Origin of the sequence: Cytobacillus dafuensis, assembly GCF_007995155.1 — a bacterium.
Lineage (GTDB): Bacteria > Bacillota > Bacilli > Bacillales > Cytobacillaceae > Cytobacillus > Cytobacillus dafuensis.
This window is the reverse complement of record NZ_CP042593.1, coordinates 3,456,650-3,514,320: the sequence shown is the minus strand read 5'-3', so window position 1 is coordinate 3,514,320 and position 57,671 is coordinate 3,456,650. Positions and strand designations below refer to the sequence as shown.

The window sequence follows — 57,671 nt, the reverse complement described above, 5'->3', positions numbered from 1 at the left end:
GAATTGCTAACAAAGTTAAGAAGATTAGAATTTGTAGAAAAGGTTGAGGTGCTTGGTTCAGGTGCATAATGTTATATGTGCGCCTGTTCAGGCACTCATTTTTTTATATGAAGGACTTAGTCTTACAAAAATAAAGTGTATAGGCATCAGACGAATTTTTTAAATTTTTACACACATTCTCTATTTAAAGTGGTAAAGTGTTAGTAATGTATATAGAAGTGATTCAAGGGAGAGATGACCGTGAAGGTAGGGTATTTAGGTCCGAAAGCAACATTTACGGATATTGCTGTTCGTGAAATGTTTCCTGAAGAAAAGACAGTTCCATTTTCAACCATTCCTGATTGCTTCGATGCTTTAATGGGGGATGAAATAGAAATGGCGGTTGTTCCGCTTGAGAACGCACTTGAGGGTACTGTTAATATTACTCTTGATTATTTAGTTCATGAAGTGGACTATCCGATTATTGGAGAAATAACTTGCCCTATTCGCCAGCATTTCATGGTGCATCCAGCTAATTCGAAAAAATGGAAGGAAACTGGAGTCGTATATAGCCATTCACACGCACTTGCACAATGTCATAAGTTTTTACATAAAGAATTAAAGGGGACCCCTTGTGAAAAAACGACATCTACAGCTGCGGCAGCTCAATTTGTGAAGGAAAATCCGGACGTTAAAGCAGGAGCGATAGCAAACGAGCTTGCTGCTAAGGAATATGGACTTGAGATTGTTCGCGAGGATATTCACGATGTAAGCTATAATCATACTCGATTTATTGTACTTTCAAAGAATCCATTTCCTTTTCGTGAAAAGAAAGCCTCTTTTAAGGGCTTCAAAACAACTGTCATGATTACATTGCCTTCAGATCGTGCAGGAGCTTTGCATCAAGTGCTTTCTGCTTTTGCATGGAGAAAGTTAAACCTTTCAAAAATCGAATCAAGGCCTATGAAAACAGGACTCGGTAATTATTTCTTTATCATTGATGTTGACATGAGGAAGGACGATGTTTTAATACCTGGTGTCGTATCGGAATTAGAGGCATTGGATTGTAAAGTAAAAATTTTAGGAAGCTATCCTTATTATCAGGTTGGAATGGAAAAATGTAAGGTTTAATACAAAAAGCATACAAAAGGATCCTTTCTTAAAATGAGGATAGCTTTTTTGAGTTTGTGAACTGTCTAGCTCCAGCGCCTACCCCCTCGACGACAAAAACGCCACGTCCTATGGCATTGTCGCCACTAGCACGTCCTGTGCGTCGGAGGTCACAAGCCAATCCTCCCAGAAAGGTAAAGAACACCTTTCCGAGAGGCTCGTCTTGTGCTTGTCGGGGGTGGGCACTAAGGAAATCTCCTTAGAATAATCACCGCAGGAACAATCGGTTTCTTGATTGTTCCGAAGGCGCTTCCGCTTTTCTTTATTCAACTAAAAAATTGGCTCTTTTTAATGCTTGAACTGCTTCGTCCAGTTTCTGTTCGGAGCCTGCTGAAATGGTGTGAAGGTGAATTCCTTCAGTAAGCTCGGATAAGTAAGAGGCTTTCGTCGCTTTTATTTTTTCGATGAATTCTTTAACCTCTTTCCGGTTTGAAACCATGACAGAGGCTGTTAAGTCCCCATATACTGGGTGTTCGATCCTTACATCCTTGACTGTAACTCCGTGGTCTACTAGTAAATTAAGCTCATCTTCTGTTCTGTCAGGAGGATGTGAACTAGCTATTGTTCGTTCAATCGTATTTGCAAGGGATCCCTGTACTAAATACATATACCCTTGGCTTGTTGCTATAATAGGTTCTCCTTTTGCTTTTAACAAAGTAATATCACCAACAATAACCTGTCTGCTCACATTTGCTCTAGTAGCAAGATCGCCTCCAGTTATGGGTTCCCCTTTTTCTTTCAATAGCTGGAGCAGAAGCTCTCTTCTTTCCTCGCCGAGCACTTTTTTCTGTTCCTTCATTTTATTATCTCCCTTATAACCACAATAATGATTCATTTTATCACAATTGACTAGCTATTAAAAAATTTTTTATGTTTTATTATTCCAGTGGAAATACTGACTCTAATCATATTTTTAATATTATTTGCATAAGTTTTTGTGTAGATTATTAGCAATTTGCCCATTTTGTCATACACTATATGGACATTTGACTAGGAGGGAAATCAGAGTGAAGATCCATATCGTACAAAAAGGGGATACTCTATGGAAGATCGCCAAAAAGTACGGCGTGAATTTTGAAGAGCTGAAAAAGTTAAATACACAGCTCAGCAATCCTGATATGATTATGCCCGGTATGAAGATAAAGGTTCCTGGACCAGGAGGATCCATAAAAAAAGAAGCTCCGATTGGGGGCGTGCCGGATGCAAAAATCAAGATGGGTGCCAAAAAGGAAATGCCGATAACAGAACACCCTTTTGCAAAAGAAAAACCGATTACATTACCAGTGACGGAAGCACCAAAAGGAGTCCCTGTTAAGGAAGCGCCGAAAAAAGAAGCTCCAATCGTTGCACCCCCGAAAAAGGAATTACCTAAAGCTCCAGTAGCAGAGTTACCGAAAGTAACGGCACCACAGGTTGAAATTCCAAAGGAAGTGCCGGTTAAACCTTATATTCCAAAAATGCCAAAACCAATCATGCCAGAAATAGAAATCAATAAATATTATTTTCAACAGCCGGCTCCAAAACAATTACCAAAACAATTGCCGAAAGAAATACCACATTTGCAGCCACAGATACCACCAAAACAACTGCCAAAGCAAATTCCAATACAACAACCAGTTTCAGTGCAACCACCAAAACAACTGCCAAAGCAAATTCCAATACAACAACCAGTTTCAGTGCAACCACCAAAACAACTGCCAAAGCAAATTCCAATACAACAACCAGTTTCGGTGCAACCACCAAAACAATTGCCACAACTGCCACCAAAACCAGTAAATATCCTTCCACAAGCAAAACCAATTGCTATGGAAAGTCCTGAAAGTGAATCAATTTATCATACACACCAAGGAGGGTTTTATCAGCCAATGTATCCATATCATCCGAGTTGTTTTTATCCTGTTTCTCCAGTCATGCCTGGCTCTGGTTTTCATGGAGGATATCCAAGTCAGCAAATGCCGTATCCACAAGTTCATGGTGCAGCAACAATGCCTATGCAGCAAATGCCTTTAATGCCTAGCTATGGAGTAGCAGGGGTTGAAAGTCCAGCATATATGGAATCTTCTTCGTACATGCCAATGTATCATCATCAGATGCCGCATCATGTTCAGACATTACCAGCAGAAGCAGGAATGCAAGCACCAGCACCAGTAATGGGTGTTGCGGAGCATCAATACCCTCTTCAACCAACTTACACGGCACCTGCAATGCAGCCAGCATATGGGCATCCATGCCCTCCTTATCCAACTCATATGATCCCAGTTTCTCCAATCATGCCTGGTTCTGGTTTTTGTGAACCAATGCCTTATGGGCACATGCCCTATGGTTATCCACAAATGGGAGCAATGCCTCTAGTTCAGGGGGTAATGGAAGAATCTCCAGGAATGGCACAAATGCCAATCATGCCATCGTACAGTCAAATGCCGGTTATGCCGGCAGAAGCACAAAAGCCTCTAATGCCAGTAATGGGTGCAGAATCTGATTGCGGATGTGGTGGAGGTGTTCCACAAATGTATCCTGGTGCATATGGTCCAGGTTATCGTACACCAGGCATGTACGATATGGGTTTAACTCCTCAGTATGGAGTACCATACGGACAGCCACAAGTGCCATACGAACAGCCACAAGCGCCATATATGAATCCATATGGTAGTCCTTATGGATATGACCCGATGGATGACCATGCGTTCGGAATGCCACGAAGCATTGAAGAAAGCAGTGAATATGGCGATTAAAAAAAATAATGGAGGAGACGATTTATTTGTTAATCGTCTCTTCTCCTATTTACAAAAGCAGCTCACGATCCAAATTGATGAAATAATTCCAATTCGAAAACATGTTTACTTTGTAAAATCTAAAGAAACTAATTTTATTTTAAAAGGCTATTCGTCGAATAATCGTTTATTAGTACAAAATGATTTTTTAACAGCATTAAAACAAGAAGGATTTGAGAAGACTTATTCTTTTTACCAATTAGCTAAAAAACCACCGCTTCACTTCGGAAACTTATTCTATGGTTGTCTTGAATATATACATCCATCTGAAAAAAGGTTTACGTATCATTCCCGTGAAGATCAGTTAGAAGGGCTTGAAGTATTATCTCAATTCCATGAACTAACAGAAAATTTAATACATCGATTTGAAAGGATCATTCCTTCTTTTAAGCAATTGGAAAAATGGAAGGAAAGATCCGCCATGTTTATGAAAAATCTTCACGTATTAAGATATTATGTACAAAAGGAAATATTGAATGAGGTACTATATTGGGCTGACTGGTCAATAAAAGGAATACAGGTAGAGTCAAATTTTTTTCAAGCTGAAAAAAAAGTTATTCTCCATGGTGATGTGGCTCATCATAATTTTTTACGTTCGAAAAATGACATTGTATATCTGATTGATTTCGATTTGATTAGCATTGGAAACCCAATTACAGATTTACTACAATATGCGAATCGGATATTGCCCTTTTTAAATTGGTCCCTGCCTGAGCTATCTAAATATGAACGCTTTTCTCAAGCTTTGAAGGAAAAGGGATTTTTATATGCACTAGCATATCCGACAGATATATTCAGGGAATGGAATCGGGCAATTAGAGAAAGATCATATTTCCAGCCAGAAAAAATGAAGCAATTATTTGAAATAACCATTGGACAATTTAAAGAGAGAAAGGAATTTTTTCAGGCATTACAAGAGAAAGTTTTAGAAATCGGCTAATTTTTATCGCAGATTAACGGGCAGTAAGACCCCCACTTCAAGTTTGCGAGAAAATCAAAGAAACCTAAGTGGGGGGATCAACTGCCCGTAAAGGCCCGTAAAATGAACACAGACTAAAAGCGCCACATCGTGTGGCAACGTCTGCGTGACACACTTCCTGTGGGCCGCAACTAACCATCAGTGGGGGATGAAAACCGACTAAGAACGCCACATCCTGTGGCAACGTCGGCACTAGCACGTCCTGTGCTTCGAAAAACCCCCACTGATGGAAGTTTCACTTTATAATTGGACGTAACTGTCAGAATGAAAGTCCCCCAATCCTGCCACCATATTAATGAGCATATTGCTTATGCAAGAGTGTAAACAAAGTATAATTTGTTACCTTTTCAGGCATATTGCTCATGCTTGTTAGATTAGCGAGGGGGGCTTTTCGCTTGAATAAGAAGCTATTTGTGTTTCCAGTTGCAGTGATCATGTCATTAGGTTTAGCTGGCTGTGGGATGAACGATGAAGCTGCAGTTCAGGATCGATATAATGATTCCATGCAGCCAGTAGGCTACTATTCAAATGAAAACCATGAGAATCGTGGAGGCAATGCCCAAATTCTTGATGGTGCAGATAATGACGGTCCAGTAACTGAGATGATGGATCATTCAATGGGTGAAGAAGGGCAAGCATACCGTAATAACGGAAATAATACGTTCAGCCGAAATGATGAAAATTACCATGGACATTTAGGCTATAATGTACGCAAAGCAAAAAGCTCTTATTATGAAGCATATGATGGGAAGTTAGTTGATAATATTAATAATGCCGCTCATGTAAGCAATGTTAAAGATGTCCAATCAGTTGTTAAAGGAAATGATGTCCTCATTGCTGTGCTTCTTGTAGACAATGATCGCGAAAAGGAAACGATAGCAAATATTCAACAAGCAGTTCAGCCGTATTTAAATGGGAAGAAAAGTACAATTGTAACAAATCCATCTACTTATAATCGTATAAAAGTAATTGATAATGATCTAAGAGATGGCGGTCCGCGAGATCAAATTAATTTAGATGTTGATAATTTGTTCAGTACGAATGCAAATAAATAAAGAATTATGAAAAGAGTAAAGCATTGTAGCTTTACTCTTTTTTTGTGTTTGTACTAAAGGAGAACATTGACAATTATGTATATAGTGTATATATTATATATATACACTATATAAAGTGCAGGTGGATAAATGAAAATAATTATTTCAAATACTTCAAAAGAACCTATTTATGAGCAAATCATAAAACAAATTAAGGAGCTTGTTTTAAAAGGCGAGCTGCAAGAAAGTGATTCTCTGCCTTCTATTCGTCAGCTTGCGAAAGATTTGCAAATTAGTGTCATTACGACAAAGAGGGCTTATGAGGAATTGGAGAAAGATGGATTTATTGTTTCCGTAGTTGGCAAGGGGTCGTTTATTGCAAGTCAAAATAAAGAGTTATTAAAAGAACGTAGATTAAAAATAATGGAGGAAAAGTTAATTGAAATAATTGAAGAAAGCAAAATCATCGATCTTTCAAAGGAAGAGTTAATAGAAATGGTACTAATTTTGTATGGGGATGATGTGATATGACAAATGTAGTTGAATTTAAAAAGGTTACAAAATCATTTAAAAATTTTTCATTAAAGGACGTTTCTTTTTCAATAAAAAAGGGATATGTTACAGGATTTATCGGGGCTAATGGTGCTGGTAAAAGTACAACGATAAAATTATTAATGAATTTATTAAGAAAGGAAAGCGGAGAAATAACCATTTTTGGCCTGGATCAAGATAAGCATAATCAAGCAATCAAAGAACGGATTGGTTTTGTATATGACGAGAATTGCTTTTATGAAACATTATCTATTCGTGAGCTGCGAAAAATAATTGCACCAATGTACCAGAAATGGAATGACGATATTTTTTATAAGTATATTGATCAATTTCATTTACCCGAGAAGCAGGTGATTAAAAGCTTTTCTAAAGGAATGAAAATGAAAATGGCGATTGCCTTTGCAATCAGCCATGACCCTGAATTCATTATTATGGATGAACCAACATCAGGACTAGACCCCGTTTTTAGAAGAGAAATTTTAGAACTATTGCATGATATTATGCTGGATGAACAAAAAACAATCTTTTTTTCAACTCATATTACAACAGATTTAGATCGAATAGCAGATTATATTACATACATTCATAGAGGGAGAATTTTGTTGTCAAAGGAAAGAGATGAGCTGCTTTCTGAATACGGAATTGTTAAGGGGAGCACTGATTTATTAGATCGTGATATAGAAAAGGAATTTGTCAGTATTCGAAAGACAAATGTTGGATTTGAGGCTCTAACAAGCGATGTGAAGAAAACAAAAGAGATTTTTGGTCATGAAGTATTAATTGAAAAACCAACTCTAGAAGACATCATGTATTATACAAATAAGGGGGATTTGACATGTACTCGTTGATTTTAAAGGATTATCTTATGTTAAAAAGGATGATTTTACTAATCACTTGTGTTATTGCTTTTTTTCATATTCTGCAGAATCCCCCAACTTTAGCCATTTCAATGGCAGGCATTTTTTTCATATCAAGTGTTGGCAGCTTTGAAGATCGCAGCAATTCTCATATTATGTTAAACAGTTTGCCGTTAAATCGAAAAAATATTATCTCATCAAAATATGTTGGGGCTCTAATTTTTGGAGTATTCGCCGTTATGATGTCCGTTATATTTCAAGCAGTGTTTTACTTTGTTTTTCATATTTACGATCATCCATTTCCAGAGGTTAAACATTTATTCATCGGTATGCTTTGTATCCTTTTATTTACCTCAATCTATTTCCCAATTTTATATAAATTTGGGGAGAAATATACAAGAATTGTTACGATGTTTTTAGTCATTGCTATTATTGCGTTTGGACAAATTATGATGTATTTATTGAAAGATCAAGTGCTTGAAATTCAGCAATTTTTAAGCCAGTTTACTGTGAATCAGTTGATATTTGCTGGTGGCTTAATTATAGCAATCATTTATTTAGTATCTTGGTTTTGTACGATAAAAATTTATGAAGCAAAAGATTTTTAAATGGTATAAAACAAGGGACAGAGCCAAAAGACTCTGTCCCTAAAGGTTTTGGTGCAAAATGTTTATCATATTTTTCAATTCAGTAACAGCAATTTGACCAGGTGCAGAAGCTTTTTTTGCAGCCCCAAATGTCAGTGCTGAACCGAATAACTCTCCTGCTAACCGGCTGATAACGCCTTGCCCGCTCATTGACATCGTAATAATCGGTCTATCGGTAAATTGCTCCTTCATTGTGCAGGTTGCGTCAAGCAAGGTTAACACATCTGCGGCACATGTTGGCATGACAGCAATTTTTGGCATATCAGCTCCCAATTCTTGAGCACGAATTAATCGAGAAATAATTTCTTCTTTTGATGGAGTTTTCTTGAATTCATGATTAGAAAGTATGACATAGACATTATGAGAATGGGCAAAATCGACAAGTTCTTTCACGACATCTTCATCATTAAATAACTCAACATCAATAATATCTACGAATCCAGAGTCTATAATGGCTTTATTTAAAGCTACGTAATAATCAAGGTGAATTTCCTTTTCGCCTCCCTCTTTCAAACTGCGGAAGGTAAATATGAGCGGCTTGGAAGGGAGGATAGAATGTATCTCTCTAATTGCTGTTATCACTTCCTCCATTTCGTCAACAAGTTCGAAATAATCTGCTCGCCATTCGATCACATCCATGTGAAGGGTTTGGAGGAATAGTGCTTCCTCTTTTAACTGTTCTAACGTTCTCCCGATTAGTGGGACGCAGATCTTTGGTACACCTTCTCCAATTACGATATCCTTTACTATTACTGTTTTCATCATTTTCCCACTCCAAAAACAAATATTTATTTTTTCTTAATTAACCCTTTATATTTTTTAAGGATTCTAAAATTTTAGTGGATATTTCTTCAGCACTTAAATGTTCGCATTCTATTTTAAAATGATTTTTCGAATATACTTCCTGTCTTTTATTAAAAATCTCTTCTATTTCCCCCATTGATTTCCCTTGTAAAACAGGCCTGCTTTCAATGATTAATGGAAATCTATTTTTCCAGCTATCCCAAGGTAAATGTAAGTAAATAACAATACAATTGTCCATGCAGACATTCCTAATTTCTTCTTGTAAGAATGCTCCCCCGCCTAGTGAAATCACATGGAATCTTTCTTGGCACAATTTTGTTATAAATTCTTTTTCTTTTTTTCTAAAATGTTCTTCTCCTAAAGTATTAAAAATCTGAGTAATAGGCATTTGATATTCTTTTTCTATTTCTACGTCGGTATCAATAAAATCACGGTCAAGTTTATTGGCTATTAATTCTCCAATAGTCGTTTTTCCAACTCCCATAAACCCTATAAATACAATACTCTTCTTTTTCAAAGGAATTTCATGATTTGACAAAACATTGTATCCCCCTATGTAAATGAATGAATAACTTGACATAATTATAGTTCTTCTTAGATAGGAAAAACAGTTCATTCTCATCGATTTTCATTCTAATATGTGAACAGTAAGTAGATTTGTAAATTGTTAAAAATATCCGGATAAGCTAGATAAAAATGGTCACAATATAGAATGAAGAGTCAAGCTTTTAAGCACCGCCATTAAAACGAGGTGATCTATTTTGAGAACCAAATCGGTTTCTGTCGTTATTGTAACCGTAGTTCTATTCTTTCATTATGCAAATACTCCATTAGCCAAAGAAAATATAGAGAATAAAGGATCAATTGAGGATCCCCTTCAAATAAGTGTTATTTTAGAACAAATGTACATGGATGGAGAAGTGAGTCAGGAAGTATTAAAAGAAACTATTTGGTCTATGGAAGAGTTTTGGGCTAAATATGAGGATTGGGAGCTTATAGAAATGGAAGAGGATAAAATTATCTTCCGCAGGTATATGGATGATATTTCACCATTATTAAAAACAAATGGCTATTTCGGCATTACAGATGATGGAGTATTGACGATTTTTAATGGGAGACCTCAAAAGTCGAAAATCATTCAGTCATTTTTTCAAATTGATTTAGGTCGGCTGGAAAGCAAAAAATGTGAGGAACTAAAAAAAGGCATTCCGATAAAATCGAAGGAACAATATGTCGAAGTGCTAGAAACCTTTAAAACCTATTCAAAAGTAGAAAAACAAGCAAGGTAACAAGAAAAGCGGAAGCGCCCGGCTCAAGAAGGAACGCGGACAAAGAACGCCACGTCCTGTAGCAATGTCCGCATGACCCACATCCTGTGGGCCTCAAGCATAAGACAAGCCGGCATAAAGGTTGCTCTTTAACCTTTGTGACGGATTGGTTTATGACCTCGAGCCGATGGCGCTTGTCAAATAGAAAAGCGGAAGCGCCTGGTAAAGGTGCTTCCGCTTTTTTTATTCTACACTTGTCACAATATATTGATTGTCCACTAATTCAATAGAATAAATTTTATTATCCGCTATTTTAATTGTTGCTTTATTTTTATCCCCTTCGATTGTTACATCATCTTGATTTGTATCCAAGAAAGAAGGAGTGAAATATGGTTCTGAATTGACAATTAGTTGTCCTTCAGGTGTTTTTTTGTCTGTTGCATAATGAGTATAGATGCTTTTAGCTACATCCTCACTATAATACTTTGAAAGAAATTCCACTGCTTTATTTTCATCAGAGAAACTACTATTAATAATAGGTGTTGTTCCATCCGCTGCTGTTTCTTTGTGGAATATCTCGTTAACCTTCAATTCTGCTACCCTAACGGAATTATACATTTTCGATTTATCTGTATCTGTAAGTTCTTTCGTTTCTTTTTGCTCAGTATCTGTTTTTGTTTCTTGATCTTTCGAAGATGAGCAGCCTGCAACAGCTAATAACAGTGATAAAATTGTTAAAAATACAAAAAGTTTTTTCATGTCTGAATCCTCCAATCAATTTAACAACTTTTCCATTATAATGAAACTTTAATGATTTTTGCAACCTTTTATAAAACGAAATGAATTAAAATATGATACAATGATGTACAGCAAATCAGAGGAGCGAGTGTTTTGTATGAATTTATTAAAGGCCGAGTTGACTATATTGGGCCGGAGTTTATAGTAATCGAAAATAATGGAATCGGTTATCAAATATCTACTCCTAATCCATTTAGTTTTACAAAGGAATATGGACAAGAAGTAAAAGTTTTTACTTACCACCATGTTAGGCAAGATGTAATAGCATTATACGGATTTCATTCTCGAGAAGAGAAAACATTGTTTATTAAACTATTAGATGTAACGGGAATTGGTCCAAAAGGGGCTTTGGCGATTCTAGCTTCAGGTGAACCTGAACAAGTAGTCCAAGCAATCGAAAATGAGGACGAAGCTTTTCTTGTTAAATTCCCTGGTGTTGGCAAGAAAACAGCTAGGCAAATGATTCTTGATTTAAAAGGAAAATTAGAAGCAATTGTGCCGGATTACTTTCCAGATTTATTTTCTCAGGATAAGCTACAGCATCTAGCAAGCAAGAATGCTCCAGAATTTGAGGAGGCCATTCTCGCATTGAAAGCACTTGGATATTCAGAGAAGGAAATTAAGAAGATTTCACCTGAGCTCAAGAACGAAAAGCTTACAACCGACCAATACATAAAGAAAGCTTTACAAAGTCTTTTGAAATAATGCTCTGGTAATGTAAAATATTGAATTTGTCTGAATGATAATGCGGGCGGATTCATTTAATATTGTGAAATTGTGGTGATCGAGCGATGGAAGAGCGGATAATATCGAGTGAGGCTGACTTAAATGAAATATCATTAGAGCAAAGCCTTCGTCCTCAGAACTTAAATCAATATATCGGGCAGGATAAAGTAAAAGAAAATCTTGAAGTTTTCATTAAAGCTGCAAGACTTAGGCAGGAAACGCTTGATCATGTTTTGCTATACGGACCTCCAGGGTTAGGGAAAACGACCCTCGCTGCAATCATTGCTAATGAAATGGGTGTAAACATCCGTACCACAGCTGGCCCTGCCATTGAACGACCAGGAGATCTTGCGGCAATTCTTACAGCTTTAGAGCCCGGAGATGTATTATTTATTGATGAAATCCACCGTCTGCCAAGAACGATTGAAGAGGTTTTATACCCAGCTATGGAAGATTTCTGTCTGGATATTGTCATAGGAAAGGGCCCAAGCGCAAGATCTGTAAGGCTTGATCTGCCTCCTTTTACATTAGTTGGTGCCACAACAAGAGCTGGTTCTTTGTCTGCTCCATTAAGAGATCGATTTGGGGTTCTTAGCAGACTTGAGTATTATAATGAGTCTCAGCTGAAAGAAATTGTGACTAGGACTGCTGATGTATTAGATACAAAAATTGAAGCCAAAGCAGCAAAGGAAATTGCCAGAAGATCGAGAGGGACGCCCCGAATAGCGAATAGGCTGCTGAGAAGGGTGAGAGATTTTGCTCAGGTGAAGGGAAATGGTGTAGTTGATGAAGGGCAAGCAAAAGAAGCATTGGAACTTCTTCAAGTAGACCGTTTAGGGCTAGACCATATTGACCATAAATTATTAAGAGGGATCATTGAGAAATTCCGTGGAGGTCCTGTCGGATTAGAAACAATCTCTGCAACGATTGGTGAGGAAGCACATACAATTGAAGATGTTTACGAACCATATTTATTACAAATAGGATTCCTTCAACGGACACCGAGAGGAAGAATTGTAACAGACCTTGTGTATCGTCATTTTCAAATGGAGCTGCCATCTCAATAAATGTGCAATCGAAGCAGGATGGAAATTTTAGAGTAGAATATTGTAAAAGTTGGTGTCGTATGAAAGTAGAATTATTTGATTTTCATTTACCAGAGGAATTAATTGCACAGACTCCTTTGCTTGAGAGAACAGGCAGCAGATTGATGATGCTTGATAAAGCAACTGGAGATATTAAGCATGACATATTTAAAAATTTAAAAGATTATTTAAGGGCTGGTGACTGTCTTGTCTTAAACGATACAAGGGTTTTGCCGGCAAGATTACTAGGTGAAAAAGAAGGTACAGGTGCAAAAATAGAAGTCCTGTTATTAAAGCAGCAGGATGGAGATGTTTGGGAAACGCTCGTCAAACCCGCAAAGCGAATAAAAGAGGGAACAAGAATAGATTTTGGAAATGGAATATTGACTGCTATTTGTGTTGGGACTTCTGAACATGGTGGAAGAATTCTTGAATTCCAGTATGAGGGAATTTTCTATGAGGTCTTGGAACAGCTAGGTGAGATGCCTCTGCCACCATACATAAAAGAGCAATTAGATGATCGCGAACGATACCAGACAGTTTTTGCACGTGAACGTGGATCTGCAGCAGCACCTACAGCCGGACTTCATTTTACCGAAAAATTATTAGAGGAAATTAAAGATATGGGTGTGCATATTGCCTTTATCACTCTTCACGTTGGCCTTGGAACCTTTCGACCTGTTAGTGTAGAGGATATTAACGAGCATGATATGCATGCTGAGTTCTATCAAGTAACCGAGGGAACGGCAAGACTTCTAAACGAGGTCCGTGATCATGGAGGCAGAATCATAACTGTTGGTACCACTTCGACAAGAACACTTGAAACTATAGCAACTGAGCATAATGGGCGTTTTGAAGAAGGAAGTGGCTGGACAGATATATTTATTTATCCTGGCTATGAATTCAAGGCGATTGATGGAATGATTACAAATTTTCATTTGCCAAAATCAACTCTTATTATGCTAATAAGTGCCTTAGCAGGCAGGGAAAATGTATTGAAGGCATATCATGAAGCCGTTGAAGAAAAATATCGTTTCTTTAGTTTTGGAGATGCGATGCTAATTCTATAGTCGGAAGGCAGAATGCCATATTTAATCTTAGATTGACTTCATGGAAGGAGAAATATAAAATTGACAGCAATTCGTTATGAATTAATAAAAACCTGCAAACAAACAGGCGCCCGTCTTGGACGTGTCCATACACCACATGGTTCATTTGAAACACCTGTATTTATGCCTGTAGGGACTCTTGCAACTGTAAAGACCATGTCACCTGAAGAATTGAAGCAAATGGGTGCCGGTATTATTTTGAGCAATACGTATCACCTCTGGCTTCGTCCTGGGCAAGATATTGTTGAAGAAGCTGGTGGCCTTCATAAATTTATGAACTGGGATCGGGCTATATTGACTGACTCTGGAGGCTTTCAAGTATTCAGCTTAAGTGAGTTCCGGAAAATTGAAGAAGAAGGAGTTCATTTTCGAAATCATTTAAATGGAGATAAGCTCTTTTTATCACCTGAAAAGGCGATGGACATTCAAAACTCACTTGGATCGGATATTATGATGGCATTCGATGAATGTCCTCCATATCCTGCATCATTTGAATATATGAAAAAGTCCGTAGAGAGGACTTCTCGGTGGGCGGAACGGTGCTTAAAGGCGCATAAACGCCCGAATGATCAAGGCTTATTCGGAATCGTCCAAGGTGGAGAGTATGAAGAATTAAGAACACAAAGTGCAAAGGACTTAGTATCACTGGATTTTCCTGGATATGCTGTTGGCGGACTATCTGTAGGGGAGCCTAAAGATATCATGAATCGTGTTCTAGAATTTACGACTCCTTTACTGCCTTCTAATAAACCGCGGTATTTAATGGGGGTTGGATCTCCAGACTCGTTAATTGATGGAGCAATCCGTGGAATCGATATGTTTGATTGCGTACTTCCAACCAGAATTGCACGTAATGGAACCTTAATGACGAGTGAAGGTCGTTTAGTTGTAAAAAATGCTAAATTTGCAAGAGATTTTGGTCCGATTGATGAGCATTGCGATTGTTACACATGTCGAAATTATAGCCGTGCTTATATCCGTCATTTAATTCGATGTGATGAAACATTCGGAATAAGACTTACAACTTACCATAATCTTTATTTTCTGCTAAAATTGATGGAAGGGGTCAGACAAGCAATCAGAGAAGATCGTCTTGGTGACTTTAGAGAAGAGTTTTTCGAAAAATACGGCTTTAATAAGCCTAATGCGAAAAATTTCTAAATGTAATATCAAAAAGATGGATGAATAAACCGAACTTTTTGAAAAAATTCTTAATCTTGAAAGGGGTGAAAGTGAATGGAGAATATGATAGCTACAATAGGACCACTATTGTTAATGTTTGTACTTTTTTATTTCTTGCTTATTCGTCCGCAGCAGAAGCGTCAAAAGGCGGTTGTGCAAATGCAGAATGACTTGAAAAAGGGAGATAAGATCGTAACAATTGGAGGTCTACATGGCTTTGTCGATGCAATTGATGAGGGGAAAGTAGTCATTAAATGTGGTGACGGAAGCCGTCTTACATACGACCGCGCAGCAATCCGCGAAGTAACAGAATCTGCTTCAGGCGATATGCTTGCAAAATCTTAATTAAAAGAAGTGAGATCTTTAAATAGATCTCACTTTTTCTGTTTAATAATGAAACCGTCGACATTTTACTTACAAAGTTAAGAGTGGTTACTCATGATTGTTTTTTTAGGCATTTCTTGATTTATTTGACAAATTCACACCAAGAATACCACCCATCATGGCAGTAAGTATAAAACAAATATGGTAGATCATTTGCTGAAAATCAAATAGCTTATCAAATCCTAAATATTGAAATAGGAAGATGATAGTGGAGTAGATAAGCCCAGTTAACCCTCCAAGAAGCCACCCCTTTTGTTTCCCTTTTCCTCCTGAGATGAATCCTCCAATAAACAGAGAAACAAAGGAAATCGCAGTTATGATGAATTGTAATGATGATTCCTGAAGAGATGTAAATTTTAATAACAAAGAAAAAATTAGACTGCTAAAAATGGCAAGTAAAAAGACTGCAATGATCCCATAAAGGATTGCACCACTAACATTTTTTGATTCTTCTATATTGTCCCTCTCCCTTCGACCCTGTGGATATAGCAAATTGGAATAATCCAATCATGCCTGTTTCCTTAGTACAAGCATATTCACACATAACAAAAATAGAATCGAAATCTTAATAGAGATAAAGAATCAGCTGTGAATTTAGAAATAATTTACAACATGAAAGTTTAGACGTTGTAAATAATAAAAAAGAATGTCACAAAGGGGGAAATGTCATATGGCGGATTTTTCTATCATCATTCTTCGGACAATTTTCCTGTATATACTAATTTTGATCATTTTTAGAATTATGGGAAAGAAGGAACTCGGTCAGCTAAGCATGATTGATTTTGTTGTTTCAATAATGATTGCCGAAATGGCAGTATTAGCAATTGAAAATCCAAATACTCCTTTATTTACAAATGTTCTCCCCATGTTATTACTTATGGCGATTCAAATCATTCTAGCCTTTGCTACATTAAAGAGTAAGAAATTCCGAGATCTTGTAGACGGAAAACCGACCATAATTATTAGTAAAGGGAAAATTGATGAAGAAGCAATGAAAAGGCATCGTTATAATTTTGATGATTTGCTTCTTCAATTGCGAGGGAAGGATATTCGAAATATTACGGATGTTGAGTTTGCTATATTAGAAACGACAGGTGAATTATCTGTAATTAAAAAAGATAAAAAGAAGACTGGCAATATAACAATACCGCTTATTGTAGATGGAGTAATACAGGAAACTGGCTTAGAAAAAATAAACGAAACGAACCTTTGGCTTCGTCAGCAGTTAAGAAAACGTGGATATACAGATATTCAAAAAATTGCTTTTTGCAGCTTTGAAAATGGACAATTTTATATTGATTTAAAGAATGAAAAAAAATAAAACGCAGTGTTGAAAAGCTATTTTATTATTAATTGGAGCGGAAGGCGAAAGATCCTCGAAAATGCATTCGCATTTCCTTCGTGCGGTGTTTATTCGGGGGAGATTATTCAACGTCCTGCGGGAGAATCGAGTCAAAGGGACCCCGCAGGAGCACTTCGACGAGGAGCTTCTGGACCTCCTGCGGTCGCTTTAGTGCCTGCAGTGGAAATCAACAGGTAAGTTTACCATAGCTTATCTAAAAGATAACTTTGATAGAGTCTTTCCTATCCAAGGAATACGGCTAATTTCATCCTTGCTAACAAGCCCTAGAAGCAGAGTAAGAAGAGCATATATAACGGTTATCGTAATAGTAATAATCATTACTTGCATGACAAGGGGGATATTTACGTCTATATTTTGCAGAAGGCAAAAGCCTCCCCAGCCAGAAGCTCCCATAACCATAAAAGTTTTAACATAATCACGAATATAGAAAGTGAATGAAATTGCTTTTAGTACAGTTGCGAAATGGAGCAAAGTGACGAGAACAAATCCAACAAGTATGCCCATTGCAACACCATTGATCCCAAATGAAGACTGACTGGCAAGTATGAAAATGACTGCTGTCTTTACAACAGCACCGATTAAACTATTGATCATAGCTGCTCTTGCCAAATTTAATCCCTGAAGTGTCGCCTGAAGTGGACCTTGATAATAATAAAAAATAATGAATGGAGCCATAATCTTAATAAATATAGCTCCACTATTCGAGCCATACATGACATTCATCAATTCTTCAGAAAGGACAAATAAAATGACAGTAGCTAGACCCCCTGTTAAAAAAGTAAGACGGAGCGCTTGCTGCAGCCTATACTCAATTAGCTGCTTATCATTACGAGAATTAGCTTCACTTATTGCAGGAACTAGGGCGGTTGAAAGAGAATAAGTAATAAATGATGGCAGCATTAATAAAGGCAGTGCAAATCCTGTAAGTGCACCGTATTGCTTGGTTGCTGTAACTGCGGCTACACCAGCTATTGCTAGGCTATGAGAAACAACAATCGGTTCAAAAAACCAAGCTAGCGAACCAATCATTCTGCTTCCAGTTGTAGGAAGAGCAATGCTCATAAGTTCATTAAATGTACTTTTTCCTGATTTTACATATTTAAAGAATTGCTTTCTTACTCTGAACTTCTTTTTTATTTTAAAGGTTGCTAATAAATATAATAATGAACTTAATTCACCAATAACAGAAGCTAACATCGCCCCAGCTGCTGCATATTCGATCCCATATGGAAGAAACGCTTTCGTCATTGCTGCGATTAATGAAATTCTTACAATCTGTTCAAGCATTTGTGAAATTGCTGCTGGCTTCATGTTTTGCCTTCCTTGGAAATAGCCTCTTATGACTGAAGAAATGGCGATAATAGGAACAATAGGTGCTATTGCCAGTAAAGGAAGATATATTCTGGAATCGGTAAAAAGGGTCTCCGAGAGATATGGAGCAAGAAAAATTAGTGCTGGAGTAAATATGGCTGATAGTGATATTGTTATCGCTAGAGAAACGACTAATATTTTCTTTGTTTTGGCAGTATCCCCTTTTGCCTCCGCTTCAGCTACATTTTTTGAAATTGCAACTGGTAATCCGAACTGTGTAATTGTAACAGCAAGAATTAATGTAGGAAAAGCCATCATGAACAAGCCGACGCCTTCTTCTCCTATAAATCGGGCAATGACAATACGATTTATAAATCCAAGCACCCTTGTGACAAGTCCGGCTGCTAATAGAATCATTGTTCCTTTTAAAAACTTCGACATTAAGCTCCCTGCCTTCTCAAAATAGGTGTTATCATATACAATTAACTATATGCAATCATGTGGACGAAGCATGACAAGCAATCAAGAAAATCCATGATAAAATATTTTATCGCAGATTAACGGGCAGTAAGACCCCCACTTCAAGGATTTGAGTAAAACAATGAAGAGTAAGTGGGGGATCAACTGCCCATAAAGGCCCATAAAATGAACACAGACTAAAAGCGCCACATCGTGTGGCAACGTCTGCGTGACCCACTTCCTGTGGGCCTCAACTAACCATCAGTGGGGGATGAAAGCCGACTAAGAACGCCACGTCCTGTGGCAACGTCGGCACTAGCACGTCCTGTGCGTCGGAAAACCCCCACTGATGGAAGTTTCACTTTATTACTTGAATTCTATTGAGGAGGCGGCTGTTATGAATATCAGCCATACATACGATCATCTTCGAATTGAATTACAACCAGTTTTGCAAAGTAAACTAGAGGAATTTTCGTTATTAGAGTACGGTGAAGTAGCAGAACAGGACTTGTGGAATTTTTTGGTTAGAAAAAAATGGAAAAATGCAGTTGAAAATAAGAAAATATCTGAAATTGTTCAGGATATTATGGCCATTAAGGTTGGAGAATATTTTAACTATGCAACCGTTGAGTCTCTTAAAGGGGCAGAATTTGTTTTTGATGATAAAGATGAACTACGAGAGCTTTTGAAATAGTGAGTCGTTTTTACTAGTTTGAAATTATGGGAAGGGGCAGGGAGTTACCTTGTAGTAGTAATATTAAGGTTCTGAAAAATTGACAGCTTTTACAAACTGTTTCATAATGAGAAATGGTATTTCTCGTTGTATTTAAGGAGGACAATTACATAATGGTTAAGCGCGGTCGCATAGTAGCATTCTTCCTGATCGTTTTATTGTTAGGAAGTTTGATTGGTACAACAACAAATAATATTTTAAAGAATATTAAGCTAGGTTTGGACCTTCAAGGTGGATTCGAAGTTCTTTATGAAGTTTCTCCAATTGAAGAAGGTCAAAAGATCGATAAAAAAGTATTAGCTAGTACCGCAAAAGCATTGGATAAGCGGGTAAACGTATTAGGTGTAAGCGAGCCTAATATTCAAGTAGAAGGAGAAAATCGAATTCGTGTTCAGCTAGCGGGCGTTACTGACCAAGATAAAGCTCGTGAAATGTTATCGACTGAAGCGAATTTATCTTTTCGTGATGTGAATGATGTAAAACTCATGGACGGAACTGATTTAGCTGAAAATGGGGCAAAACAAACCTTTGATGAGAATGGAAAGCCAAGTGTTTCAATAAAATTGAAAAGCGCTAGTACATTTAGAGATGTAACGCAAAAAATTGTTAATATGGGTCAGCCAAATAATTTATTAGTCATTTGGCTTGATTTTGAGGAAGGGAAAGATTCTTTCCGTGCAGAAGCAGGGAAGGAAAATCCAAGCTATTTATCTGCACCCGCAGTAAGTCAAGTATTTAACCAAGACACTGTATCAATTGTTGGTAACTTCACAGTCGAAGAAGCGTCAACATTGGCCGATTTATTGAATGCAGGTTCCTTGCCAGTTAAACTAACAGAGGTTTACTCAACATCTGTTGGCGCTCAATTCGGTGAGAAGGCATTGGATAAAACGATTCTTGCGGGGATTATTGGTATTTCAGTCATATTCTTGTTTATGATTGTTTACTATCGTTTCCCAGGTTTAATTGCAACAGTGACATTGTCCATTTACATTTACTTAGTTCTTTTAATATTTGACTGGATGAATGGAGTTCTCACTCTTCCTGGTATCGCAGCACTTATACTTGGGGTAGGGATGGCGGTAGATGCCAACATTCTTACTTATGAAAGAATTAAAGAAGAAATAAAAGTCGGCAGAACAGTAAAATCTGCTTTCCATGCTGGTAGCAAAAATGCGTTCGTATCTATTTTTGATGCTAATATTACAACGCTTTTAGCAGCAGGTGTTTTATTTGCCTACGGGAACAGCTCAGTAAAAGGGTTTGCAACAATGCTGATTATTAGTATTCTAGTCAGTTTCTTGACGGCAGTCTATGGCTCTAGATTATTGCTTGGCTTATGGGTAGATAGTAATTTGTTTAATAAAAAACCTGGTTGGTTTGGCGTTAAGAAAAGTGAAATTCATGATATTGCCGAAAATTTCGATGCACATGATTTAAAAACGAAATTTGATAAATTTGATTTTGTAAAAGTTCGTAAAAAATTCTATGTTTTTTCTGCTTTATTAATGGCAGGAGGAATCATTGCTGTAAGTGTTTTTGGATTAAATCTAGGAATCGATTTTTCAAAAGGTACTCGAATTGAAATTCATTCCAATGATTCTTTGACAAAAGCTGAAATTAAGTCTGAGTTGTCTAAGCTCAATATCGAAACCGATGATATTGTGATTTCTGGAGGGAATAAAGAAATCGGAGTAGCTAGACTAAAAGAGGTACTTACAAAAGAAGAAATTGCGAAATTAAAAGTAGATTTTAATAAAGAATTTGGCTCCGATCCAACGGTTAGTACAGTGTCTCCTACTGTAGGTAAAGAATTAGCGAAAAATGCATTGATTGCGTTGGTTATTGCTTCGATTGGCATCGTCATTTATGTAGCAATTCGTTTTGAAATGAAAATGGCTATTCCTGCCGTTGTTTCATTGTTGCATGATGCATTCTTAATTGTAGCAGTCTTTAGTATTACCCGATTAGAGGTTGATATCACCTTTATCGCAGCTGTATTAACGGTAGTTGGTTATTCTATTAATGACACAATTGTTACGTTTGACCGGATGCGTGAAAATATGCAAAAGAAAAAACGTCTGAAAACAGTTGAAGATATTCATGATGTTATCAATACAGCCCTTCGTCAAGTAATGGCAAGATCTATAAATACGGTATTAACAGTTATTATTGCTATTCTTGCCTTGCTCATCTTTGGCAGTGAATCAATCCGTAACTTCTCAATTGCATTACTTGTAGGAACAATTGCAGGAGTTTATTCATCCATTTTCTTAGCAGCTCAGCTATGGGGTGATTGGAAAACTAAAGAATTAAAGGAAAAGGGCATTATTAAGACAGAAAAAGAAAAACGTAAGACAAGTGACGAACCACAAGTTTAATTTCTAATGCTTTTATTATCATAAAAAATGAGCTTGGAAAATTCTCCAAGCTCATTTTTTATCTTCATAATAAGGGTTTATATGGACAAATACATTATGTACATTGTCTATTTCAATTAATTTATTTTTCACCTTTTTTCCCACACGATGTCCTTCTGCAACAGTCATATTCGGATCAACTGATATTTTTAAGTCTATTATGACATAGTGGCCATGTTCTCTTGCATGCAGTTGGTCAATTTTTTTTACTTCCTTTATTGATTCGATCGCCTTTCTAAATTCGACTGTATCCTCTTCATGCAGAACATGATCAAGTGTATTATGAATAGACTCTTTCCCTAAGGACCATGCCATTTTAATAACCATAAGTGACACGATAACACCAGCTACTGGATCCGCATATTCTAACCATCCAATGCCTAGCTTACCACCAATGATTGCAGCGCCAATTCCTACCAATGCTGCAATAGATGAATAAACGTCAGAGCGGTGCTCATAGGCATTAACGATTAATGCATCACTATTAAGTTCCTTCCCTAATTTATACTTATAGCGAAATAGAGCCTCTTTTACAATAATTGATATCAATACTGCTACAATAGCAATCGTTTTAGGTGCTGATATTGGATTAAAAAAGGCTGCAAACGATGATTTTCCGATTTCAATTCCAACTATAAATAATAGCACGGCTACAACAATGGCTGCTATCGACTCAGCCTTTCCATGTCCATATGGGTGATCTTCATCTGGTGGCTGTTTAGCCGCTTTAAGTCCTAAATAAACAGCAAAAGATCCCGCAACATCTGATGCAGAATGAACAGCATCGGCAATTAATGCCTTACTACCTGCATAGACCCCTATCCCCCATTTTAAAGCAGCTAGAAGAATATTTATGATAATGCCAAGCATTGCAGCAAACTCAGCCTTTTTAAAACGATCATTATTACTCAAGACATAACATCCTTCCTCTGATGAACTCATTTTTAGTGTAACCTATTTATCGCAGATTAACGGGCAGTAAGCCCTCCAATTCAAGGTTGCGAGAGAATTAAAGAAATCTAAGTGGGGGATCAACTGCCCGTAAAGGCCGATAAAATGAACACAGACTAAAAGCGCCACATCGTGTGGCAACGTCTGCGTGACCCACTTCCTGTGGGCCGCAACTAACCATCAGTGGGGGATGAAAGCCGACTAAGAACGCCACGTCCTGTGGCAACGTCGGCACTAGCACGTCCTGTGCGTCGGAACCCCCCCACTTATGGAAGTTTCACTTTATTATGTTTAAGAACTTTTTGGAAATAGATTATTTGCTCAATCATTGAAACACATGAATGCCTCTTGTATAATTAATAGGCTGAGGGGTGAATAAATGTTACATTCAAAAACAAGATGGATTGTTCGGAATTCTGATGAAGAAAAGGAAAATCAATTAGTACAAGATTTAAATATTACTCCTCTCCTGGCTTCTCTACTAGTTAATCGGGGATTAGATATACCCGAATCAGCAAGGTATTTTTTATTTGATCATGATCAAGAATTTCATGATCCTTATTTATTAAATGGTATGGATATAGCAGTATCACGGATAAAAACGGCGATAGAAAAGCAAGAACCATTATTAGTATTTGGAGACTATGATGCAGATGGTGTTACAAGCACCACTGTCGTGATGAAAACTCTTAGAGAACTTGGGGCCAATGTTCAGTTTTACATTCCCAACCGTTTTACAGAAGGATATGGACCGAATATTCCTGCTTTTCAATATGCAGCAGAAATTGGAATAAAATTGATTATCACGGTTGATACAGGAATTGCTGCTGTAAATGAAGCAAAGGCAGCGAAAGAGCTTGGTCTTGAATTAATTATTACGGATCACCACGAACCAGGACCTGAATTGCCTGAGGCACTTTCAATTATTCATCCCAAGCTAACGAATAGCCAATATCCTTTTCGTGAGCTGGCTGGAGTGGGTGTCGCATTTAAATTAGCTCATGCTTTATACGGTGGATTACCTGAACATTTACTTGAAATTGCGGCCATTGGTACAATTGCAGATTTAGTATCGTTAAAAGGAGAAAATCGCTTAATTGTAAAACGTGGAATTAAAAAATTACAGTCTACGAAAAATGTTGGTTTAAAAGCATTACTGAAATTAAATAAAGTAGAGGCAAGTTCAATTAATGAAGAAACGATTGGTTTTCTTATTGCACCGCGCTTAAATGCTGCTGGAAGATTAGACAGCGCTGATCCAGCTGTTGATTTGCTTTTAACAGAGGATATTGATGAAGCAGAGGCAATTGCAGCAGAGATTGATCAGATGAATAAGGATAGGCAGGCACTCGTAAGCGAAATAGCTGAGCAAGCTATTCGTGAAGTAGAGGAAAAGTATCCAATAAACGAACATTCCGTTCTTGTCATTGGAAAAGAGGGCTGGAATGCAGGAGTAATTGGGATTGTTGCTTCAAAGCTTGTTGAAAAATTTTATCGTCCTGCAATCGTATTAAGCTACGATAAAGAAAAAGGTCTGGCAAAGGGTTCTGCTCGCAGTATTATGGGTTTTGATTTATTTAAGAATCTTTCCGATAGTAGAGATATTTTGCCACATTTCGGCGGCCATCCTATGGCTGCTGGAATGACTTTACAGCTTGAGCATGTTGACGAACTGCGAATGAGATTAAATCAAGCAGCGAAAACCCAACTAAAAGATGAGGACTTTATTCCAGTAACGACTCTAGATGGAAGCATCCCTTTACATGATATTGACCTAGCTTCTATAGAGGAAATGCAGTTGCTGTCTCCTTATGGCATGGATAATCCAAAACCGAAAATATTAATTAAAGATGCTAATATTTCTGGCATGAGAAAGATCGGTTCAGATCAAAACCATTTGAAAATGACAATAGAACATGATGGCAAAACACTTGATGGTGTTGGCTTCGGGTTAGGAACTTTGCATGATCACATTTCTCCACATTCAAAAATATCCGTAATCGGTGAACTTTCGATTAACGAATGGAATAATATTCGAAAGCCACAAATCTTTCTTCAAGATTTAGCGATTGATGACTGGCAGCTTTTTGATATTAGAGGTATAAAACGTCTTGGGCAACTAGAAGAACTCATCCCAAAGGAACATTCCAAGTGGATTGTTTTTAATCATGACAATGCAAATAAATTTCAATCATATACAAATGAAAAAGTAGTAACTGTTAGTTCTATTGAAGAAGCAGCTGCATTAAATATAGAAATGGAAAATGTCATTTTATTGGATATGCCTTCATCAAAGGAACTGCTCGCTAATATATTTTTAGGGAAAAATCCAGCTAGAATATATGCACATTTTTATAAAGAAGATAGTGCTTACTTTAGTACAATTCCGACACGTGAACATTTCAAATGGTTTTATGCTTTTTTATTGAAGCAAGGACCTCTTGATATTGATAGATATGGAATGGAAATCGCTAAATATAAAGGCTGGAGCAGGGAAACAATTGACTTTATGTCACAGGTGTTTTTTGAACTAGATTTTGTTAAAATAAACAATGGAATTATTTCCATAAATGAGACTTCACAAAAACGTGATTTAACAGAATCGCTTGTTTATGAGCAAAGACGTGCACAGTTTTCTCTTGAAAGCGATTTATTGTATTCAACCTATCATCAGTTAAAAAGTTGGTTTGATTCAGTAATCCAAGGTTCTGTGAAATTTGAGGAGGCAATAAAAGAATGGACTTAAAACAATATATTACAATCGTCCAAGACTGGCCAAAGCCAGGTATTAAATTTAAGGATATTACCACTTTAATGGATAATGGTGATGCATATAGATATGCCACTGACAAAATTGTAGAGTATGCCCGTGAGAAGCAAATTGATTTAGTTGTTGGTCCAGAGGCACGTGGCTTTATCATCGGTTGTCCAGTTGCATATTCTCTAGGAGTTGGTTTTGCACCTGTAAGGAAGGAAGGAAAGCTTCCTCGTGAAACGGTTAAAGTAGATTATGGATTAGAATATGGCAAAGATGTCCTAACGATACATAAGGATGCCATCAAGCCAGGACAAAGAGTATTAATTACTGATGATTTGCTTGCTACTGGAGGAACGATTGAGGCAACGATTAAGTTAGTTGAACAGCTAGGCGGCATTGTTGCAGGGATTGCCTTCCTAATCGAATTATCATATTTAAATGGTCGTGATAAGCTTGAAAAATATGATATTCTGACATTGATGAATTATTAAATTGTGGAAGAGCGCTAATGATCGGCGCTCTTTTTTCAATGGTTTGGAATAAATCATTCGACAAACTTCTTATTTTTTCTTAAAAATTTTCACTATCCCTTTACATATTCATTTTTTTTTTCGATAATAGAAGCTAATCATTCTAATTTTTTTGAGATGTTAAAACGGAAACTTTTATTTTAAGAAGGCAATCGCGTTTTTTTCGCATTTCTTATTATATGAAAAATATTAGATAAAAGGTGATCCCATGGCGAACGATCATGTTCTGACCGCTGAACAAGTCATCGACAGGACAAAAGTATATTTAAATGATGAGCATGTGGCACTTGTTCAGAAAGCATATGAATTTGCGAGACATGCCCATCGTGAACAATATAGAAAATCGGGTGAGCCATATATCATCCATCCCATTCAGGTTGCAGGAATATTAGCAGATTTAGAAATGGATCCATCTACGGTCGCAGCCGGTTTTCTACATGACGTTGTAGAGGATACTGACGTCACGTTAACAGATATAAAAGAGGCATTTAATCAAGAAGTGTCAATGCTTGTTGACGGTGTAACAAAGCTTGGAAAAATAAAATATAAATCACAAGAAGAGCAGCAAGCAGAAAACCACAGGAAAATGTTTGTCGCAATGGCACAGGATATCCGTGTGATATTAATCAAGCTTGCAGACAGACTTCATAATATGCGTACGTTAAAGCATTTGCCTGCGGAAAAGCAAAGGCGTATATCAAATGAAACACTTGAAATTTTCGCTCCTCTTGCCCATCGATTAGGAATTTCAAAAATTAAATGGGAGCTAGAGGATACTGCTTTAAGATATTTAAATCCACAGCAATATTATCGAATTGTTAATTTAATGAAAAAGAAAAGAGCTGAACGGGAGCAATATCTTGATGATGTAATCGGCGAAATGCGTAATCGTATGAATGAAGTTTCAATTAAATCCGAAATTTCAGGTCGTCCAAAGCATATTTATAGTATTTATCGTAAAATGGCACTGCAAAATAAACAATTTAATGAAATTTATGATCTCCTTGCGGTGAGAATAGTTGTTAATAATATAAAAGATTGTTATGCAGTGCTAGGTATTATTCATACATGTTGGAAGCCTATGCCAGGGCGCTTTAAAGACTATATTGCTATGCCTAAGCAAAATATGTATCAATCCCTTCATACAACGGTAATTGGACCTAAGGGTGACCCGCTTGAGGTGCAAATACGCACATTTGAAATGCACAGGATTTCAGAATTCGGGATTGCTGCCCATTGGGCTTATAAGGAAGGAAAAAAGCTTAACGAAATAGGAGATAAACTGACATGGTTCCGTGAAATCTTAGAGTTTCAAGATAACTCAGTGAATGCTGAAGAATTTATGGAATCATTAAAGATAGATCTATTCTCTGACATGGTATTTGTTTTTACACCTAAAGGTGATGTCATTGAACTGGCATCAGGATCAGTACCAATTGATTTTGCCTACCGAATTCATTCTGAAATTGGCAATAAAACAATTGGAGCTAAGGTGAATGGAAAAATGGTTACTCTCGATTATAAGCTTAATACTGGCGATATAATTGAAATATTAACATCAAAGCATTCATATGGTCCAAGTAAAGATTGGTTAAAGCTTGCTCAAACCTCCCAAGCTAAAAATAAAATTCGACAATTCTTCAAAAAACAAAGAAGAGATGAGAATATTGAAAAGGGAAGAGAGCAAATTGAAAAAGAAATCCGTAATATGGATTTCGACTTAAAAGAAATTTTGACGAATGAAAATATAAAAAGAGTTGCAGAAAAATTTAATTTCATGAATGAGGAAGACATGTATGCGGCAGTGGGCTATAACGGCGTAACTGCTCTACAGGTTGCTAATCGCTTAACGGAAAAATTACGCAGAAAGCGCGATATGGAGCAAGTAACCGATATTACAAATGCTGTTTCCGAACTACGGTCATTCCCATCTACTAAAAAGCGTGAATCTGGGGTTCGAGTCTCTGGCATTGATAATTTGCTTATCCGACTTTCCCGTTGCTGTAACCCAGTGCCAGGAGATGAAATAGTTGGCTTTATTACAAAAGGCCGCGGGGTTTCCGTTCACAGGGCTGATTGCACAAATATTGTTAATGATGAAGCTAAAGAAAGATTAATACCTGTTGAATGGGAAACTGACTTAAATGACAGGAAAGAATATAGCGTTGAGATTGAAATTACCGGGTATGATAGACGGGGATTATTAAATGAAGTATTGCAAGCAGTCAATGAATCAAAAACAAATATTTCTGCGGTATCGGGTAGATCTGATCGAAATAAATCGGCGACGATTAATATGACGATTGCTATTCACAATGTAAACCATTTGCAAAAAGTAGTTGAACGTATTAAACAAATTCCAGATGTTTATGCGGTCCGCAGGATAATGAATTAGGGAGTATTTATCATGCGAGTTGTTGTACAAAGAAGCAAGGAAGCTAATGTCAAGGTGAATGGTGATATTGTAGGGAGTATTACAAAGGGCTTTGTCCTTTTAGTTGGTGTCACCCATGATGATAAGGACGAGGATGCTGCGTTTTTGGCAGATAAAATTGCCAATCTCCGTGTTTTTGAAGATGATAACGGGAAAATGAACCTGTCGATTTTAGATAAAGGCGGGGAAATTTTATCCGTCTCGCAATTTACTTTATATGGAGATTGCCGGAAGGGGCGCAGACCAAATTTCATGGAAGCAGCAAAGCCTGATCATGCATTGAAAATTTATGAAGCCTTTAATTCTTTTCTTGAGGAAAAAGGATTAAAAGTGGAAACAGGAAAATTTGGAGCCATGATGGATGTTCAGTTAATAAATGATGGACCTGTTACTTTAATTCTTGAGAGTAAATAATTATAGGATCAGATTGCATTCTTACGCTAAGAAGATAGAAAAAGAAAAACAAAGCATTCGCCATGTCCTGGCGAACGCTTTGTTTTTTTAGCTAACAGGAAAGTTTTAGTTTATTAATGTACTATAGTGATGTCAAGTTTCTATAAGATTCCCTGCAAACAATATCGCATAAGAAAAACTAAGGCATTCACCAAAAAGGACTTGATGAATGCCAAGTTTTTCTAATATTGGTTTAATTATTTTCTTTAAAGTATCTAGCAATACCCTGATAGATTCCTGAAGTAACGGAATCTTGGAATTGCGGAGAAGAAATAACTATTTCTTCTCCTGGATTGCTTAAATAACCAAGTTCCAAAAGAATGGCATTCCGTTTATTCTCTCTTAAAACATAATAATCGCCAAATCGATAGCTGCGATCCTTCAAATTTGTATTGGATGTTATTGATGAATGAACATTTTCAGCAAGATTTTTTTGATAGGAATGATAGTAATAGGTTGTCATTCCATTCACACTACGATCCATCAAACTATCGTAATGGATACTAATAAAAGCATCGGCATTATGATAATGTGAGGCATAGACTCTTGAAGATAAAGGGATATATGTATCAGTATTACGTGTTAAGATTACATTTGCGCCAGCAGATTTTAATTTATCGTAAAGTAGCTGTGCAGTTTTGAGTGTTAATGTTTTTTCTATAGTTCCGTTAGCACCTGTTGTCCCATTGTCTCTGCCACCATGTCCAGGATCAATAACAATTTTTTTGTTTTGTAAATGCTGCTCTGATCCAGGCTTTTCAACGATTGGGGCGGAGCCATTTACCGAAACAATCCATCCCGCTATAAATCCGCTATCTCCATTTGTGAGACGGATTTCATACCAGTCATCTTGAATGCTAATAATATCAAATGTTTCACCTTGATTGGCTCTTTGAACTACTTGAGAGTTCGTATTTGGGCTTTTTCTTATGTTTGTACCATCATGTATGATTTGGACTGAACTATCCTTAATTTTTTTCTCAGAGGAAACGGAATGCTTGTCCTCTGATATATCTAAATACCAGCTTGCGACCCAACCAAAAGATCCGTTTTTATATTCTATCTTTGCCCAATTATTTAATTCTTCAAGAATTTCAAAGCTTTGTCCTTTTGACACCGTACTCACTACATTTCCATTTAAGGAGCCGGTATCACGAACTGTTAATGTGGTTGCTGTTACTTTACCATTTTTATTAGAAGTAGATGATTTATTGGGCTTTTTTTGATCAGAAGAGCCACTTTTGGAATCATTAACGGCTTCGACATATTGACTGCTTATCCATGCCTTCTTCCCAGAAAAAAATATTTCTGTCCATTCACTATTTTGAGAGAGAATCTTGACAGTATCCCCAGAATATAATTTTCCGATAATCTGACTGTTTAACGAAGGCGAGCTTCTGACATTTAGGGAATCCGCAGTAATTCTTCCATTGAAACCAACTGAAGAAGAATGATTAACTTTATCGTTTTGGATTTTGACAAAATCACTTGAGACCCAGCCATCACCAAATGGTGTTTTAAGCTGAATCCAATTACTCTTTCTGTTCTGAATAGCAAAGGTGTCCCCTTTTTGAACAGTTCCGATTACTTGATAACTTGTGTCAGGTCCTTTTCTTACACGCAATCCATCGGTTGAAATAATCGCAATCTCGTTTCCTTTATTATTAACTGTAGAGGGATTATTTTGACTGGAATTTACTTTCGAAACAAGCCAATTTGCAACCCAGCCAGTACTTCCGTTTGGAAGCTTAATTTCAATCCAATCCTCTTTTTCTGATCGTAATGGATAGCTTTCTCCTCTTTTTGCCTTTCCAACAATTGGATAGCTTAATCCTGGTCCTTTACGGATGTTTAATTGATCTGAACTAATCTTAACAGTTGAACTTGCTGCTGTAGTTGTTGTCAAGGGAGTAACAATTCCAATAAGAAGGATGCAACATAAGAACAAGAGGATTTGTTTCTTTCTAAACATTAGTCTCCTCCTTACCTTTTTCAAAAAAACTAATAAATATTATTTAGTTTGGGAATGATAAATGATAGATTCATTCTCTTAAAGGAAAACAAAAATGATGCGGCTAGTCAAGTATTTTCCATAAATATTATGGTAGTGCAACCAGTTTATTACTATTAATTGCATGAAAGGTGATATATATATATGAGATTTGGTGAGAAAGGATTTTCTATACAGAAGGGAGAAAATCAACTTTTTGGAGTGGATTTTCATGATTTCATTCAAAAAGAGCAAAGCTCTAATATGGTAGAATTAGCTTCTGAATTTGGATTAACCGTTAAAGATGTTAGGAAGTTGAAAAAACATTTGGAGAGATCTTAAAACACTATTGACAATGGCCATGATGATCCGTATTATTATATAAACATTATGAGAAGTTTAAAAATAAATAAATGACTAGCATCGAGGGCCATGAGTTTATAAATTAAGCCAATACGAAGGCACTCTCTGCTTTTCTAATACTGTTTGATGAAGAAGAGTAATTAAACCCCACATGAAAAGAGAAGAAATGTCATAGGCTGAAAACATTTCTGCATGATGATTTAATGAAAGAACACTTCGTAGGTTTCTCTCTGAAAGAAGCATCTGCTTTTAATAGGAGTTGAACGTTCACAGGCGTTAACTGTAAAAGAGGAAGAACGTATTTCTACGTCTTCAATTAGGGTGGCACCACGGGAAACTACAAGCTCTCGTCCCTTGTATATTTTATACAAGGAGGCGGGGGCTTTTTTATATGTAAAAAATAGTTGGTCGATTTACTTAAACAATCTTGAATGACTAGTAAAGTTGAAGTAGGTCGAATGACTTTTTGCATACTATATTAATTCGAATTTAGGAGGAAACATAACATGTCAATTCGAATACCAAGAGGTACACAAGATATACTCCCAGGAGAAATTGAAAAATGGCATTTTATAGAAGAAAAAGCAAGAGAGATATGTAAAAAATTCCATTATCGTGAAATCAGAACACCGATTTTTGAACATACCGAGTTATTTTTACGAAGTGTTGGAGATACGACTGATATTGTGCAAAAAGAAATGTATACATTTGAAGATCGTGGAGAGAGAAGCTTAACATTAAGGCCGGAAGGAACAGCTGCAGTTGTTCGCTCCTATGTCGAAAATAAAATGTATGGTGATCCGAATCAGCCTGTAAAGCTTTATTATATGGGGCCCATGTTCCGATATGAACGTCCACAGTCAGGAAGATACCGCCAGTTTGTCCAGTTTGGCGTTGAAGCGATAGGAAGTAATGATCCGGCCATTGATGCAGAAGTGATTGCGGTAGCGATGTCTCTTTATAAGGAATTAGGATTAAAAAAGCTAAAGTTAATCATTAATAGCTTGGGAGATAGGGAAAGCAGAGCAGCACACAGAGAAGCTTTAGTAAATCACTTTAAACCGAGCATTGGCGATTTTTGCTCTGATTGTCAAAATAGATTAGAGAAAAATCCAATGCGTATTCTAGACTGCAAGCTGGACCGTGAACATGAGCTTATGAAAACAGCTCCTTCAATTATTGATTACTTAAACGAGGATTCCAAAAAATACTTTAAAAAAGTACAACAGTATTTAACTGATCTTGGTATTGAATTCGAGGTAGATTCAAATCTAGTTCGCGGTCTGGATTACTATAACCATACTGCTTTTGAAATTATGAGCGAGGCGGAAGGTTTTGGCGCCATAACAACTCTTTGTGGAGGCGGTCGCTATAACGGTCTTACTGAAGAGCTAGGTGGCCCTGAGGCACCTGGAATCGGTTTTGCGATGAGTATTGAACGATTTATCGCAGCATTAGATGCAGAGCAAATAACGCTTCCAATCAAGGAAGAAATCGATTGCTATCTCGTTTCACTAGGCGAAGAAGCGAAAGATTATACGGTAGGATTGCTGCAGAAGCTTCGTCTTTCAGGCTTTTCTGCTGAAAGAGACTACTTGGATCGAAAAATAAAAGCACAATTTAAAGCTGCTGACCGTCTAAATGCAAAATATGTAGCAATTTTAGGGGAAGATGAGCTTAAGGAGAATAAAATCAACCTGAAATCCATGGAAACAGGAGAGCAATCTGAGATTGCACTTGATTCTTTTATAGAAAAATTTTCAGAGTTAAATAAATAAGAAAAGCGTAGGCAGCTTGCCCAGGGGCGACAAGTTTAAGACGGGCCGATTAAAAGGTTACCCTTTAACCTTTTGGTCGGACCGACTTAAGACCTCGAGCCCCTAGCTGCCGAAGCTAGACAATAAGAATTGCTAGACAATAGGAGGAAAAATGATGTTTGGGAGATCTTACTACTGCGGGGAATTAACAGAAACGTCAATTGGCGAAAAAGTTGTATTAAAAGGCTGGGTACAAAAGCGCCGTGATTTAGGCGGATTAATATTTATTGATCTAAGGGACCGAACTGGAATTGTTCAAGTTGTCTTCAACCCTGAGGTTTCAAAAGAAGCGCTTGCTGTAGCGGAAAAAGTAAGAAATGAATTTGTTCTTGATATTGAAGGAGAAGTAATCGCTCGTCAGGAAGGTACCATTAATGACAATATAAAAACAGGAAGAGTGGAGATCCAAGCTGGAAAGATTACGATCTTAAATGAAGCGAAAACACCTCCATTCATGATTGATAATAAGACAGATGTTTCAGAGGATATACGTTTAAAATATCGTTATTTAGATTTAAGAAGACCTGTGATATTTGAAACATTTAAAATGCGTCATCAAGTGACAAAAGCGATGAGAGAATTCCTAGACGGAGAAGGTTTTCTTGATGTGGAAACACCGATTTTGACAAAGAGCACGCCTGAAGGAGCTCGTGATTATTTAGTTCCAAGCCGTGTTCATCCCGGTGAATTCTATGCTTTGCCACAATCACCGCAAATTTTTAAGCAGCTGTTAATGGTTGGTGGATTTGAACGATATTATCAAATTGCCCGCTGCTTCCGAGATGAGGATTTACGTGCTGACCGTCAACCTGAATTTACACAGGTCGATATCGAAATGAGTTTTATGAGCCAAGATGAAATCATTGGCCTTATGGAAAACATGATGAAAAAAATTATGAAAGAAGTAAAAGAACTTGATATTCAAACACCATTCCAAAGAATGACGTATCAAGATGCAATGGATCGTTTTGGTTCTGATAAGCCTGATACACGATTTGAAATGGAATTAACAGATTTATCAGAGATCGTAAAGGATTCTAGCTTCAAAGTATTTGCAGGAGCTGTTTCATCAGGAGGCCAAGTAAAGGCAATCAATGTTAAGAATGGAGCAGACAAATATTCTAGAAAGGATATTGATGCTTTAACAGAATTTGTGGCCGTATATGGTGCTAAAGGACTTGCTTGGTTAAAAGCAGAAGAAGATGGATTAAAAGGACCAATTTCTAAATTTGTAACGGAAGAAGAGCAAAAAGCAATTACTGCTTCCTTATCAGTTGAACCTGGAGATTTGTTATTATTCGTGGCCGATAAGAAAAATGTTGTAGCGGATGCACTAGGTGCTTTACGCTCCAAGCTAGGTAAAGACCTTGAACTTATTGATCAAAGCAAGTTTAACTTCTTATGGATCACTGACTGGCCATTGCTTGAATATGATGAAGAGGCAGGCAGATATTTCGCGGCACATCATCCTTTCACAATGCCATTTAGAGAAGATCTGGAAATTCTTGATACAGATCCATCTCAAGTTAGGGCACAAGCCTATGACCTAGTTCTTAATGGATATGAGCTTGGCGGAGGCTCACTTCGTATTTTTGAAAGAACTGTACAGGAAAAAATGTTTAAGGTCCTTGGTTTCTCTGAAGAGGAAGCAAATGAGCAATTCGGTTTCTTAATGGAAGCATTTGAATATGGGACTCCTCCACATGGAGGAATTGCTCTAGGTCTTGACAGATTAGTCATGCTTTTAGCTGGCAGATCAAATCTGCGTGACACGATTGCATTCCCGAAAACAGCAAGTGCAAGCTGCTTGTTAACAGATGCTCCTGGTGAAGTAAGTGAAGCACAATTAGATGATTTGCATTTAGCATTAAAATTAAAAAAAGCTAAATCAGGACAATAAAATTGTAAAAAAATGAAAATAGACCTATTGCTGCTTCCTTGATATAGCACCGTTTTTATGTTAAAATATCAGTAATTCAATAGAAGAGTCCTGATGTGTTCGTTGTGTAACCTGAAATTTTGACCGAACATTTTTCCTTCGGGAGTCCGGAGTTTTCCAGCCGCGTAAATGCCTCCAAGACGAGGACTTGCAAAAAGCAGGGAACAGGACACCCACCTGCTAAGTGCGGGTTCAAAACGAAGGCATCAAAGCGACGGCACGATTGGGACTCTTTCCATACATATGAACGTAATCCAAACTAATTTTAGGTTTGGATTTTTTTTGTATTTTGAACTGTTATTTTACTGAATAAGTATGATATAGTCATATCGGGAAAAAAATAAAGAAATGTCCCTATTAGGGTCTGGATTTGAAACGTATGGAGTTGAGATAAATATGTTGCATCAATTTTCTAGGAATGAGCTAGCCATTGGCAAGGAAGGGCTAGATATTATGACAAACAGCACTGTTGCTGTTCTTGGAATTGGCGGTGTCGGGACTTTCGCTGCAGAAGCATTAGCACGGTCAGGTGTTGGTCGTTTAGTGTTAGTCGATAAAGATGATGTAGATATAACAAATGTAAATCGGCAAATCATCGCTTTGCTTTCTACTGTAGGTCAGCCAAAGGTTGATTTAATGAAGGAGCGGATTAAAGATATTAATCCAGAATGTGAAGTAATTGCATTGAAAATGTTTTACACAGAGGAAACGTATGAGCAGTTTTTTGAGCATGGACTTGATTTTGTGGTTGATGCATCTGATACGATTTCTTATAAGATTCATTTGATGAAGGAATGTTTGAAAAGAAATATCCCCATCATTTCAAGTATGGGGGCAGCCAATAAAATGGATCCTACTCGTTTCCAAATTGCTGATATTTCTAAAACTCATACAGATCCAATTGCCAAGATTATTCGAACTCGCCTAAGAAAAGAGGGAATTCGCAAAGGGATTTCTGTTGTTTTCTCAGATGAAAGTCCGATTGTCATTCGTGAAGAGGTTAGGAAGGAAGTAGGGAAAGACGACGCAGAAATACGAAAAGCAAAAATGCCGCCTTCCTCTAATGCCTTCGTTCCCTCTGTAGCAGGTCTAGTTATGGCCAGCTATGTTGTCAGACAACTGCTAAAGGATGTACCAATAAATCGGGTAAATGATTAATATATTGATAGGTAAGGTCTGGTCTATTAATGCCAGACCTTTTTATTTTTCTTCAACAGCCTAATTTATCCATAAAAGTAAATAAGGATTGACATTCGAATATGTATGAGTGTACTATTTATCTAGAACACTGAATCGCTCAGGAGGAAGAAAATTTGAGGGCTTTTAAAGGTTTATTTATGAAAGAAATAAAATTATCGAGAAATTGGTTCTTAATTGGGATGGCTTTGTTTATCATAGCAATTTTTGCGGGACTTGCTTTAACACGATATTTCAATGAGCCTGAGATCTTACCGATTGTTTCTATAATGATTTTAGTTGCACACGGATTGTATCTACCTGCATTTTTAATCACTTCTTTAAATACGGAAGGTCAATCACAGCTTTGGCTTCACAATCCTAATAGCGGAGTTAAGCTATTTTTGGCAAAGCTTGCTGCGGGTTCAGTCTATTTTCTTATATCCCTTTTACTTGCCATGTTCTTTGCACATTGGCAAGTAAATTTATCAGATCATGGAGGGGGTTTCACCCAATTTATTGAAGAACCTTTTCCAAATATGATGTTGATGGGAGTAGCCATTGTCTTAAGTTCTATCTACCTTGGAGTTTGGGTGCTATTTTACTGGTCATTCTATCATTCGTTGAAAAAAGTGCCTATTGCAAGGAATTTTAGATGGCCAATCTTAATAGGTTTTTGGATTCTTTTAGAAGTTGTTAGTAATTATATTCAAAATCTCCCGTTTTATAAAAACCTTAAACAAAGTGGTGTAATTTCCCTTGATTTTATGAAGTCAATTAAGATTGAAGTGGGAGACTCAATAGGTACTGGTAAAGTTGTAGAAGCAGCAGAAATATCATTGACGAATGGCATTATTTACGCAGCAGTTGTCATCTTAGTCTTCTTCATCGCAGTTTGGCTTTTAGAGCGGAAAGTTGAGGTGTAGTGTAATGGGAGAAGAATTCCAAGCATCGAAGCCAATATATATGCAAATCGTTGATAAAATTAATCAGCAAATTATTAGAGGAGATTTATTACCTGGAAATAAACTCCCTTCTGTTCGTGAGATGGCGATACAAACGGGTGTCAATCCAAATACGATTCAACGAACATATAGTGAATTGGAGAGGATGGAAATCGTGGAAACAAGGCGTGGGCAGGGGACATTTGTAACAGAAAATGACAATCTAATTAAGGAATTAAAAGTTCGTTTGCAAATGGAAATCATTGAAGCATTTTTCAATAATATGAAGGAACTTGGTTTTTCTGATGAAGAAATGCTCTCCGGCTTAGAATTTTATATTAAAGGAAAGCGGGAGAAAGGAAATGATTGAGTTTCAAAATGTAACAAAAAAATATGGACGTGAATATGGCCTTAACGATGTAACCTATTCATTGGAGAAAGGGAAAATTTATGGGCTGCTTGGACCAAATGGAAGCGGAAAATCAACAACCTTGAAATTGATTGCTGGTCTCGTCCATCCAACTAGTGGCCAAGTACTAGTAAATGGAAAACTAGCAAATCGAAAAATAGCAAATGAAGTAGCCTATTTGACTGAGCTAGATATGTTTTATCAGCCTTTTAAAGTAAAAGATATGATTGATTTCTATGCTACACAGTTTCAGGATTTTCGGATTGATCGAGCAAATGAATTACTTCAATTCATGAAATTAGACAAAGAAAAAAATATTAAACAGCTATCAAAAGGAAACAGAGGACGATTGAAACTAGTACTTGCATTGGCAAGGGAAGCATCTGTGCTGCTTTTGGATGAACCTTTTTCAGGCCTTGACCCAATGGTTAGGGATTCGATAGTAAAAGGATTGCTTTCATATATAGATTTTGACAACCAAATCGTTATTATTGCTACACATGAAATTGATGAAATAGAGCCACTGCTGGATGAGGTACTAGCTATTCAAGATGGAAAGATAATTGGACGCCATAATGTCGAGGAATTACGGGAGATGGAAGGTCTATCGATTATCGAGTGGATGAAAAGAACCTTCAAAGAATGAGAGGAGATAATAATGAAGAGCATTGTAGAAATTCAAAATGTAACAAAGGTAATTAAGGGAAGAACAATCATTGATTCACTCAGTTTTAATGTGAATAAAGGAGAAGTGTTTGGTTTTCTTGGTCCAAATGGAGCGGGTAAAACTACTACGATCCGTATGATTGTCGGTCTAATTGGAATTACATCCGGTGACATTATAATCCAGGGATCTAGCATCAAGACAGATTTTGAAAAAGCGGTCTCCCATATCGGAGCTATAGTGGAAAATCCGGAAATGTATAAATTCTTGAGTGGCTACCAAAACCTAGTTCATTATTCGAGAATGTCAAAAGGGATATCAAAGATGAAAATAGATGAAACGGTAGAACTTGTTGGACTTACAGACAGAATCCATGACAAGGTAAAGACATATTCACTTGGAATGAGGCAAAGACTTGGATTAGCACAATGCCTTCTCCACGATCCTAAAGTATTAATTTTAGATGAGCCGACAAATGGGCTGGATCCAGCAGGTATAAGAGAGATCAGAGATCATCTTAGAAAGCTAGCAAGAGAAAAGGATATGGCGGTCATTGTATCAAGTCATTTACTTTCTGAGATGGAAATGATGTGTGACCGCATTGGGATCATACAAAATGGAAAACTCATCGATGTTCAACTAATGAACGATTTTGTTCAAGGAAAAGAGAAAATGTATGAATTTGAGGTGGATAATAAGGATAAAGCTTTAAAGCTGCTAAAAGCGACTTATCCTTCGAACCGTATTGAGCAGACTGAAATTGGTGTGTCATTACCGCTCATAAAGGAAGAGGTTCCTGAAACGGTACAAGTGCTAGTTCATAATGAAATTCAAATATATGGCATTAAAGAAGTAACAAAAACTCTCGAAGATCGATTCCTCGAAGTAACTTCAAATAAGGAGGAAACCGTCCATGCTTAATTTAATCAAAAATGAATGGATGAAAATATTTAAACGGCCCGGCACATATGTAATGATCGGAATATTGTTATTAGTAACAACTGTTGCAGGCGGATTTATTAAATACCAAGATTCAAAGGGATCAGTACCTGACAACTCAGATTGGAAAAAAGGGCTTCAAGTTCAAAACGAAGAATATAATAAACATTTAAATGAGATGGGTTCCTCAGCATCGAAGGATGTGAAAGAATATTATGAAAGAAATATATCGATTAATAACTACCGAATTGAACATGATATTTCTCCTAATGAAGAATATTCGGTTTGGGGATTTGTATCAAATATATCAGATTTAATTGATTTTGTTGGATTATTTGTCATTATTATTGCAGCAGGGATTGTATCAAGTGAATTTAATTGGGGAACGATCAAACTACTACTGATACGGCCGATTAAAAGAGAAAAGATATTATTGTCGAAATATATAACTGCTCTGTTATTTGGACTTTTTATGCTGTTCATTTTGTTTGCTTATTCTGCATTACTTGGTGCCATTCTTTTTGGACTGCCAGAAAACCCGCTCCCATATTTAAACTATTATGCAGGCGAAGTTAAAGAACAAAATATTATTGTTCATCTTATCATCACTTATGGTATGAAGTCTATTAGTATGTTAATGCTTGCAACGATGGCCTTTATGATCTCAGCAGCATTTAGAAATAGCTCGCTTGCAATAGGATTAGCTTTATTCCTCTTATTCATGGGGGAACAAGTAACTAGATTGATTTCTATGAAATATGAATGGGCAAAATATTCTTTATTCGCTAATACTGATCTATTGCAATATATTGAAGGAACTCCAATGGTAGAAGGGATGACATTAGGATTCTCTGCTGTAATGTTAATCTTGTACTTCTTATTGTTCCAGGTAATCGCTTTTGTAGTATTTAAAAAGAGAGATGTAGCGGCTTAGGGATGGATGAAGATCGGCTATCCTAAATACCGCTAAAAAAACTGCATTTATTCAAGCAGAAGGGGCATTTCTAAGTTGAAAACTCGACTTATGAAACTGCCCCTTCTGCCATCTTGTTGCAGATATAGTATAGAATTATTTTTGTAAATTGGAATAGACTACTGCCAATGCTTGTTCAAATTTTCCCGTTTTCTTCGGCTGATAGTATTTCTTATTCTTTATTTTATCAGGTAAATACTGCTGCTTAACCCAGCCGCCATCATAATTATGAGGATATTTATAATCAATTCCTCTTCCAAGCTCTTTTGCACCCTTATAATGAGCGTCCTTTAAGTGATCAGGGACTTCTCCGCTTTTTCCTGCGCGTATATCAGCTAGTGCCTCATCAACCGCCATAATAGCAGAGTTTGATTTAGGAGATAGACAAAGCTCGATAACAGCATTTGCGAGCGGAATTCTCCCTTCAGGAAACCCTACTCGTTCTGCAGCTTCGATGGCCGCCAGTGTCCGTGCCCCCGCTTGAGGTGAAGCAAGGCCAATATCTTCATAGGCAATCACCAATAATCGTCTACTAATACTAGGCAGATCCCCTGCTTCAATTAATCTCCCTAAATAGTGAAGGGAAGCATTTACATCGCTTCCTCGAATTGATTTCTGGAAGGCGGAGAGAACATCATAGTGGGCATCACCATCTTTATCATGAGCTAAACTCTTTCGTTGCATACATTCCTCTGCTGTCGCTAAGTCAATTTGAATCGAATGCGATTCATCTGGCTCTGTTGATAAAACAGCTAATTCCAGAGCATTTAATGAACTTCTTACATCTCCGTTTGAAGCAGTGGCAAAGTGTGCTAGAGCTTCTTCATTTAAATGAATATTTTTTTCTCCTAGCCCCCGTTCATTGTCACTGACCGCCCGCAGTAATGCCTCTTTAATATTATCTACAGATAAAGGCTTTAACTCGAAAATTTGACAGCGGCTCCGTATCGCTGGGTTGATTGCATGATATGGATTACTCGTTGTCGCTCCAATTAAGGTAATCATTCCATTTTCTAAATAAGGTAGCAGAAAGTCTTGCTTTCCTTTATCAAGTCTATGCACCTCATCAAGAAGTAGGATAACTTTTCCTGACATTTTGGCTTCAGCAGCAACTATCTCCATATCTTTTTTGTTATTGGTAACGGCATTCAAATTCCGAAAAGCATAACGGGTACTTCCAGCAATCGCACTTGCAATCGATGTTTTTCCAATTCCGGGCGGGCCATATAATATCATGGAGGAAAGCTGTTTTGCCTTTACCATTCGATTTATGATTTTTCCTTCAGCTACAAGATGCTCTTGTCCAATTATTTCCTCAATATTTCTTGGTCGCATTCGGAATGCTAAAGGTTTTATAGTCAATTTCATCACTCCAAATCTTTCGCAATCCTTTAAACGTTTCTTTCATTAACATACCATAATAAAAGATATGACAAAATGATTATCACTCCTAAAATATGTTATAATAACAAAAGTCTATCTAAATACTAAGAATAAGTATATTTGACGAGGAGAATCTAGAGGATGAATCATAAAAAAAGTGGTCAAATTGGACCTAGATTCCTTGTATATTTAACGGGTTTACTTGTAATGAGTCTTGGCATAGTTTTGCTCATTATTGCTGATTTAGGTGCAACTCCATGGGATGTTCTCCATGTTGGTTTATATTATCAGCTCGGCTTAACCATTGGAAGCTGGTCGATAATTGTTGGGATCGTCATTTTAACGATTGCTTCTCTCATTTCAAAAGAGTTCCCAAAAATGGGTGCTTTTTTAAATATGGTTTTAATCGGTGTCTTTATTGATTTATTATTATTACTGCCATTTATGCAAACACCATCGTCACTTGCCGGAAAAATCATCATGTTTATATGTGGTATTATGATTTATTGCTATGGAATGGGTATATATATTTCAGCACAATTAGGCGCAGGGCCAAGAGATAGTCTAATGATTGCTTTAACATCAAAAACTGGATGGAAAGTCGGTCCTGTAAGAGCCTGTATGGAAGTAGTTGTCTTATTAATTGGATGGCAGCTGGGAGGACCTGTTTTTTGGGGGACAATCATAATAGGCTTAGCGATCGGCCCAATTGCCGGAGTTGCCTTGCCGCAATGTCAAAAAGTAACGGATGCGTTCTTACTTAGAATGAGTAAGAAAAATGTCATACAAGCAGTACAAGAAAAGGATAGAGGTGTCAGTTAATGAAAATTTCAACCAAAGGCCGCTACGGTTTAACGATTATGATGGAACTTGCTAAAAAACATGGAGAAGGCCCAACTTCATTAAAATTAATTGCTCAAACGAATGGACTATCTGAGCATTATCTCGAACAGCTTATTGCTCCTTTGCGAAATGCAGGTCTAGTTAAAAGTATACGAGGTGCTTATGGAGGATATATTTTAGGGGATGAGCCTACTAAAATAACAGCAGGAGATATCATTCGGGTGTTAGAGGGGCCAATTAGTCCAGTTGAGGGAATTGAAGATGAGGAACCAGCGAAAAAACATCTTTGGATGAGAATTCGTGATGCTGTAAAGGATGTTTTGGACAGTACTACACTTGAAGATCTTGCTAATTATACAGATGACGGTGCAGCTGACGGATATATGTTTTATATTTAATCTTGAAATTGTGTCAGTGGCGGATAAACTGGTGAAACTTGCAGATATATTTGATAAGCAACATTATTAAAAGTTCAATCTTTACAGGATTAATCGTTAAGGGATAAGAAGGTGAATGGAATTGGATCGGATATACGTTGATCATGCAGCAACATCTCCTATGCATCCAAAAGTAATAGATAAAATGATGGAAGTGATGAATAGTGAATTCGGCAACCCTTCCAGCATACATTCATTTGGCCGCGGTGCACGTCATATAATTGATGAAGCTCGTGCAGTGATTGCTAAAAGCATTGGCGCTGAGGCTAATGAAGTTATTTTTACAAGCGGAGGTACAGAAGCAGATAATCATGCTATTTTTGGTGTAGCTCATTCTTACAAACAAAATGGAAAGCATATTATCACAACACAAATTGAACATCATGCAGTCCTTCATACATGCCAGCAATTGGAGAAGGACGGGTTTGAAGTTACTTATTTGCCTGTTGATCAAGAAGGCAGGGTATCTGTAGAAGATGTTAAGAAAGCATTAAGAGAAGATACGATTCTTGTAACTATTATGTATGGAAATAATGAAGTCGGAACGATTCAGCCTATTGAAGAAATAGGAAAAATGTTAGCTGGACACTCTGCGAAATTCCATACAGATGCTGTTCAGGCATTTGGTCTTGAAAATATTAATGTACGGAATTGTGGAATTGATTTAATGTCAGTCTCTGCACATAAAATTAATGGTCCTAAAGGAATTGGATTTTTGTATGTAAATAAAGATGTAAAACTTTCTTCGCGTCTGTTTGGCGGGGAACAGGAAAGAAAGCGGCGAGCTGGCACTGAAAATGTCCCATCAATTGCCGGTTTATTAGAGGCAGTTCGAATCGCTCAGCAAGAGATGGAAAATAAAGCGAAGCAATATAATGAATTTAAATCTGTTTTTACAAAAATACTTTCTGAGAATGAAGTGGAATTTTTTCAAAACGGCTCGCTTGATTATTCCTTGCCACATGTTTTAAACTTAAGCTTTCCAGGAACGAATGTAGAGGCTATGCTTGTCAATCTAGATATAGCCGGTATTGCTGCATCTAGCGGATCAGCCTGTACAGCAGGTTCAATCGATCCATCACATGTGCTAGTAGCCATGTACGGAAAAGCTGATGATCGTATCCAAAATTCCATTCGGTTTAGCTTCGGTCTCTTTAATACGTTAGAGCAAATCGAAAGGGTAGCAGAAGAAACAAGTAAAATCGTTAAGCGATTAACAAAATAGAATTTTGAACAGGAACGTGGTGAATCCAATGAAAAAGGCGCCGAAAGATACCCGCGTGGTGATTGGGATGTCAGGTGGGGTTGATTCCTCAGTCGCAGCACTTCTTTTAAAAGAACAAGGCTATGACGTTATCGGCATTTTTATGAAAAACTGGGATGATACAGATGAAAACGGTGTTTGTACGGCTACAGAGGACTATAATGATGTGATTCGAGTTTGTAATCAAATAGGTATTCCTTATTATGCTGTTAATTTTGAAAAGCAATATTGGGACAAGGTATTTACTTATTTTCTTGATGAGTATAAAGCAGGACGAACACCAAATCCTGATGTAATGTGCAATAAAGAAATTAAATTTAAGGCCTTTCTAGAGCATGCAATGAAGCTTGGAGCTGATTATTTAGCAACAGGTCATTATGCTAGGGTAGCTTTTCGCGATGGTGAATATAAAATGCTTCGCGGCATTGATGAGAATAAAGACCAAACCTACTTTCTAAACCAGCTTGGCCAAGATCAGCTTGAAAAGGTCATGTTCCCAATCGGTGATATTGAAAAATCTAAAGTGAGGGAAATAGCGAAAGAGGCAAATCTTGCTACCGCAACGAAGAAGGATAGCACAGGAATCTGTTTTATTGGTGAACGGAATTTCAAGGAATTCCTCGGCAGCTACTTGCCTGCACAGCCTGGAAATATGGAAACCTTCGATGGGAAGGTAATGGGAAAGCATGATGGTCTCATGTATTATACAATTGGCCAGCGTCATGGCTTAGGAATTGGCGGGTCAGGTGAACCATGGTTTGCGATAGGAAAAGATTTGAAGAAAAATGTCCTTTATGTTGGCCAAGGCTTCCACAATGAAAAGCTGTACTCACATTCGATCGTTGCTGTAAATGTTGACTGGGTTTCAAACCAAGAAAAACCACAAACATTTGAATGCACGGCAAAATTTAGATATCGCCAGCCTGATAATAAAGTTACGGTTGAGATGTTGGAAGATAATAAAGTAAGAGTTGTTTTCCAAGATCCGATTAGAGCGGTCACACCTGGTCAAGCAGTTGTATTTTATAATGGTGATGAGTGCCTAGGTGGTGGAACAATTGATGAAGTTTATAAAGATGGTAAACGTCTTGATTATGTGGGATAAGTTAAGCCTCGGTTCTTTAAATAGAGTCGAGGCTATTATTTTGAAATGATGTAAATTTGTTTGATATTAAATCTGCAAAGGATTATGCTATACTTTTTTATTGAACGGAGTGATTGTAATGGATAAAAACCAAATAGGTATTCAATATATGCAAGAAGGAAAATGGGAAGAAGCTGCAAAGACATTCATGGAGGCAATTAATGAGAAGCCCTCTGATCCGTCTTCCTATATTAATTTTGGAAATGTTTTATCTGTCGTTGGAGAGACTGAGAAAGCATTAAAGTTTTTTGAAAAAGCTATCGAGTTAGACGATGGTGCAGCAACTGCTTATTATAGTGCTGGGAATTTATATTATGATCTTCAGGAGTTTGAACAAGCCAAAAAAATGTTTGAAATGGCAATGAAAAAAGGACTTGAATCCGGTGATAATTATTTTATGCTAGGTTTAACGTTAGTGGCGCTTGAACAAGGAAAATTGGCTTTGCCTTATCTCCAGAGGAGCACGGAATTAAATGAAAATGATGCAGAGGCATTTTTTCAGTATGGCCTATGCTTAGCCCAGCTAAATTTTATTGACGAATCCATTTCGCAATTAGGAAAATGTGTAAGTATCGATCCTAACCATGCTGATGCCTATTATAATTTAGGTGTCGCATTCGGATTTAAGGAAGTAGAAGATCAAGCGCTTCATTATTTCGAAAAGGCGTTAGAGATTCAACCAGATCATTTACTTGCAGGGTATGGAAAGAAATTGATTGAAAAGGGAATAGAACAATAGAAAGCGGATAGTTTTGAGGGAAGGAGGAGGAATGATGGAGAAGCAGGACTTGCAGGGTTCTCTCGATTTATATTCGGAACAAGAAAAGAAGTACATAAAAGGTAGGCATCTTGTTACGATATTTCATAATGAACAAAATTTATATACTGTTTTACGTATTCGTGTTGAAGAAACAAATCATCATTATGAAGATAAAGAGGCCGTTATTACCGGTTATTTTCCAAAAATGCATGAGCAGGAGACATATATTTTTTATGGCGAATTGAAAGAACACCCGAAATTTGGAGTCCAGCTTCATGCCAATCATTATCGGAAAGACATTCCACAAACTAAACAGGGCGTAGTAAATTATTTATCAAGTGAGCTCTTTAAGGGAATTGGAAAAAAAACTGCTGAAAATATTGTAGAGGTAATCGGAGAAAATGCAATAACTAAGATTTTAAATGAGCCTTCCTTACTTGATCAAATTCCCAAACTTCCTTCAGAAAAAGCAAAATCATTATATGACACGCTTATGGAGCATCAAGGGCTCGAGCAGGCCATGATCGCATTAAATCAATATGGATTTGGGCCGCAGCTGTCGATGAAGATTTACCAAGTCTATAAGGAATTAACAATTGGGATTATCCAAAATAACCCATACAAATTAGTCGAGGATATTGAGGGGATAGGATTTGGCAGGGCAGATGAGCTCGGATACAAGCTTGGTATTTCCGGAAATCATCCAGATCGAATAAAAGCAGCCATTTTATATGTTTTAGAAGTAGAAAGCATGCAAGCTGGACATGTATATATGGAAGCAAGAGAGCTTTTGCAAAGCACCAAAATGCTTCTTGAGGAAAACAAGCGAGACGGCATCGAGTTCAATGACATTTCAAATGAGGTTATTAAGCTTGAAGAAGAGGGTAAGATTATTGGAGAAGAACAGAAATTGTACTTACCTTCTCTTTATTTTTCTGAAAAAGGCCTTGTAACAAATATTAAAAGGATTTTAAAGCAAACGCAGTACGATGAACAATTTCCGGAGTCCGAATTTCTGCTCGCATTAGGAAATTTAGAGGAACGCCTTAAAGTGCAATATGCCCCTACGCAGAAAGAAGCAATTCAAACAGCCTTAATGTCTCCAATGCTCATTTTAACTGGCGGACCAGGTACCGGAAAAACAACGGTTATTAAAGGGATTGTCGAATTATATGCAGAATTACATGGCTGCTCGTTAAATCCAAAGGATTATAAAAAAGAGGAACCCTTTCCATTTCTATTAGCTGCACCTACGGGAAGAGCGGCTAAGAGGATGGCTGAATCAACCGGTTTACCTGCTGTAACGATACACAGGCTACTTGGATGGAATGGCACTGAGGGATTTGATCGTCATGAGGAAAGTCCATTAGAAGGAAAAATATTAATCGTTGACGAAACCTCAATGGTTGATATTTGGCTAGCTCATCAGCTGTTTAAAGCCCTCCCTGATAATTTGCAGGTCATTCTTGTAGGGGATGAGGATCAGCTTCCTTCTGTTGGCCCGGGTCAGGTATTAAAGGATTTGCTTCGCTCTGAGCGAGTTCCTACTGTTAGATTAACAGATATATACCGACAAGCAGAAGGATCATCTATTATTGAGCTTGCCCATGAAATGAAGAAGGGTAAGCTGCCTATGAATGTGACCGCACAGCAAGCCGACAGATCCTTTTTTCAATGCCATCCAAGTCAAATCTCTACCGTAGTGGAGAAAGTAGTAATGAATGCTAAGAAAAAGGGTTATACAGCAAAGGACATTCAAGTATTGGCTCCAATGTATAGGGGACCTGCTGGAATAGATAAGCTAAATGAAATCCTTCAAGAAATTTTTAATCCAAATCCAGATGGAACTCGCAAAGAGCTCGAATTCGGAGATGTTAAATATAGAATAGGGGATAAAGTCCTCCAGCTTGTAAATCAGCCTGAAAATCATGTTTTTAACGGGGATATGGGGGAAATCGTCTCTATTTTTTATGCCAAAGAAAACACAGAAAAACAGGATATGATTGTCGTTTCCTTTGATGGAGCAGAAGCAACTTATACACGACAGGATTTAAATCAAATTACACATGCATACTGCTGTTCTGTTCATAAATCACAGGGAAGTGAGTTTCCCATTGTTATTCTTCCAGTTGTTAAAAGCTATTATCGAATGCTGAGAAGGAATTTACTTTATACCGCGATTACTCGGAGTAAGCAATTTTTAATATTATGTGGAGAAGTAGAAGCACTTAGAATAGGCGTGGAAAGAGCAGACGAGCAAGCCAGACTGACCACTCTAACTGAAAAACTTCAAGAAACGCTCGAAGAAAGGAATTCTGCTCATGCCACCTCTGATCCTACAGAAATAGCTTTGACATATGAGGAAGAACTAATGAATATCAATCCTTTAATCGGTATGGAAAACATAACACCGTATGATTTTATGGAAAAAGAAAATAACTAGTAGGAGAACAGTCAATAAGGCTGTTCTTTTTTAAATTTATCCGAAAGGACTTGGGAGGACGCCAAGTTCATCTAAATATTATTTTTATTTGCAATATGAAGGGAGGAATTGTGATGGGTAAATGGAATGAGGAGGCTGCACCAAATAACAATTTAACTTCTAAAGAATTAAGAGCAGCAAAGCAAAAAAATAAAAAAAACGAGTATGAATTCTCTGAAGAGCTTTCCGATGGTGGAGAGAGAAACGAAAGATTTATTAAACCGAGATATATGTAGCTTTACATTAGTAAACGCTTTTGCTTGTTGGATTGGAAATCGATTCACATTATTTTTTTTCTAGATGGGCGTAAACTATAAATGTTCCGGAAAGGTGGGATAGACTTTTGCGGACATTTTCATTACTAAAAGGGCTTCCGGTCATTGAAATTAAAAGTGGTACAAAAATCGGTGAAGTATTTGATATAAGTATTTCAGGTTATGGGGCTGTCAAAGGTTTGTTCGTTAGGAAAGGTGCACTTCTGAAAAAAACTTTTCTTCTCGATGTGAAAGATGTTGCTTCCTTTGGATGGGATGGGATTATGGTTGAGGATCAAACCGTACTGCAGCCAATTAAGAAAACAGAAGATTATACATTTGAGAGCCAAAACCGTTTGACTGGGAAAATCATTATGACGAGAGAAGGCGAACGACTTGGCTTGCTTGAGGATGTATATTTTCAAGAGGAAATGGGGACAATCGTAGGGTATGAACTGTCGGATGGCTTCTTTTCAGATATGCTGGAAGGAAAAAGAGTAATTAAGACCGAAGTTCCACCTGCAATTGGAAAGGACGCCATCATTGTAAATATAAATGAGTGAGGTGTCTTTTCCGTGTTGAAATGTCCTAACTGCAATAGCAAAGATATTGGAAAAATAGGAATTAGCCAATATTACTGCTGGGGCTGCTTTATTGAACTTACCATAACTAAAGGCATCATTAATACACATCAGGTGGAAGAAGACGGAACCTTGAGTTCACTTGATGATCTATTCGCAGAGGAAGAGCGTCGTTACCTTTCGTAAGTAGGATTGAATGAAGCGATCGATGATGAGTGATAGCTACTGTATTCAGAAATAATTTGATGTAGGGTCGCCAAATGAAAAAGCTGCAAAAAAGAATTTCAAAGGCAATATTTTAATCATGAAGGGCTAACGTATCGTTGCGTTAGCCTTTTTGCAAGCTAATATTCCGATGAATAATATCACCTAAACACAATCAAAATAATAGCAATGAGGAGGAGGAGATATGGATATTCGATTAAAATGGTTTTATCGGCTAGGCTTTCTCCTGCTTCTATTCATCGTATTATTTGTTTTTCTAAAGCTTCAGCAGTTATGGTTACCAGTATTAAAAATTATTTTTGTCGTCGTTCTTCCTTTTGTCATTGCGGCCTTTATTACATATTTACTCCATCCAATAGTAGAAAAACTAAATGATAGCGGTCTTCATAAAGGGGTTGCTGTCTTTGGAATCTATATTCTTTTCTTCGGAGGAGTTGGTTTTGCACTATATAAGGGTATTCCAGCATTTATTAACCAGTTAAAGGATTTATCTGAGAATGCTCCCCAATTTGCGAATCAGTATCGAGGTTGGATAGAATTTATTCAGGTAAAGACAGCAACTTGGCCAGATGGTCTCCAAACAAGAATAGACGATGGTATTCTTGCAATGGAATCTACTTTAGATAAACTTCTATCGAAGAGTGTAAATATTTTACTGAAGGTATTAAATTATACGGTTATTATTGCAATAATTCCGTTTATCTCATTTTATATGCTAAAAGATTATGATTTAATAAGACGGACGGTATGGTATTTAACACCACGAAAATGGAGGCAGGAAGGGATTTTGTTTTTACGGGATGTTGATAAATCGCTTGGGAGCTATATAAGGGGACAGCTTCTTGTTTGTGTAGTAATTGGGAGTATTTCAGCTTTGCTTTTTTGGATTTTTGATTTGAAGTATTCTTTGCTGCTTGGTTTTATTATTGGATTAACAAATGTGATCCCATATTTCGGACCGATATTTGGAGCCATTCCAGCTATCATTGTCGCTTCTACAATCTCGATTAAAATGGTTATAATCTCTATCTGCATCGTCGCCGTCCTTCAATTTTTAGAAGGAAATATACTATCGCCATTAATAGTTGGAAAAAGCTTAGACATGCATCCTCTCGTGATCATGTTTGCATTACTAGCAGGTGGAGAAGCAGGAGGAATCATTGGTCTAATTATTGCGGTTCCAATTTTGGCAGTTATTAAGGTTAGCCTTGTGCATGCAAAATCGCATTTTATTAAAGGTTCGAATCCAAAATTTTCACGATCGTAAAGGAAATATTGACAAGTATGATTTTAAATAGCTATAATGCGACTATAATGAATAAAAAGAGTGAACATGAAGAAGGAACGAGTATGTTATAGACCATCTGCGTGAAAGGCGCTTCCGCTTTTCACATCAGAAAGGGAATTCCTTGGCTGAAAGAATTCCTAGATGAAGGATAACAGAACGCTAATCCGGAGTGCAGCTAATCCCTGCCGTATATCCGCGTTAAGGATCTGAGAGATGAAAAGATAAGCTTTAAGTGTTAGTGGCTTTGTGGCTTCTTGTAAGGAGCGAGGCGCTTCCTTTATTTTTTCATAATCAGGGTGGTACCACGAGTAAACTCTCGTCCCTGTCTAGGGATGAGAGTTTTTTTGTGTAGAAAAAAATATTAAGATGGTAATTTTTAAAAATAATAAACCAATTTTTTAGGAGGAAAATAGAATGAAACAATTAACTGGATCTGACATCCGTCGTTTATTTTTAGAGTTTTTTAAGGAAAAAGGACATTCAATTGAACCAAGTGCATCACTTGTACCACATGATGATCCTTCTCTGTTATGGATTAATAGTGGTGTTGCAACATTGAAAAAGTATTTCGATGGCCGTGTTATCCCTGACAATCCAAGAATTACGAATGCTCAAAAATCAATTCGTACAAATGATATTGAGAATGTTGGAAAAACAGCTCGTCACCATACTTTCTTTGAAATGCTCGGAAACTTTTCTATCGGGGATTATTTCAAAGTAGAGGCTATCGAATGGGCATGGGAATTTTTAACCGATGAGAAGTGGATTGGTTTTGACATGGAAAAATTATCTGTAACAATTCATCCAGAAGATGATGAAGCATTCGATATTTGGAGCAAAAAAATCGGTGTTCCCGAAGAAAGAATCATTCGGTTAGAAGGAAATTTTTGGGATATCGGTGAAGGACCAAGCGGACCAAATACAGAAATTTTCTATGATCGCGGACTTGAATATGGTGATGATGTTAACGATCAAGAATTATATCCCGGTGGAGAAAATGATAGATATTTAGAAGTTTGGAATCTTGTTTTTTCAGAATTCAATCATAATCCAGATGGAACATATACACCACTGCCGAAAAAGAATATTGATACAGGGATGGGTCTTGAACGGATGGCTTCTGTAGTTCAGAATGTTCCTACCAACTTTGATACCGATCTTTTCATGCCAATTATTCGTGGAACAGAAGAAATTTCAGGTGTGAAATACGGTTCTAGTAAAGAAACAGATGTAGCATTTAAGGTAATTGCAGACCATATCCGTACTGTCGCATTTGCAGTGGGGGATGGAGCATTGCCGTCAAATGAAGGCCGTGGCTACGTGTTGCGCCGCTTGCTGCGCAGAGCTGTTCGTTACGCAAAGCAAATTAATATTAATCGTCCATTTATGTTTGAACTAGTTCCTGTTGTAGGGGAAATCATGCATGATTTTTACCCGCAAGTTCAGGAAAAAACGGAATTTATTCAGAAGGTAATAAAAAATGAAGAAGAACGATTCCATGAAACACTTCACGAAGGATTAGCCATTTTATCAGAGATTATTAAGAAAGAAAAAGAAAAAGGAAGTAGCACAATTCAAGGTGAAGATGTATTCCGTCTCTACGATACGTATGGATTTCCTGTTGAATTAACAGAAGAATATGCAGAAGAAGAAGGCATGAATGTTGATCATGATGGTTTTGAAGCTGAAATGAATCTTCAGCGTGAACGTGCTCGAGCAGCAAGACAGGATGTTGATTCCATGCAGGTTCAAGGGGGAGTGCTCGGAGACATTAAAGTTGAAAGTGAATTTATTGGCTATGATAAGCTAGAAACTGAAGCTCAAATTGTGGCAATCGTGAAGGATGGACAATTAATTGAAGAAGTATCCATTGGAGAGGAAATTCAGCTAATGATGGATGTTACGCCATTTTATGCTGAAAGCGGTGGACAAATTGCTGATAAGGGCGTTTTAGAAGCTGAAGGGCTTAAAGTATCAATTAAGGATGTTCAAAAGGCACCAAATGGTCAAAACCTTCATAAGGCAGTTGTAGAGGCCGGAACTCTAAAACTAAACGATCGAGTACATGCTAAGGTCAATGAACAAAAGCGTTCTAAGATTGTAAAGAATCATACGGCAACCCACTTACTGCATCAAGCCTTAAAGGATGTTCTTGGTAACCATGTAAATCAAGCTGGATCATTAGTTGAGCCTGATCGCCTTCGATTTGACTTCTCTCACTTTGGTCAGATTACAGCAGAGGAGCTCGAGCAGATTGAGAATATCGTCAATGAAAAAATTTGGCACAGCATTGATTTGGAAATTGAGTATAAGAATATTGAAGAAGCAAAAGCAATGGGAGCCATGGCACTTTTCGGTGAGAAATATGGCAAAATCGTCCGTGTTGTTCAGGTAGGTAAATATAGCTTGGAGCTTTGCGGTGGATGCCATGTTTCAAATACATCAGCTATTGGATTATTCAAAATTCAATCCGAAAGTGGAATTGGTGCTGGTACTCGAAGAATAGAAGCAGTTACCGGAGAAGCTGCCTATCAACTATTGAACGACCAAATCGGTATTTTAAAAGAAGCTGCAGGTAAATTAAAGACAAATCCAAAAGATTTGGCTACAAGAATTGAAGTATTATTAGGTGAAATCAAGCAGCTTCAACGTGAGAATGAATCATTAGCAGCAAAATTGGGCAATATTGAAGCTGGGAGCTTAGTTTCTAAAGCAAAAGAAATTGATGGCGTCACAGTATTATCAGCTAAGGTAGCTGCAACTGATATGAATAATTTGCGAAATATGGCTGATGACTTAAAGAATAAGCTTGGTTCCGCAATCGTCGTCCTTGGTAGTGTAAATGATGGAAAAGTAAATATCATTGCTGGAGTGACCAACGACCTAATCAAAAAAGGCTATGAAGCAGGAAAAATAGTTAAAGAAGTGGCAACTCGCTGCGGTGGAGGCGGCGGCGGTCGTCCAGACATGGCTCAAGCAGGTGGAAAAGACCCAGAAAAGCTGGAAAGTGCATTGAATTTTGTTGAAGAATGGGTTAAATCCGTTTGATATCTTGCCAAATTAGTGTAAAATGTAGGTAGCCTGTCGAAATTGTTCAATTAATGGATAATAGAAGAGATTCATTACCTTTCCGTAATTGAATAGAAAAAATGTTATTTATTATTGTTTGAACAATCTTATGTATTCAAATATGAATGTAATATACTTATCCAAAATAAGCGAGGTGTAAGATATGAGCTCATTTGATAATACAATGAGATTCAATTTTCCTGAAGAGCCGATAGAACATGATGTCAATCAGGTGCTATTACAAGTGTACGAAGCTCTTCAAGATAAAGGGTATAACCCTATTAACCAAATTGTTGGTTATTTGCTATCAGGGGATCCTGCTTACATTCCCCGCCATAAGGATGCTAGAAATATTATTCGCAAACTCGAACGGGATGAAATCATCGAAGAGCTAGTTAAATCATATTTAAATCAGCAGCGAAAGGGTTAAAGTATGCGGACTATGGGATTGGATGTCGGCTCTAAAACAGTCGGCGTTGCGCTTAGTGATGCACTTGGCTGGACAGCGCAAGGCTTAGAAACCATTAAGATTAATGAGGAAAAAAATGAATTTGGTTTCGAGCAAATTGGTAAAATAATAAAAGAAAATGAAGTAAGTAAAATTGTTGTCGGATTACCTAAAAATATGAATGGAACGATCGGGCCGCGTGGAGAAGCAAGTCAAAATTTCGCGGCAGAATTAGAAAGTCAATTTGGTTTGCCTGTCATTCTTTGGGATGAGAGATTAACTACGATGGCTGCAGAAAGAGTTCTTCTCGAAGCCGATGTTAGCCGACAAAAACGAAAAAAGGTAATCGATAAAATGGCAGCAGTTATGATCTTACAAGGCTATTTAAATAGTCAAATTTAATGAGGTGAAAAGAATGAATCACGGAGAAAATAATATTACAGTAGTTGACGAAGAAGGAAATGAGCAATTATGTGAAGTGCTCTTCACATTTGATTCTGAGGAATTTGGTAAGTCATATGTTCTTTACTATCCAGTAGGTGCAGATGAAAATGATGATGAGGATATCGAAATTCATGCTTCTGCTTTCTCACCAAGCGAAGACAATCTAGATGGCGAATTAATGCCGATTGAATCAGAAGAGGAATGGGATTTGATTGAAGAAATGCTCAATACATTTCTTGAGGAAGAAGAAGAAAATTAATCAAAAAAACTGGTCATTTGACCAGTTTTTTTTTGATTATCTGTATAACTATTTTTATTGTAGGGATAGCCCCATAAGGTGTCAGGTATCCATATAGTACACTATATCTAGAATCTCATTCTTTTATTGATTCTAGATATTGTTCGTGGTGCCTGGCGCCTTTGCTTTTGGGACAACCCAAAATATTGTGGAAAAGCTTGCTTTAGGTAATATTTTACGACGCAGAAAAGAAAATATAGTATAATAATCCGAGGTATTAATAAAAAGTATCTAATGCCAATTTAAATAAAAGGGCTTTTTTTGGAATTGTTTTTGGATTGGAGGTTATTTCATTGTCGATAGAAGATAAAAAAGCAAAGAAAGAGTTAATTCGACAAAAAATGCTTGAGCGTCAAAGCGAAGCGAGAGTAGTTAGAAAAATTGTGTTTATCATTGCAATTATTTTATTTATTGTTGGTGGTGTGGTTGCTGGTGGTGGTTATTTTTATATAAAATCTGCTGTACAGCCAAAAGATCCGGATAATAAAAAGGAAAAGCAAGTAGAAATTCCAATCGGTTCCTCAACGACTAGCATTGGCAAAATTCTAGAGGATAATGGAATTATTAAAGATGCAAAGGTATTTAAGTATTACGTGAAATTTAAGAATGAAACAGGCTTTATGGCAGGAGAATACACATTTAGTCCTTCTATGACCATGCCTGAAATTATTGATAGCCTGAAAACAGGAAAAGTAGTAGATCAAGTCGTTTTCAAAATGACCATTCCAGAAGGAAAGCAGCTTGAGCAAATTGCGGACATTATTGGGGAAAAAACAAATAAAAAAGGTGAAGACGTTTTTAAAATGCTAAATGATAAAGCATTTATTGAATCCATGATGGAAAAATATCCTGATTTGCTTACAGAAGAAATCCTAAATGAAAATATTAAATATCCTTTAGAAGGCTATTTATTTCCTGCTACCTACTCCTTTTATAAAGAAAATCCTACTGTAGAAGAAATTGTAACTGTAATGTTAGATAAAACTTCTGAGGTTCTTAAGGATTATCGTCCAGAGTTGGAGGAAAAGGGATGGACGGTTCATCAATTAATGACTATGGCGTCATTAATTGAGGAAGAGGCTACAGAACAAGTAGATAGAGATCAAATAGCCAGTGTTTTTTACAACCGAATAGAAGCAGGTATGCCTTTACAAACAGACCCAACTGTTCTCTATGCCCAAGGTGAACATAAATCTAAAGTACTTTATAAAGATTTAGAAATTGATTCACCATACAACACATACAAGAATGTAGGATTAACACCAGGACCTATTGCAAATGCAGGAACAACTTCGATTGAAGCAGCTTTAGCTCCTGCAGAAACGGATTATTTATATTTTCTGGCTACCTCTACTGGAGAAGTTCTTTTTTCAAAAACCTTACAAGAACATAATCAAAAGAAAGAAAAATATATTACGAATACTAATTAAATCTTTCAATAAAAGGGGAAGAAAATTAGCTTTCCCCTCTTATTTATGATAAAATAGTTCAAGTGTCGAATAAGATTTCTATAGCGTAAACCACGGACAAGCTAGGATCGGTCATTTTACCGAATAAAGTGCAGAATCACTGCATTTTTTTAATTCCTCTCTGTGAACGCTATTTTTTCTTGTCAAAAAAGTGCATTTAATAGATGTCATGAAGATAAGGTGGTGGCAGCTTGGAAAATGGGAAGCTGCAAGCATATATTGAGAACATCATTCCAGGAAGGCCAAAGCTTCTAGAACAAATGGAGCAGTTTGCCAAGGAAAATGGTGTACCTATTATGGAACTTGCTGGCATTGAAGCGATGCTCCAGCTTTTGCGAATTCACAGCCCTAAGAATATATTAGAAATCGGTACAGCAATCGGTTATTCGGCTTTACGAATGGCTTATGCTTGTCCTTCTAGCAATATTATTACTATCGAAAGAGATGCCGATCGCTATCTGTTAGCTGAAAAATATATACTAGAGGCAGAAAAGGAAGCACAAATTCAAATAATAAAGGGAGACGCTCTTGAAGCAGAAGCCGTTATTAAAAAATATGCTCCTTTTGATGTCATATTTATCGATGCCGCTAAAGGTCAATATCAGCGTTTCTTTGAAATATATTCCCAGTATTTAAGAAGTAATGGAATGATTATTACAGATAATGTTCTATTTAAAGGACTGGTCTATGAATCAAATATAGAAAATAAACGAATTCGTAATCTTGTGAAAAAAATAAATGATTTTAACCAATGGTTAATGAATCATCCAGATTATTTCACTGTCATTCTTCCTGTAGGCGATGGAATCGCGATTAGTAAAAAGAGGTGAAAAAAATGAAAAAGCCTGAATTATTGGTTACACCAAAAAGTGTTGAAGATATTATCCCTTTAGCAGAAGCTGGAGCAGATGCGTTCGTAATAGGAGAACAGCGCTATGGATTACGACTAGCAGGAGAATTTTCCCGTGATGAGGTAAAGCAGGCAATAGCACTAGCACATAAAAATGGGAAAAAAGTGTATGTAGCCATGAATGCTCTATTTCATAATGAAAAAATTGATGAGCTAACAGACTATATTGTTTTCCTACAAGAATTCAATGCGGATGCAATTATATTTGGTGATCCAGCTGTATTAATGGCAGCACGTGAAGCTGCACCAAATATGAAATTGCACTGGAGTACAGAAACAACGGGGACCAATTGGTATACATGTAATTATTGGGGAAGAAAAGGAGCAAATCGTGCAGTGCTTGCTCGTGAAATAAATATGGATGCTGTCATCGAGACAAAGGAAAATGCTGAAGTAGAAAT

56 protein-coding genes, 1 other RNA gene, 1 pseudogene and 1 other annotated feature (2 of these 59 running past the window's edge) are annotated in these 57,671 nt (G+C 37.1%); of the genes and pseudogenes, 49 read left to right on the top strand and 9 right to left on the bottom strand.

Features of this window, described 5'->3' with window-relative positions; genetic code table 11:
- Positions 1 to 69 carry the final stretch of an ACT domain-containing protein gene (locus tag FSZ17_RS16815; RefSeq protein WP_057771725.1) on the top strand. It extends 387 nt beyond the left edge of the window, so 69 of the gene's 456 nt are visible here — the last part of the coding sequence; its start codon lies beyond the left edge, outside the window; the stop codon is at positions 67 to 69.
- A 171-nt stretch (positions 70 to 240) separates the two neighbouring features.
- On the top strand, positions 241 to 1,110 hold the full coding sequence (gene pheA / locus FSZ17_RS16810; RefSeq protein ID WP_057771723.1) for a prephenate dehydratase: 870 nt from the start codon (positions 241 to 243) through the stop codon (positions 1,108 to 1,110).
- A gap of 301 nt (positions 1,111 to 1,411) precedes the next feature.
- Here the strand turns inward: pheA and FSZ17_RS16805 are convergent, their stop codons facing one another.
- Positions 1,412 to 1,948 carry a transcription repressor NadR gene (locus tag FSZ17_RS16805; RefSeq protein WP_057771721.1) on the bottom strand — a complete coding sequence of 179 codons (537 nt, stop codon included), beginning with the start codon at positions 1,946 to 1,948 and terminating at the stop codon, positions 1,412 to 1,414.
- A 208-nt stretch (positions 1,949 to 2,156) separates the two neighbouring features.
- Here FSZ17_RS16805 and safA point away from each other — a divergent pair, with 208 nt between their 5' ends.
- From safA to FSZ17_RS16775, 6 genes are all read left to right on the top strand, one after another.
- Positions 2,157 to 3,881: a SafA/ExsA family spore coat assembly protein gene (gene safA, locus FSZ17_RS23965; protein ID WP_267128889.1), complete on the top strand. Its 1,725-nt coding sequence runs from the start codon at positions 2,157 to 2,159 to the stop codon at positions 3,879 to 3,881.
- Positions 3,871 to 4,860: a phosphotransferase gene (locus FSZ17_RS16795; RefSeq protein WP_057771716.1), complete on the top strand. Its 990-nt coding sequence runs from the start codon at positions 3,871 to 3,873 to the stop codon at positions 4,858 to 4,860. The genes safA and FSZ17_RS16795 overlap by 11 nt, the downstream gene beginning before the upstream one ends.
- A 434-nt stretch (positions 4,861 to 5,294) precedes the next feature.
- Positions 5,295 to 5,954, top strand: coding sequence for a YhcN/YlaJ family sporulation lipoprotein (locus tag FSZ17_RS16790; RefSeq protein WP_057771714.1), 660 nt, complete (start codon positions 5,295 to 5,297; stop codon positions 5,952 to 5,954).
- Between the two features lie 129 nt (positions 5,955 to 6,083).
- The gene (locus tag FSZ17_RS16785; RefSeq protein ID WP_057771712.1) at positions 6,084 to 6,464 is read left to right on the top strand and encodes a GntR family transcriptional regulator; all 381 of its coding nucleotides are present in this window, start codon (positions 6,084 to 6,086) and stop codon (positions 6,462 to 6,464) included.
- Positions 6,461 to 7,333 carry an ABC transporter ATP-binding protein gene (locus FSZ17_RS16780; RefSeq protein ID WP_057771711.1) on the top strand — a complete coding sequence of 291 codons (873 nt, stop codon included), beginning with the start codon at positions 6,461 to 6,463 and terminating at the stop codon, positions 7,331 to 7,333. The genes FSZ17_RS16785 and FSZ17_RS16780 overlap by 4 nt, the downstream gene beginning before the upstream one ends.
- Entirely contained in the window at positions 7,321 to 7,950 is a 630-nt protein-coding gene (locus FSZ17_RS16775) for an ABC-2 transporter permease (RefSeq protein ID WP_057771709.1), read from the top strand. Before FSZ17_RS16780 ends, FSZ17_RS16775 begins: the two co-directional genes overlap by 13 nt.
- A 39-nt stretch (positions 7,951 to 7,989) precedes the next feature.
- Here the strand turns inward: FSZ17_RS16775 and aroD are convergent, their stop codons facing one another.
- Both aroD and FSZ17_RS16765 read right to left on the bottom strand, forming a co-directional pair.
- Positions 7,990 to 8,754, bottom strand: coding sequence for a type I 3-dehydroquinate dehydratase (aroD, locus tag FSZ17_RS16770; protein WP_057771707.1), 765 nt, complete (start codon positions 8,752 to 8,754; stop codon positions 7,990 to 7,992).
- A 37-nt stretch (positions 8,755 to 8,791) separates the two neighbouring features.
- Entirely contained in the window at positions 8,792 to 9,373 is a 582-nt protein-coding gene (locus FSZ17_RS16765; protein WP_057771701.1) for a shikimate kinase, read from the bottom strand.
- A 181-nt stretch (positions 9,374 to 9,554) separates the two neighbouring features.
- Here FSZ17_RS16765 and FSZ17_RS16760 point away from each other — a divergent pair, with 181 nt between their 5' ends.
- The gene (locus tag FSZ17_RS16760) at positions 9,555 to 10,082 is read left to right on the top strand and encodes an intercompartmental signaling factor BofC (RefSeq protein ID WP_057771699.1); all 528 of its coding nucleotides are present in this window, start codon (positions 9,555 to 9,557) and stop codon (positions 10,080 to 10,082) included.
- A gap of 222 nt (positions 10,083 to 10,304) precedes the next feature.
- Here FSZ17_RS16760 and FSZ17_RS16755 read toward each other — a convergent pair whose 3' ends face one another.
- Complete coding sequence (locus tag FSZ17_RS16755) at positions 10,305 to 10,820, bottom strand: hypothetical protein (RefSeq protein ID WP_057771697.1); 516 nt, start codon at positions 10,818 to 10,820, stop codon at positions 10,305 to 10,307.
- 132 nt (positions 10,821 to 10,952) lie between these two features.
- Between FSZ17_RS16755 and ruvA the strand changes: the two genes are divergently transcribed.
- From ruvA to yajC, 5 genes are all read left to right on the top strand, one after another.
- Positions 10,953 to 11,564 carry a Holliday junction branch migration protein RuvA gene (gene ruvA / locus FSZ17_RS16750; protein WP_057771696.1) on the top strand — a complete coding sequence of 204 codons (612 nt, stop codon included), beginning with the start codon at positions 10,953 to 10,955 and terminating at the stop codon, positions 11,562 to 11,564.
- 86 nt (positions 11,565 to 11,650) lie between these two features.
- Positions 11,651 to 12,652, top strand: coding sequence for a Holliday junction branch migration DNA helicase RuvB (ruvB, locus tag FSZ17_RS16745; RefSeq protein ID WP_057771695.1), 1,002 nt, complete (start codon positions 11,651 to 11,653; stop codon positions 12,650 to 12,652).
- Positions 12,653 to 12,711: 59 nt separating this feature from the next.
- Positions 12,712 to 13,740, top strand: coding sequence for a tRNA preQ1(34) S-adenosylmethionine ribosyltransferase-isomerase QueA (gene queA / locus FSZ17_RS16740; RefSeq protein ID WP_057771694.1), 1,029 nt, complete (start codon positions 12,712 to 12,714; stop codon positions 13,738 to 13,740).
- Between the two features lie 60 nt (positions 13,741 to 13,800).
- Positions 13,801 to 14,940 (top strand): tRNA guanosine(34) transglycosylase Tgt, encoded by a 1,140-nt coding sequence (gene tgt, locus FSZ17_RS16735; protein ID WP_057771693.1) that lies wholly within the window; start codon positions 13,801 to 13,803, stop codon positions 14,938 to 14,940.
- A 75-nt stretch (positions 14,941 to 15,015) separates the two neighbouring features.
- Positions 15,016 to 15,306: a preprotein translocase subunit YajC gene (gene yajC / locus FSZ17_RS16730; RefSeq protein WP_057771692.1), complete on the top strand. Its 291-nt coding sequence runs from the start codon at positions 15,016 to 15,018 to the stop codon at positions 15,304 to 15,306.
- 105 nt (positions 15,307 to 15,411) lie between these two features.
- Here the strand turns inward: yajC and FSZ17_RS16725 are convergent, their stop codons facing one another.
- Positions 15,412 to 15,837: a TIGR04086 family membrane protein gene (locus tag FSZ17_RS16725; protein WP_228460233.1), complete on the bottom strand. Its 426-nt coding sequence runs from the start codon at positions 15,835 to 15,837 to the stop codon at positions 15,412 to 15,414.
- Between the two features lie 178 nt (positions 15,838 to 16,015).
- Here FSZ17_RS16725 and FSZ17_RS16720 point away from each other — a divergent pair, with 178 nt between their 5' ends.
- Positions 16,016 to 16,666 carry a DUF421 domain-containing protein gene (locus tag FSZ17_RS16720; RefSeq protein ID WP_057771691.1) on the top strand — a complete coding sequence of 217 codons (651 nt, stop codon included), beginning with the start codon at positions 16,016 to 16,018 and terminating at the stop codon, positions 16,664 to 16,666.
- A 231-nt stretch (positions 16,667 to 16,897) separates the two neighbouring features.
- On the opposite strand, the gene spoVB is transcribed toward FSZ17_RS16720, so the two are convergent.
- Positions 16,898 to 18,460: a stage V sporulation protein B gene (spoVB, locus tag FSZ17_RS16715; RefSeq protein WP_057771690.1), complete on the bottom strand. Its 1,563-nt coding sequence runs from the start codon at positions 18,458 to 18,460 to the stop codon at positions 16,898 to 16,900.
- Positions 18,461 to 18,875: 415 nt separating this feature from the next.
- Here spoVB and FSZ17_RS16710 point away from each other — a divergent pair, with 415 nt between their 5' ends.
- Together FSZ17_RS16710 and secDF are read left to right on the top strand one after the other, a co-directional pair.
- A complete protein-coding gene (locus FSZ17_RS16710; RefSeq protein ID WP_057771689.1) occupies positions 18,876 to 19,172 on the top strand; it encodes a post-transcriptional regulator in 297 nt (98 codons plus the stop codon).
- Positions 19,173 to 19,324: 152 nt separating this feature from the next.
- The gene (gene secDF, locus FSZ17_RS16705) at positions 19,325 to 21,592 is read left to right on the top strand and encodes a protein translocase subunit SecDF (protein ID WP_057771688.1); all 2,268 of its coding nucleotides are present in this window, start codon (positions 19,325 to 19,327) and stop codon (positions 21,590 to 21,592) included.
- Between the two features lie 51 nt (positions 21,593 to 21,643).
- On the opposite strand, the gene FSZ17_RS16700 is transcribed toward secDF, so the two are convergent.
- Entirely contained in the window at positions 21,644 to 22,543 is a 900-nt protein-coding gene (locus FSZ17_RS16700; protein WP_057771687.1) for a cation diffusion facilitator family transporter, read from the bottom strand.
- 418 nt (positions 22,544 to 22,961) lie between these two features.
- On the opposite strand from FSZ17_RS16700, the gene recJ reads away from it, so the two are divergent.
- The 4 genes from recJ to dtd all read left to right on the top strand — a co-directional run bounded on the left by recJ (position 22,962) and on the right by dtd (position 28,718).
- Positions 22,962 to 25,328 (top strand): single-stranded-DNA-specific exonuclease RecJ, encoded by a 2,367-nt coding sequence (gene recJ / locus FSZ17_RS16695; RefSeq protein WP_057771686.1) that lies wholly within the window; start codon positions 22,962 to 22,964, stop codon positions 25,326 to 25,328.
- Positions 25,319 to 25,831, top strand: a complete 513-nt coding sequence (locus tag FSZ17_RS16690) for an adenine phosphoribosyltransferase (RefSeq protein WP_057771685.1) — start codon at positions 25,319 to 25,321, stop codon at positions 25,829 to 25,831. The genes recJ and FSZ17_RS16690 overlap by 10 nt, the downstream gene beginning before the upstream one ends.
- Before the next feature lie 247 nt (positions 25,832 to 26,078).
- Positions 26,079 to 28,265: a RelA/SpoT family protein gene (locus tag FSZ17_RS16685; RefSeq protein WP_057771684.1), complete on the top strand. Its 2,187-nt coding sequence runs from the start codon at positions 26,079 to 26,081 to the stop codon at positions 28,263 to 28,265.
- A 12-nt stretch (positions 28,266 to 28,277) separates the two neighbouring features.
- Positions 28,278 to 28,718, top strand: a complete 441-nt coding sequence (gene dtd, locus FSZ17_RS16680) for a D-aminoacyl-tRNA deacylase (RefSeq protein ID WP_057771683.1) — start codon at positions 28,278 to 28,280, stop codon at positions 28,716 to 28,718.
- Positions 28,719 to 28,950: 232 nt separating this feature from the next.
- Here the strand turns inward: dtd and FSZ17_RS16675 are convergent, their stop codons facing one another.
- Positions 28,951 to 30,729, bottom strand: a complete 1,779-nt coding sequence (locus FSZ17_RS16675) for an N-acetylmuramoyl-L-alanine amidase family protein (protein WP_057771682.1) — start codon at positions 30,727 to 30,729, stop codon at positions 28,951 to 28,953.
- Between the two features lie 183 nt (positions 30,730 to 30,912).
- On the opposite strand from FSZ17_RS16675, the gene FSZ17_RS23520 reads away from it, so the two are divergent.
- From FSZ17_RS23520 to FSZ17_RS16630, 10 genes are all read left to right on the top strand, one after another.
- Positions 30,913 to 31,089, top strand: coding sequence for a hypothetical protein (locus FSZ17_RS23520; protein ID WP_057771681.1), 177 nt, complete (start codon positions 30,913 to 30,915; stop codon positions 31,087 to 31,089).
- A gap of 134 nt (positions 31,090 to 31,223) precedes the next feature.
- Positions 31,224 to 31,468, top strand: a binding site (T-box leader).
- 148 nt (positions 31,469 to 31,616) lie between these two features.
- Positions 31,617 to 32,888, top strand: a complete 1,272-nt coding sequence (hisS, locus tag FSZ17_RS16670; protein WP_057771680.1) for a histidine--tRNA ligase — start codon at positions 31,617 to 31,619, stop codon at positions 32,886 to 32,888.
- A 154-nt stretch (positions 32,889 to 33,042) separates the two neighbouring features.
- Complete coding sequence (aspS, locus tag FSZ17_RS16665; RefSeq protein WP_057771679.1) at positions 33,043 to 34,827, top strand: aspartate--tRNA ligase; 1,785 nt, start codon at positions 33,043 to 33,045, stop codon at positions 34,825 to 34,827.
- 84 nt (positions 34,828 to 34,911) lie between these two features.
- A non-coding RNA gene (ssrS, locus tag FSZ17_RS16660) (6S RNA) lies at positions 34,912 to 35,100 on the top strand.
- 162 nt (positions 35,101 to 35,262) lie between these two features.
- Entirely contained in the window at positions 35,263 to 36,024 is a 762-nt protein-coding gene (locus FSZ17_RS16655; protein ID WP_057771678.1) for a tRNA threonylcarbamoyladenosine dehydratase, read from the top strand.
- A gap of 155 nt (positions 36,025 to 36,179) precedes the next feature.
- Positions 36,180 to 36,968, top strand: coding sequence for a hypothetical protein (locus FSZ17_RS16650; protein WP_057771677.1), 789 nt, complete (start codon positions 36,180 to 36,182; stop codon positions 36,966 to 36,968).
- Between the two features lie 4 nt (positions 36,969 to 36,972).
- On the top strand, positions 36,973 to 37,356 hold the full coding sequence (locus FSZ17_RS16645; protein WP_057771676.1) for a GntR family transcriptional regulator: 384 nt from the start codon (positions 36,973 to 36,975) through the stop codon (positions 37,354 to 37,356).
- Positions 37,349 to 38,041, top strand: coding sequence for an ABC transporter ATP-binding protein (locus FSZ17_RS16640; RefSeq protein ID WP_057771675.1), 693 nt, complete (start codon positions 37,349 to 37,351; stop codon positions 38,039 to 38,041). Before FSZ17_RS16645 ends, FSZ17_RS16640 begins: the two co-directional genes overlap by 8 nt.
- A 12-nt stretch (positions 38,042 to 38,053) precedes the next feature.
- Positions 38,054 to 38,980 (top strand): ABC transporter ATP-binding protein, encoded by a 927-nt coding sequence (locus FSZ17_RS16635; protein WP_057771674.1) that lies wholly within the window; start codon positions 38,054 to 38,056, stop codon positions 38,978 to 38,980.
- On the top strand, positions 38,973 to 39,932 hold the full coding sequence (locus FSZ17_RS16630; RefSeq protein ID WP_057771673.1) for an ABC transporter permease: 960 nt from the start codon (positions 38,973 to 38,975) through the stop codon (positions 39,930 to 39,932). Before FSZ17_RS16635 ends, FSZ17_RS16630 begins: the two co-directional genes overlap by 8 nt.
- 135 nt (positions 39,933 to 40,067) lie before the next feature.
- Here the strand turns inward: FSZ17_RS16630 and FSZ17_RS16625 are convergent, their stop codons facing one another.
- Positions 40,068 to 41,333, bottom strand: a complete 1,266-nt coding sequence (locus FSZ17_RS16625) for a replication-associated recombination protein A (RefSeq protein WP_146846505.1) — start codon at positions 41,331 to 41,333, stop codon at positions 40,068 to 40,070.
- A gap of 162 nt (positions 41,334 to 41,495) precedes the next feature.
- Between FSZ17_RS16625 and FSZ17_RS16620 the strand changes: the two genes are divergently transcribed.
- From FSZ17_RS16620 to FSZ17_RS16545, 18 genes and pseudogenes are all read left to right on the top strand, one after another.
- Positions 41,496 to 42,176, top strand: a complete 681-nt coding sequence (locus tag FSZ17_RS16620; RefSeq protein WP_057771671.1) for a YczE/YyaS/YitT family protein — start codon at positions 41,496 to 41,498, stop codon at positions 42,174 to 42,176.
- Positions 42,176 to 42,595 carry a cysteine metabolism transcriptional regulator CymR gene (gene cymR, locus FSZ17_RS16615; protein ID WP_057771670.1) on the top strand — a complete coding sequence of 140 codons (420 nt, stop codon included), beginning with the start codon at positions 42,176 to 42,178 and terminating at the stop codon, positions 42,593 to 42,595. The genes FSZ17_RS16620 and cymR overlap by 1 nt, the downstream gene beginning before the upstream one ends.
- A 121-nt stretch (positions 42,596 to 42,716) precedes the next feature.
- Complete coding sequence (locus FSZ17_RS16610; protein WP_057771669.1) at positions 42,717 to 43,859, top strand: cysteine desulfurase family protein; 1,143 nt, start codon at positions 42,717 to 42,719, stop codon at positions 43,857 to 43,859.
- A gap of 28 nt (positions 43,860 to 43,887) precedes the next feature.
- Positions 43,888 to 45,003, top strand: a complete 1,116-nt coding sequence (mnmA, locus tag FSZ17_RS16605) for a tRNA 2-thiouridine(34) synthase MnmA (protein ID WP_057771668.1) — start codon at positions 43,888 to 43,890, stop codon at positions 45,001 to 45,003.
- A 118-nt stretch (positions 45,004 to 45,121) separates the two neighbouring features.
- Complete coding sequence (locus FSZ17_RS16600; protein ID WP_057771667.1) at positions 45,122 to 45,781, top strand: tetratricopeptide repeat protein; 660 nt, start codon at positions 45,122 to 45,124, stop codon at positions 45,779 to 45,781.
- A 34-nt stretch (positions 45,782 to 45,815) separates the two neighbouring features.
- Positions 45,816 to 48,245 (top strand): SF1B family DNA helicase RecD2, encoded by a 2,430-nt coding sequence (recD2, locus tag FSZ17_RS16595; protein WP_057771666.1) that lies wholly within the window; start codon positions 45,816 to 45,818, stop codon positions 48,243 to 48,245.
- Between the two features lie 113 nt (positions 48,246 to 48,358).
- On the top strand, positions 48,359 to 48,520 hold the full coding sequence (locus FSZ17_RS23515; RefSeq protein ID WP_185150640.1) for a hypothetical protein: 162 nt from the start codon (positions 48,359 to 48,361) through the stop codon (positions 48,518 to 48,520).
- Positions 48,521 to 48,627: 107 nt separating this feature from the next.
- On the top strand, positions 48,628 to 49,101 hold the full coding sequence (locus FSZ17_RS16590; RefSeq protein ID WP_057771665.1) for a PRC-barrel domain-containing protein: 474 nt from the start codon (positions 48,628 to 48,630) through the stop codon (positions 49,099 to 49,101).
- Positions 49,102 to 49,113: 12 nt separating this feature from the next.
- Entirely contained in the window at positions 49,114 to 49,305 is a 192-nt protein-coding gene (locus FSZ17_RS16585) for a hypothetical protein (RefSeq protein ID WP_057771664.1), read from the top strand.
- Positions 49,306 to 49,373: 68 nt separating this feature from the next.
- Positions 49,374 to 49,421, top strand: a pseudogene (locus FSZ17_RS24140) (hypothetical protein); the annotation flags it as partial.
- 107 nt (positions 49,422 to 49,528) lie between these two features.
- Positions 49,529 to 50,611, top strand: a complete 1,083-nt coding sequence (locus tag FSZ17_RS16580; RefSeq protein WP_057771663.1) for an AI-2E family transporter — start codon at positions 49,529 to 49,531, stop codon at positions 50,609 to 50,611.
- Positions 50,612 to 51,046: 435 nt separating this feature from the next.
- Positions 51,047 to 53,680, top strand: a complete 2,634-nt coding sequence (gene alaS / locus FSZ17_RS16575; RefSeq protein ID WP_057771662.1) for an alanine--tRNA ligase — start codon at positions 51,047 to 51,049, stop codon at positions 53,678 to 53,680.
- Between the two features lie 184 nt (positions 53,681 to 53,864).
- On the top strand, positions 53,865 to 54,131 hold the full coding sequence (locus FSZ17_RS16570; protein ID WP_057771661.1) for an IreB family regulatory phosphoprotein: 267 nt from the start codon (positions 53,865 to 53,867) through the stop codon (positions 54,129 to 54,131).
- 3 nt (positions 54,132 to 54,134) lie between these two features.
- Positions 54,135 to 54,551, top strand: a complete 417-nt coding sequence (gene ruvX, locus FSZ17_RS16565) for a Holliday junction resolvase RuvX (RefSeq protein WP_057771660.1) — start codon at positions 54,135 to 54,137, stop codon at positions 54,549 to 54,551.
- A gap of 13 nt (positions 54,552 to 54,564) precedes the next feature.
- Positions 54,565 to 54,852, top strand: coding sequence for a DUF1292 domain-containing protein (locus FSZ17_RS16560; protein WP_057771659.1), 288 nt, complete (start codon positions 54,565 to 54,567; stop codon positions 54,850 to 54,852).
- Between the two features lie 332 nt (positions 54,853 to 55,184).
- Complete coding sequence (gene mltG / locus FSZ17_RS16555; RefSeq protein ID WP_057771658.1) at positions 55,185 to 56,321, top strand: endolytic transglycosylase MltG; 1,137 nt, start codon at positions 55,185 to 55,187, stop codon at positions 56,319 to 56,321.
- A 230-nt stretch (positions 56,322 to 56,551) separates the two neighbouring features.
- On the top strand, positions 56,552 to 57,190 hold the full coding sequence (locus FSZ17_RS16550) for an O-methyltransferase (RefSeq protein WP_057771657.1): 639 nt from the start codon (positions 56,552 to 56,554) through the stop codon (positions 57,188 to 57,190).
- Positions 57,191 to 57,195: 5 nt separating this feature from the next.
- Positions 57,196 to 57,671 carry the 5' portion of a peptidase U32 family protein gene (locus tag FSZ17_RS16545; RefSeq protein ID WP_057771656.1) on the top strand. It continues 454 nt past the right edge of the window, so 476 of the gene's 930 nt are visible here — the first part of the coding sequence; it begins with the start codon at positions 57,196 to 57,198; its stop codon lies beyond the right edge, outside the window.

What these genes read in the sequence shown, in the direction of transcription:
- FSZ17_RS16805 (WP_057771721.1), bottom strand. Translation starts at nt 1,948, where the DNA reads ATGAAGGAACAGAAAAAAGTGCTCGGCGAGGAAAGAAGAGAGCTTCTG.
- FSZ17_RS16795 (WP_057771716.1), top strand. Translation starts at nt 3,871, where the DNA reads ATGGCGATTAAAAAAAATAATGGAGGAGACGATTTATTTGTTAATCGT.
- FSZ17_RS16785 (WP_057771712.1), top strand. Translation starts at nt 6,084, where the DNA reads ATGAAAATAATTATTTCAAATACTTCAAAAGAACCTATTTATGAGCAA.
- FSZ17_RS16780 (WP_057771711.1), top strand. Translation starts at nt 6,461, where the DNA reads ATGACAAATGTAGTTGAATTTAAAAAGGTTACAAAATCATTTAAAAAT.
- FSZ17_RS16775 (WP_057771709.1), top strand. Translation starts at nt 7,321, where the DNA reads ATGTACTCGTTGATTTTAAAGGATTATCTTATGTTAAAAAGGATGATT.
- aroD (WP_057771707.1), bottom strand. Translation starts at nt 8,754, where the DNA reads ATGATGAAAACAGTAATAGTAAAGGATATCGTAATTGGAGAAGGTGTA.
- FSZ17_RS16765 (WP_057771701.1), bottom strand. Translation starts at nt 9,373, where the DNA reads ATGTCAAGTTATTCATTCATTTACATAGGGGGATACAATGTTTTGTCA.
- FSZ17_RS16755 (WP_057771697.1), bottom strand. Translation starts at nt 10,820, where the DNA reads ATGAAAAAACTTTTTGTATTTTTAACAATTTTATCACTGTTATTAGCT.
- ruvB (WP_057771695.1), top strand. Translation starts at nt 11,651, where the DNA reads ATGGAAGAGCGGATAATATCGAGTGAGGCTGACTTAAATGAAATATCA.
- queA (WP_057771694.1), top strand. Translation starts at nt 12,712, where the DNA reads ATGAAAGTAGAATTATTTGATTTTCATTTACCAGAGGAATTAATTGCA.
- yajC (WP_057771692.1), top strand. Translation starts at nt 15,016, where the DNA reads ATGGAGAATATGATAGCTACAATAGGACCACTATTGTTAATGTTTGTA.
- FSZ17_RS16720 (WP_057771691.1), top strand. Translation starts at nt 16,016, where the DNA reads ATGGCGGATTTTTCTATCATCATTCTTCGGACAATTTTCCTGTATATA.
- spoVB (WP_057771690.1), bottom strand. Translation starts at nt 18,460, where the DNA reads ATGTCGAAGTTTTTAAAAGGAACAATGATTCTATTAGCAGCCGGACTT.
- FSZ17_RS16710 (WP_057771689.1), top strand. Translation starts at nt 18,876, where the DNA reads ATGAATATCAGCCATACATACGATCATCTTCGAATTGAATTACAACCA.
- secDF (WP_057771688.1), top strand. Translation starts at nt 19,325, where the DNA reads ATGGTTAAGCGCGGTCGCATAGTAGCATTCTTCCTGATCGTTTTATTG.
- recJ (WP_057771686.1), top strand. Translation starts at nt 22,962, where the DNA reads ATGTTACATTCAAAAACAAGATGGATTGTTCGGAATTCTGATGAAGAA.
- FSZ17_RS16690 (WP_057771685.1), top strand. Translation starts at nt 25,319, where the DNA reads ATGGACTTAAAACAATATATTACAATCGTCCAAGACTGGCCAAAGCCA.
- FSZ17_RS16685 (WP_057771684.1), top strand. Translation starts at nt 26,079, where the DNA reads ATGGCGAACGATCATGTTCTGACCGCTGAACAAGTCATCGACAGGACA.
- dtd (WP_057771683.1), top strand. Translation starts at nt 28,278, where the DNA reads ATGCGAGTTGTTGTACAAAGAAGCAAGGAAGCTAATGTCAAGGTGAAT.
- FSZ17_RS16675 (WP_057771682.1), bottom strand. Translation starts at nt 30,729, where the DNA reads ATGTTTAGAAAGAAACAAATCCTCTTGTTCTTATGTTGCATCCTTCTT.
- FSZ17_RS23520 (WP_057771681.1), top strand. Translation starts at nt 30,913, where the DNA reads ATGAGATTTGGTGAGAAAGGATTTTCTATACAGAAGGGAGAAAATCAA.
- hisS (WP_057771680.1), top strand. Translation starts at nt 31,617, where the DNA reads ATGTCAATTCGAATACCAAGAGGTACACAAGATATACTCCCAGGAGAA.
- aspS (WP_057771679.1), top strand. Translation starts at nt 33,043, where the DNA reads ATGTTTGGGAGATCTTACTACTGCGGGGAATTAACAGAAACGTCAATT.
- FSZ17_RS16655 (WP_057771678.1), top strand. Translation starts at nt 35,263, where the DNA reads ATGTTGCATCAATTTTCTAGGAATGAGCTAGCCATTGGCAAGGAAGGG.
- FSZ17_RS16645 (WP_057771676.1), top strand. Translation starts at nt 36,973, where the DNA reads ATGGGAGAAGAATTCCAAGCATCGAAGCCAATATATATGCAAATCGTT.
- FSZ17_RS16640 (WP_057771675.1), top strand. Translation starts at nt 37,349, where the DNA reads ATGATTGAGTTTCAAAATGTAACAAAAAAATATGGACGTGAATATGGC.
- FSZ17_RS16635 (WP_057771674.1), top strand. Translation starts at nt 38,054, where the DNA reads ATGAAGAGCATTGTAGAAATTCAAAATGTAACAAAGGTAATTAAGGGA.
- FSZ17_RS16630 (WP_057771673.1), top strand. Translation starts at nt 38,973, where the DNA reads ATGCTTAATTTAATCAAAAATGAATGGATGAAAATATTTAAACGGCCC.
- FSZ17_RS16620 (WP_057771671.1), top strand. Translation starts at nt 41,496, where the DNA reads ATGAATCATAAAAAAAGTGGTCAAATTGGACCTAGATTCCTTGTATAT.
- cymR (WP_057771670.1), top strand. Translation starts at nt 42,176, where the DNA reads ATGAAAATTTCAACCAAAGGCCGCTACGGTTTAACGATTATGATGGAA.
- mnmA (WP_057771668.1), top strand. Translation starts at nt 43,888, where the DNA reads ATGAAAAAGGCGCCGAAAGATACCCGCGTGGTGATTGGGATGTCAGGT.
- FSZ17_RS16600 (WP_057771667.1), top strand. Translation starts at nt 45,122, where the DNA reads ATGGATAAAAACCAAATAGGTATTCAATATATGCAAGAAGGAAAATGG.
- recD2 (WP_057771666.1), top strand. Translation starts at nt 45,816, where the DNA reads ATGGAGAAGCAGGACTTGCAGGGTTCTCTCGATTTATATTCGGAACAA.
- FSZ17_RS23515 (WP_185150640.1), top strand. Translation starts at nt 48,359, where the DNA reads ATGGGTAAATGGAATGAGGAGGCTGCACCAAATAACAATTTAACTTCT.
- FSZ17_RS16580 (WP_057771663.1), top strand. Translation starts at nt 49,529, where the DNA reads ATGGATATTCGATTAAAATGGTTTTATCGGCTAGGCTTTCTCCTGCTT.
- alaS (WP_057771662.1), top strand. Translation starts at nt 51,047, where the DNA reads ATGAAACAATTAACTGGATCTGACATCCGTCGTTTATTTTTAGAGTTT.
- FSZ17_RS16570 (WP_057771661.1), top strand. Translation starts at nt 53,865, where the DNA reads ATGAGCTCATTTGATAATACAATGAGATTCAATTTTCCTGAAGAGCCG.
- ruvX (WP_057771660.1), top strand. Translation starts at nt 54,135, where the DNA reads ATGCGGACTATGGGATTGGATGTCGGCTCTAAAACAGTCGGCGTTGCG.
- FSZ17_RS16560 (WP_057771659.1), top strand. Translation starts at nt 54,565, where the DNA reads ATGAATCACGGAGAAAATAATATTACAGTAGTTGACGAAGAAGGAAAT.